Annotated in this window: 33 protein-coding genes (1 of these 33 only partly in view); 13 read left to right on the top strand and 20 right to left on the bottom strand. The window is 74.0% G+C overall.

Features of this window, described 5'->3' with window-relative positions; genetic code table 11:
* From CTZ28_RS38320 to CTZ28_RS38390, 16 genes are all read right to left on the bottom strand, one after another.
* Window positions 1–1189, bottom strand: the 5' portion of a protein-coding gene (locus CTZ28_RS38320) for a putative baseplate assembly protein (RefSeq protein ID WP_121894373.1). Its footprint begins 1958 nt before the window's first position; 1189 of the gene's 3147 nt are visible here — the first part of the coding sequence; it begins with the start codon at window positions 1187–1189; its stop codon lies off the left edge, out of view.
* On the bottom strand, window positions 1186–1569 hold the full coding sequence (locus CTZ28_RS38325; protein ID WP_121894374.1) for a GPW/gp25 family protein: 384 nt from the start codon (window positions 1567–1569) through the stop codon (window positions 1186–1188). Before CTZ28_RS38325 ends, CTZ28_RS38320 begins: the two co-directional genes overlap by 4 nt.
* A 5-nt stretch (window positions 1570–1574) precedes the next feature.
* Window positions 1575–1910, bottom strand: a complete 336-nt coding sequence (locus tag CTZ28_RS38330) for a hypothetical protein (RefSeq protein WP_121894375.1) — start codon at window positions 1908–1910, stop codon at window positions 1575–1577.
* 17 nt (window positions 1911–1927) lie between these two features.
* Entirely contained in the window at window positions 1928–2464 is a 537-nt protein-coding gene (locus CTZ28_RS38335) for a phage baseplate assembly protein V (protein ID WP_121894376.1), read from the bottom strand.
* A gap of 34 nt (window positions 2465–2498) precedes the next feature.
* Window positions 2499–3638 carry a hypothetical protein gene (locus tag CTZ28_RS38340; protein WP_121894377.1) on the bottom strand — a complete coding sequence of 380 codons (1140 nt, stop codon included), beginning with the start codon at window positions 3636–3638 and terminating at the stop codon, window positions 2499–2501.
* Window positions 3631–3993 (bottom strand): LysM peptidoglycan-binding domain-containing protein, encoded by a 363-nt coding sequence (locus tag CTZ28_RS38345; protein WP_121894378.1) that lies wholly within the window; start codon window positions 3991–3993, stop codon window positions 3631–3633. Before CTZ28_RS38345 ends, CTZ28_RS38340 begins: the two co-directional genes overlap by 8 nt.
* A gap of 10 nt (window positions 3994–4003) precedes the next feature.
* A complete protein-coding gene (locus CTZ28_RS38350; RefSeq protein WP_121894379.1) occupies window positions 4004–4690 on the bottom strand; it encodes a hypothetical protein in 687 nt (228 codons plus the stop codon).
* Window positions 4687–5298: a hypothetical protein gene (locus CTZ28_RS46700; protein ID WP_147481258.1), complete on the bottom strand. Its 612-nt coding sequence runs from the start codon at window positions 5296–5298 to the stop codon at window positions 4687–4689. The genes CTZ28_RS38350 and CTZ28_RS46700 overlap by 4 nt, the downstream gene beginning before the upstream one ends.
* A 14-nt stretch (window positions 5299–5312) precedes the next feature.
* On the bottom strand, window positions 5313–11948 hold the full coding sequence (locus tag CTZ28_RS38355) for an eCIS core domain-containing protein (RefSeq protein WP_121894380.1): 6636 nt from the start codon (window positions 11946–11948) through the stop codon (window positions 5313–5315).
* The gene (locus CTZ28_RS38360) at window positions 11945–12229 is read right to left on the bottom strand and encodes a hypothetical protein (protein ID WP_121894381.1); all 285 of its coding nucleotides are present in this window, start codon (window positions 12227–12229) and stop codon (window positions 11945–11947) included. Before CTZ28_RS38360 ends, CTZ28_RS38355 begins: the two co-directional genes overlap by 4 nt.
* Entirely contained in the window at window positions 12220–14337 is a 2118-nt protein-coding gene (locus CTZ28_RS38365; protein WP_259472004.1) for an ATP-binding protein, read from the bottom strand. The genes CTZ28_RS38360 and CTZ28_RS38365 overlap by 10 nt, the downstream gene beginning before the upstream one ends.
* A 33-nt stretch (window positions 14338–14370) precedes the next feature.
* Complete coding sequence (locus CTZ28_RS38370) at window positions 14371–15300, bottom strand: Pvc16 family protein (RefSeq protein ID WP_121894382.1); 930 nt, start codon at window positions 15298–15300, stop codon at window positions 14371–14373.
* Between the two features lie 61 nt (window positions 15301–15361).
* A complete protein-coding gene (locus tag CTZ28_RS38375; RefSeq protein WP_121894383.1) occupies window positions 15362–16108 on the bottom strand; it encodes a hypothetical protein in 747 nt (248 codons plus the stop codon).
* Window positions 16101–16829 (bottom strand): T4 family baseplate hub assembly chaperone, encoded by a 729-nt coding sequence (locus CTZ28_RS38380; RefSeq protein ID WP_121894384.1) that lies wholly within the window; start codon window positions 16827–16829, stop codon window positions 16101–16103. Before CTZ28_RS38380 ends, CTZ28_RS38375 begins: the two co-directional genes overlap by 8 nt.
* Before the next feature lie 31 nt (window positions 16830–16860).
* Entirely contained in the window at window positions 16861–17385 is a 525-nt protein-coding gene (locus CTZ28_RS38385) for a phage tail protein (RefSeq protein WP_121894385.1), read from the bottom strand.
* Between the two features lie 42 nt (window positions 17386–17427).
* Entirely contained in the window at window positions 17428–19287 is a 1860-nt protein-coding gene (locus CTZ28_RS38390) for a phage tail sheath subtilisin-like domain-containing protein (protein WP_121894386.1), read from the bottom strand.
* A 537-nt stretch (window positions 19288–19824) separates the two neighbouring features.
* Between CTZ28_RS38390 and CTZ28_RS38395 the strand changes: the two genes are divergently transcribed.
* The 6 genes from CTZ28_RS38395 (at window position 19825) to CTZ28_RS38420 (ending at window position 33402) form a co-directional block, all read left to right on the top strand.
* Window positions 19825–20679 (top strand): DUF4132 domain-containing protein, encoded by an 855-nt coding sequence (locus tag CTZ28_RS38395; protein ID WP_121894387.1) that lies wholly within the window; start codon window positions 19825–19827, stop codon window positions 20677–20679.
* The gene (locus CTZ28_RS38400) at window positions 20676–25706 is read left to right on the top strand and encodes a hypothetical protein (protein ID WP_121894388.1); all 5031 of its coding nucleotides are present in this window, start codon (window positions 20676–20678) and stop codon (window positions 25704–25706) included. The genes CTZ28_RS38395 and CTZ28_RS38400 overlap by 4 nt, the downstream gene beginning before the upstream one ends.
* Before the next feature lie 124 nt (window positions 25707–25830).
* The gene (locus CTZ28_RS38405) at window positions 25831–27000 is read left to right on the top strand and encodes an ATP-binding protein (protein ID WP_121894389.1); all 1170 of its coding nucleotides are present in this window, start codon (window positions 25831–25833) and stop codon (window positions 26998–27000) included.
* Window positions 27001–27005: 5 nt separating this feature from the next.
* The gene (locus tag CTZ28_RS38410; RefSeq protein WP_183154800.1) at window positions 27006–30635 is read left to right on the top strand and encodes a DUF5682 family protein; all 3630 of its coding nucleotides are present in this window, start codon (window positions 27006–27008) and stop codon (window positions 30633–30635) included.
* Window positions 30632–32470, top strand: a complete 1839-nt coding sequence (locus tag CTZ28_RS38415; protein ID WP_121894390.1) for a hypothetical protein — start codon at window positions 30632–30634, stop codon at window positions 32468–32470. Before CTZ28_RS38410 ends, CTZ28_RS38415 begins: the two co-directional genes overlap by 4 nt.
* A gap of 101 nt (window positions 32471–32571) precedes the next feature.
* On the top strand, window positions 32572–33402 hold the full coding sequence (locus CTZ28_RS38420; RefSeq protein WP_259472005.1) for a response regulator transcription factor: 831 nt from the start codon (window positions 32572–32574) through the stop codon (window positions 33400–33402).
* A gap of 63 nt (window positions 33403–33465) precedes the next feature.
* On the opposite strand, the gene CTZ28_RS38425 is transcribed toward CTZ28_RS38420, so the two are convergent.
* The 4 genes from CTZ28_RS38425 to CTZ28_RS38440 form a co-directional block, all read right to left on the bottom strand.
* Window positions 33466–34089, bottom strand: a complete 624-nt coding sequence (locus CTZ28_RS38425; RefSeq protein WP_121894391.1) for a hypothetical protein — start codon at window positions 34087–34089, stop codon at window positions 33466–33468.
* Window positions 34086–35807 carry a PHP domain-containing protein gene (locus tag CTZ28_RS38430; protein WP_121894392.1) on the bottom strand — a complete coding sequence of 574 codons (1722 nt, stop codon included), beginning with the start codon at window positions 35805–35807 and terminating at the stop codon, window positions 34086–34088. Before CTZ28_RS38430 ends, CTZ28_RS38425 begins: the two co-directional genes overlap by 4 nt.
* Before the next feature lie 311 nt (window positions 35808–36118).
* Complete coding sequence (gene snpA / locus CTZ28_RS38435) at window positions 36119–36874, bottom strand: snapalysin (RefSeq protein WP_121894393.1); 756 nt, start codon at window positions 36872–36874, stop codon at window positions 36119–36121.
* Window positions 36875–37636: 762 nt separating this feature from the next.
* Window positions 37637–38398 (bottom strand): FadR/GntR family transcriptional regulator, encoded by a 762-nt coding sequence (locus CTZ28_RS38440; protein WP_121894394.1) that lies wholly within the window; start codon window positions 38396–38398, stop codon window positions 37637–37639.
* A 234-nt stretch (window positions 38399–38632) separates the two neighbouring features.
* On the opposite strand from CTZ28_RS38440, the gene CTZ28_RS38445 reads away from it, so the two are divergent.
* The 7 genes from CTZ28_RS38445 to CTZ28_RS38475 form a co-directional block, all read left to right on the top strand.
* Entirely contained in the window at window positions 38633–40000 is a 1368-nt protein-coding gene (locus CTZ28_RS38445; protein ID WP_121894395.1) for an MFS transporter, read from the top strand.
* Window positions 39997–41760, top strand: coding sequence for a dihydroxyacetone kinase family protein (locus CTZ28_RS38450; RefSeq protein WP_121894396.1), 1764 nt, complete (start codon window positions 39997–39999; stop codon window positions 41758–41760). Before CTZ28_RS38445 ends, CTZ28_RS38450 begins: the two co-directional genes overlap by 4 nt.
* A gap of 11 nt (window positions 41761–41771) precedes the next feature.
* Entirely contained in the window at window positions 41772–42245 is a 474-nt protein-coding gene (locus CTZ28_RS38455; RefSeq protein ID WP_121894397.1) for a ribose-5-phosphate isomerase, read from the top strand.
* Window positions 42245–43024 carry a triose-phosphate isomerase gene (locus CTZ28_RS38460; RefSeq protein ID WP_121894398.1) on the top strand — a complete coding sequence of 260 codons (780 nt, stop codon included), beginning with the start codon at window positions 42245–42247 and terminating at the stop codon, window positions 43022–43024. The genes CTZ28_RS38455 and CTZ28_RS38460 overlap by 1 nt, the downstream gene beginning before the upstream one ends.
* Entirely contained in the window at window positions 43024–43824 is an 801-nt protein-coding gene (locus CTZ28_RS38465) for a sugar phosphate isomerase/epimerase family protein (protein WP_121894399.1), read from the top strand. Before CTZ28_RS38460 ends, CTZ28_RS38465 begins: the two co-directional genes overlap by 1 nt.
* Window positions 43824–44699 (top strand): phosphogluconate dehydrogenase C-terminal domain-containing protein, encoded by an 876-nt coding sequence (locus CTZ28_RS38470; protein WP_121894400.1) that lies wholly within the window; start codon window positions 43824–43826, stop codon window positions 44697–44699. Before CTZ28_RS38465 ends, CTZ28_RS38470 begins: the two co-directional genes overlap by 1 nt.
* 136 nt (window positions 44700–44835) lie before the next feature.
* A partial coding sequence (locus CTZ28_RS38475; RefSeq protein WP_147481259.1) for a hypothetical protein occupies window positions 44836–44983 on the top strand: 148 nt, incomplete at its 3' end.

Genomic DNA, 44983 nt, shown 5'->3' on the forward strand with positions numbered 1-44983 from the left:
CCGGCTGGTCCTCGATGCGGTCGAGGCCGGGCGTGACGGAGGTCAGCCGGACGGCCTGCCGGTGGGCGGGGTCGGCGTCGCCGGGGGTGCCGGTGCGCGCTCCCCTGACCTCCTCCAGGACCAGGACGTCGCCCGGTCCGAGGTCGAGCCGCCGCTCCCGGCAGGTCTCCGGGTCCAGCCACGCGTCGCGCAGGGTGGCCGCGGTGGCGCCCTTCGGCAGCGCGCACACCTCGCCGCCCCAGGTCCACAGCCGGATCGCGTTGTGCGCGACCCGCAGGCGCAGCGGTTCGACGGCGACGACCGGTTCGAAGACCTCCACCGAGCCGCGCTCGTCCAGGTCGCCGAGGTCGTTCTCGTCGATGACGGTGCCCGGCTCGGGCCGGTCGTGCGGGTCGAGCGCGCGCACGTCGACGGAGGCGAAGCGGTACGTGCCCGCGGCGAGGGTGTGGTCGCCCGTGGTCTCCACGGTGACGTAGGTGCGGGCGGTGCAGCCGTCGTGCATCGCGTAGTCGATGAGCCGGACGTGGCGGCGGACGGAGACCCGGCGGCGTGCGGTGTCGAGGTAGGCCTCGGTGGCGACCGCGTCCTGCTGGTAGCTGATCTGGTCGCCGGTGTACGCGAGCAGTTCCACCAGCGTCATGCCGAGGTCGGCGGGGTTGCGCTCGGCCCAGTCGGGGGTGGTGAGCGCGAGCCGGTCCAGGAGCAGCTTGCGGAGGGTGTCGTGGTCGCGGGCCGTGTAGTCGATGACGGGCGCGGCCGGGAACTCCGGCTCTTCCTCGTGCCCGTCCGCGCAGTCGAACGGGCTCGGACAGTCGGGCCGGAAGGCGAACCCGGCGCTGTGGTAGCGCTGGTCGAAGCCGCGGAAGGGTTCGGTGCCGGGCCGGCCGTACGGGTCGGTCTCCACCAGGGACAGCCGGTAGCGGGAGGTGTCGCCCGCCCGGTCGAGGGTGACGTGGAGCCGGTCGTCCAGCTCGGGGTCCTCCTCCCGCTCGACGCTGACGTCGACGGCGGTGATGCCGGTGATCCGCCGGCCGCCGTCGATGCGGACGTTCTCCGGGCCGAGCCCGTGCGGGGCCTTGCCGAGGAAGGTCACGGTGAGCAGCAGCCCGTCGTCGCTCACCTCGACGGCGTCGACCCCGCCCAGCTGGGCGGCGCGCACCTTGGTCCGCCGGGTGGTTCCCGCGCTCATGCCGCCCTCCCCTCGAAGACGTCCTCGCGCACGGTGCCGGTGGCCCGCACGACGTACGACAGATGCACGCGTACGACGTCGTCGCCGCCCTCGACGTCGAGGGACACGACCTCGACGAGGTCGCCGAGCCAGCGCTGCAGTGCGGCCTGGACGGAGAGTTCGACGGTGCTGAGCAGTTCCGGGCTGTTGGGGGCGAAGACCAGGTCGAGCAGTCCGCAGCCGAAGTCGGGGCGCATCACGCGCTCGCCGGGGCTGGTGAACAGCAGTTGCTCGATCAGATCGTGGACGTGGTCGGCGGGGCGGGCGTGCGCGGTGCGTCCCCGGCGGTCGGCGTGGAACGGGAACGCGATGTCGGTGCGCGGGCGGGTTCGCCTGCTCATCGGCCTCATCGGACGGTGACCTTTCGCTGCGCGGCCTGGACGACGGGCGGGCCCTGCGGGACGAGGGCCGCGCTGAGGCACTGGGCCGCGGAGGTGTCCAGCAGCACGGGTGCGCCGTCGGCCGTGATGCCCGTGCCGTCGGCGGTCCAGCGGACCGAGACGCATGGCGCGGGCACGCCGTCGACGGTGTGCGGGCAGCCGGTGACGACGTAGGTGTGTGCGGCCGTGGCGACGGCGGCGCCCGCGATCCGCAGGCCACCGGAGGGTGGGGTGGCCGGGGCGACCCGGCCGCCGTGCGGGCAGCCGATGACGGCGCCCGCGTCCAACAGACTTCCGGACAACTTCTTCCCCCCGTTGTCTATCGCTTGGAGAGGACGGTCAACTGGCCCTCGTTGATGGTCACTTCGCTGCCGCGCAGCACGACCTCGGCGCCCGCGCCGGTGGCGATGACCACGGCTTCGGCGGTGATCCGGATGTAGGCGCCGCCCTGGGCCTGCAGGAGGATGCCCTGTTCGGCGCCTGCGGTGTCGTTGAGCACGATCTTGTGGGCCTGCGGGGTCTGCACGACGACCGGTTTGTGCGTCGCGTTCGCCCGGAGTTCGCGGCGTGCGTCGGGCGGCAGTTCGCCGGCGTCGCCGTACCAGCACCCGGTCCACACCGGGAAGCTGGGGTCTCCCTGCTCGAACTCCACCCATACGCCCGCGCCGGGCGGCGGCACCACGAACTGGCCCGACTCCGGTCCGGTGAACGGCAGGCAGGGCAGCGCCCAGGTGGACGGCTCGTCACCGAGGACGTCCGGGACCTCGACCGTGATCCGGCCGATGCGCAGCGGATCGTCGGTGTCCACCACCCGGCCGCGGAACTTGCCGAGGTAGCGATTGCTGGGTGCCGCCATGCTGGACTGCTCCTGGTTTCCTAGGTGGTTCGGGTCAGGGCCTGACGTGGTCGCCGCGTGCCTCCAGCCCCTCCCGGGAGAGGGTGAAGTTCTGCTGGAAGGAGCCCGGGCGCAGGTTGTGGGTGACGGACTTGACGAAGTAGTCGCCGTCGTAGGCGCGTCCGGCGCCGCGGACGCCGACGAGCCGACGCGGCTGGAGGAGGTAGCCGTGCCGGTTGACGTCGAGCGACCCGGAGGCCGAGACGACGTCGGCGGAGACGGCCGCCCTGGCGAGGAGTTCCGCCTCGGCCTGCGCCCGCTGCTGCTTGGCGGTGCCGGCGAGGGTCCGGCGCTTGAGGGCCGGGGTGGGGCGGCGGCCGAGCGGCGGGCGCAGCGGGCTGATCGGCGGCTGCGGCAGCAGGGTGGTCCGGCGGGTCCCCGGGTCCTGCCAGCGCGCCTGCGGCTCCTCGCGTGCGGTGCCGTCGTACGCGAAGGTCAGCTGGTCCACCGTGGTGTGGGCGTCCATGTTGACGTTGAGGGCGTGCTGGCGGACGCCGAGCCGGACCTCCGGTCCCCAACGGGCGGACGACCGGCCGGGGTCGGGCCCCGGCTCCAGATAGAAGGTGTAGCCGTTGGCGCGGGCCAGCTCGGTGACGTACTGCAGGTCGGTGCCGGTCTGGTAGTGCACCCGGAGGTCCTGGTGCGGCGGCTGGGCCACCTTCTCCGTGTAGATGTCCGGCCGGATGCCGTACTCCGAGTAGCGGCGCAGGATGGCGAGGACGCGTGCGGACGGGGGCAGGTTGGGGTAGCGGGCGGTGCGCTCCTCCAGGTCCATCAGGAGGGTCAGATCCTCGCCCGTGACGGTGAGGGTGGAGTGTCCTGGGGTGTTGCTGGCGCCGACCTCCTGCCGGACGATCAGCCCGTCGAAGAGCACCTCGGGTGTGCCGCGGACGCTGACGGTGAGGATGACGCGCGTCTTCGGATCGAAGAACCCCTCGGGCAGCAGCCGCTTGTTGATCAGTCCGTTCCTGGTGAGGTCGAAGGCGAACTGGAAGCCGCTGCGTTCGCCCGCGGTGGCGGTGATCTGGGCGGACAGCAGCGCCTCGGCGACCTCGACCGGGACCGGGCGGGCGAGGGTCGGCCCCATGAGCAGCTGGATGTGGACGGGGCCCTGCCCCACGGGCTGTTCAGCCATGCCGCTCTCCGCGCGGGAACCCGCCGGTGAGCGGGATGCCGATGACGCGTCCCGCCTCGTCCGTCAACTCCCGCGGATCGAGTACGGGGTTGGCGTCGGCGATCCGCCACCACTGTCCGGGGTCGCCGAGGTAGCGCTGTCCGAGCAGGTCGGGGCGCTCGCCGGCGCCGACGGTGTGCGGCTCGGTCTCCTCGTCGAGCGGGGGCAGCAGGCGGCGCTTGGTGTACCGGACCTCGGTGCCGTCCGCGCGGCGGTGCACGCTGATCTCGGCGTCGTGGTAGCGGCTGGTGCGCGGGTAGGGGTGCGCGCCCGGCAGGGAGTCCAGGGCGTTCTCGTACGGCTCGATGTCGGCCATGGCGGTGGTCTCAGCCCCTTCCGGTCACGAGGTCGGTGCCCCCGAGGCCGAGGGCGCCCAGGCCGGCGCCGCGCGCGGCGGCGGCGAGGCGTTCCTTCTGCGCGAGATGGGCCAGGTACAGGTCGGCACCGCGGTGCCCGGCGGGCAGGTCACTGACGGTGAGGATCTTCATCCCGATGCCGAGCGAGGCGCGGATCGGGTTGAGGTGCACGTCGAAGGCGGACTCGTTGACGGAGAGTTCGGTGAGCCTGACGGGCATGACCCGCTTGCTGCCCCAGGTGAACAGGGTCAACGGCATCTCGATCGGGCTGATCTCGATGGCGCCCTGCTGGGCCAGCCGGCTCGCGGCGCGCAGTTGCGCGGTGGTCGGCTGCACGAGCATTTCGAGGGTGGCGAGCTGGGGGTGGATGCCGTCGGGTGCGGCGATCTCCAGCTGGTCGGTGGCGTCGATCTCGGCGGTGAACTTCCAGGTCTCCTGGGCGGGACCCTTGAGCCGGAGCGCCTCGTTCCGGTCTCCGCTCCCGGTCCCGCCGCTGCCCGCGTCGCCCCCGTCCCCGGCCGACTGCGGCGCGATACTCCGCTCCAGGGTGTCGGGATTGAACTGCAGCACGATGACGCGCTGCGGGGCGCCGGTGTCGGGATCAACAACAACAATCCCAGAACGAACGGGTTTTGGAATATCGGCGTAGCGGGTCATGCGTCGCCGACCCCCGCCTCGCCGAACGCGGTGGACATACGCTTGGCCAGACTCCTCACGCGGGCATCCGGATCCTGCTGAGCCACGGCGTCCAGGAGCTCTCGGAAGGGAGCCCATTCAGCGTGTCCGATGGCCATGATTCCACTCTTTCGCACTTCCGGTGAGGCGTCACTCACCGATTCGATGAATTCTTGGGAATATCGATTGTCAGGGTTCAGGGGCGCGCCGATGCCTGCTCGCACGAGGGACCGGCCCTTTTCTTCGGTGGTGCTTGCTTCTGCGATTGCACGGAGCAGGTCGTCGTCGCCACAGAGAGGAAGACCACACGCAGTGATCCATGATTCGTAGGGACCCAGGTCGCCTGTCGTGCGACTCGTCATCACGATATAGGCGGTACGCAACTTCCGGTCTCGCACATAGGTGAGAAAGAAACCGGCGGCCATCTCCCAGACCATCCTTCGGGGCTCCGAGCCGAAGCGTTTGGCCGGGACATCGGCGACCTTCTTCCAGCCTTCGGCAACGGCGAGGCGGGCAACCTGTTCCTCGCCATCGGGCTCCCGCAGCAGATGGCGACGGGACCGAAACGTCGCCGGGTGTTGTGATGTCACCTGATCACCTTTCGTCAAGACGACCCTCGAATATAGGGGAAGCGCTGCTCGAAGCGCGCCCTTATCTTGGCCTTCAACTGCTCCCGAAGCTCTTCCTCGGTCACCGGGTCCGAGACATCAAGATCACGGGCCTGCATCTTGACCCATTCCTCGATGAGCCTGATCTCACGCTCGGCAAGCAGATTCCCTTGGTGAAGGCTTTCGAGCTTGACGAGGTCCCTGTTCCGCTTTTCGACGCGGTTCCGGGCCTTGCGCTGCTCCTTCTTGTCGTTCTGGTCCTCGGCGGGCAGGTCGGCAATCTCTTCCTCGATCTGCCTCTCGATTTCAGCCCGAATCCGACGCGGATCGGACAGCACGCTCTGGTCGACGCCTCTGTTCGCCGCCTTCCGTGTTTGCTCCGCTATCTCCTTCTCGATCACCCCGACATCCTTGAGGTATTTCCTCCTCTTGAGGAGCGCACCCCCCTTCGGAGCACCTTGGGGCGACATGGTGTTCATGCCGAACACGTTACGGAACCACTTCTTTCGCGCGTCGTCACTCATTCCGCGAGCCCGCGCGAAGAGATCGGCTTGCATAGCGGACATGACCATATTCCCCGGGTTCCGGTCGCGCTCGACGACATAGGAGAGTGAGTTGTGCAGTGCAATGTCATCTGCTATCACGCTCGGACCCAGCGTCCGACCCGCATCGGGGGTACTGGCAAGGGCCGCACTGGCCTCGCCCTCAGCACCTGCGGCGAGAATCCTCTTCGCGATGTCGGCGTAGGTGGTAGTTCCTTCCCCCACCTCGGGAAGAGTCTGCCCGTTACGGAACTTTCGCAGGTACCAGCCACCCAATTTCGTACGGTGGATCTGTGCCGTGCCCCAGTTCCAGATCTGGGTGAGGGTCCGCTCCCGCTTGAGCAAGGCGATGACACGCCCGATATCGAGGTTCGACGGTATGTCGAGGTGCCGGCGATCGGAACCCGATGGGCCCTTGTCCGTCCTTCCGTTCAGTTCGGATCCAGTGACCTGCCCTGGCTGTTCCGCCCTGCTGAGGATCAGCCGCTCCAACTCCCGCACGTAACGGAGAATGGGTTCCGAGGCCATCTCCCGCCCGTTGATGACCAATTGACGAGGATTGAGGACTGCTTCATCCCGGAACGTCTCCGTACCCTGGACGGCCAGCGAGGTGAGCCTGTACCACATCCGCATGGACCCCAGTGCCGCCTTGTGCACCGGGCCCTTGACGCCTTTGGACAGCATTCCGTGGAGCTTGGGACGTATCCTCGCCACGATCTTGCTGAGCCGGGCGTCCTTCGATTCCTTGGAGTCCTCCTCCTTCTTGCGGTGGTTCTTCTTTTCCTGTTTCTCCTTGTGAGGGTCCTTCTTGGGTTGTGTGGTTCTGTCGTCCTTGGTGTGCTTCGGTTTCTTGGGGCGGCCCGCTCCGTCCTTGTCGTGTTTCGGCTTGCGGGGGTCCCTCTCGTCGTCCTTGGTGTGCTGCGGCTTGCGGGGAGTCTCGGTGCCGTCCTTGTCAGGCCTGGGCCTGGGTGGGGCGTCCTGTTGCCTCGGGCGGCGCGGGGACGGGGGACGGTCGTTCTCAGCCGGCCGGCCCGGAGCGCGGTCATCCCTCGGGCGGCTCGAATCGGCCTCGTCCCTCGGGCGGTTCGGGCGTGAAGGCGTGTCCCGCTCCGGGCGTGGGCGGGTGGTCGCCGGGGCGGCCGGTCGGATGGGCTCGGGCCGGGGGCGGGCCGGGCGGCCAGGGCCCGCGGGGGGCCGGCCGGAGGCCGGGCCGGGCGGGCCCGGACGATCGGTGCCGGGCCGGGGCCCGGCCGGCGTCTTCGGGGTCGCGGCCGAGGCCGCCCCGGCCCTGGGCCCGCCGCGCTCGTCCGACCGCGGCCTGCCGCCCGCCCCGTCCGCGCCTCCGGACCTGGGCCCCGGGCCGCCGCGCCCGGCCAGCCGCGCCGCCACACCCTTCAGGCGCCGGCCGACCTTGGCGACGTACTTGCCGATGCCGTTCAGCAGCGCCTGGTACAGCACCTCCAGGAGGGCCACGGCACCCGCCGCGACCGCCTTCGCGAAGAGGATGCCTGCGCCGCCCATGCGGACCGCCCTGAGCCAGCCGAGGACCGCGCCCAGGGAGGCCAGGATGGCGCTCAGCGCGCCCCAGGCGGTGCGTATCGCGTCGATGACGGCCATGACCCAGCCCGCGCCCGGGATCAGCTTGGCGACGACCTTGGTGATGACCAGCTCACCGATGATCAGCGGGAGTTGCGGGACCACCGCGTCCCACGCCTCCTTGACGATCCTCTCGAGCGTGAAACCCCCCTTGACGAGCTGGTCGATGACGGCCTTGGGGACGCCGATGATCTCCTGGATCTTCTCCTGGAACCACTGCTTGACCGCCGCGGACACCTCGCGGAACAGATGGTTCTTCGCGCCGTCGACCGCGGAGTTCTTCGCGCCGCCCAGCCAGCCGCCCGGGTCCGACAGGAAGTCGACGGCGATCAGCATCCACGCGCCCAGCGCGCCCAGCAGCTTCGACGCGAACTCCAGGACCGCCCTCACCGCGGCCACGACCGCCTTGACCGCGGCCTGGAGCATCTTCTTGAGGAGGTCGAGGATGCCGCTGAGCAGCTTGCCGATAGCGTTCAGCAGATCGGTGACCGCCTGCTTCAGCGCCTGGGCGAGCCGGTTGACGAGGGCGATCGCCGCCTCGATCAGGGACGTGATGAACTTCCGGATGCGGTCGGCGAGTTCGATCACCGCCCGGACCATCGCCCGGGCGAACTCGATCAGGTCCTTGATGAAGTTCTTGATCGCTTCGACGATGTTCTTCCGGGCGTCGTTGATCCAGCGTTCGACCGTCTCCTTGAAGGTGCGGATGAACCCGATGACGGCGTCCCGCGCCGCCCGGATCACCCGGACGATCGCGTTCTTGATCTCGATGACCTTCTGTTTGATCCAGTCGAATGCCTTCGTGACCCAGTTGCCCGAGTCCTGGACGGCTCCGTCGCGCTGCTGCTCGGCGTCCCGCTCGGCCCTGTCGCTCTCGTCCTGGATCTTCTTGTCGCTGTCCCCCTTCTCCTTCTCGACGTTGTCGTCGGTCTTCTGCTGCTCGTCCTCGACGTCCGTGCGGATCCTGTCGTGCCGCTCGGTCTTCTTGTCGCCGAGGTCGTTCAGCTCGTCGTCCTGCTCCGTGCGCCAGTCCTCGCGCTGGGCGGTGACCTCGGCCATCGCCTTGTCGCGCTCGCCGGCCTGTGTCGCGGTGTTCGCCGCGATCTCGGCGTCCACCTGCTGCTTGTGCTTGTCCTGGGCGTTCCGGAAGTCCCGGTCCTTGGTCTGCCGTCCCTCGGACATGCTCTGCCGGCCGTCCGAGAACGCCGCCTGGAACTGCGGCCCGCGTTCGTGCTCGGCCACCTCGGAAGCGGCCTCGGGGGGCACGGCGCCCGTCGCCCCGCCGCTCTCGACAACCCCTTGCTGTCCGCCCTGCTGCCCCGGCACCTGCGCGGTCAGCTGCTCCTTGGGGGCGTCCGGGTAGACCTGGTCCTCGCCCATCCCGCGGCCGGCGTCGTCCCGGGCCGTCGCGACGGTCTCCTGGCCCTTGGCGTCGACATGGCCGTCCTGCTCACCGGCCGTCCGGTCGGCGGCGCCCCGCATCTCCACGCCGGGCGCGTCGCCGGCCCGGGCCTGTTCGAGCGCCTCGTCCTTCGTCGGCAACCCGGCGAACTTCGCGGCGAGTTCCTGCGGGTCGACCTCGAAGCCGAGCCAGCTCGCCACCTTGCCGAGGCCGAAGCCGAGGGCCATCTTGAAGGTGTCCCAGCCGCCCGGCTCCTCGGCCTGCTCGGCCTCGATCTGCCCCTCGGGCTGCTGCTCGCCGGTGACCTTCGCGTCCTCGGCCTCCGGTGCCTGGGCCTCCTCGGCCGGGTCCTGCGCGTACCGGGCCGGTGCGTCGGTCCGCGGTTCGCCCCGGAGGGTCTGCGGCGCGCCCGCCGGGCGCTGCATGGCGGGCGGTGCCGCGGCGAGCGTCCTGTGTTCGTCACCGACGCTGCGGTCCACGGCGCCGCCCACGCCGCCCATGGCCTGAAGTGCCGTATGCGGCTTGAGCTTCGAGGCCGTGGCGAGGCCCGCCTCCGGCGAGACACCGGAGAGGTTCGGGGCAGGCGCGGCGCCCTTCTTGCCGCGTGCCGGGGCGGGCGCACCGCCACCTCCCCGTGGGGAGCGGGGCGTGGGTGCCGCGGGCGCGGGTTCGGGTGCGGTCTCCGGTGCGGCCTTGGCGCCGGACTCGGCCCGCGGGGTCACGGCCGGTTCCGCGGCGGCGGACGCGGGCCTCGGCGCCGGGGCCGTCGCGCAGCCGTTCGGTTCGGCGGGTGCCGACGGCTCCCGTGCCGTCTGCGGGCCCGCGGCGTCGGTGGCCCCTCCGTGGACACCGGCGGCCGGGGCCGAACCGGACCCGGACGGCGCGGTGGAGGCCACCGTTCCGCCCGACGGCACTTCCCGCGCGTCCGCTGCCGACGCGCCGTAGCCCGTAGCGCCCGCCGTCTCCTGCGCCCCGGTGTCGGACTGCGCCGCCCGGCCGCCGGTGGCCTGCTGGGACTCCTTCTCGGGGGCGGCCGACGCCTGGTCTCCGGCGGCTCGGGTGCCCTGCTCCTCCTTGGCCGCCGACGCCTTCTCGCGGCTGTCGGCCTCGGATGTGCCTCCGGTGTTCCCGGGCGCCTCCTGGACCGTGGTCTGCGCGGTCACAGGACCGGCCTTCGGATCGTCACCGTTCTTCGGGTCGCGGGTGGCGGCGGCGCGCGGAGCCGCCGCCTGCTCATGTCCCATGCCGTCCAGGGAGGTTGCGCGCGCCGGTCCGCCCTCGGTCCCGGCCGCGGGTTCGGGTGCGGTGGGCTCCGGTGCGGCGGTGTCCTCCTCGGGCTCCGTCTCGGCCGCCGCGTCCTCGGCGTCCTCCGCCTCCCGTGCGGCCGTCACCTGTTCGGCCCGGGTCGGCGGCGGGGCGGGGAAGGACGGGACCGCCCGGTCGGCGGGCGCGGAGGGATCCAGCCGGTCAGCGGTCGGTACGGCGGACACGTCGAGGTCCTGCTGCGGTACGAAGTCGTCCGGCTGGAGCCCGACGTCCCAGGCGCTCGGCTCCCCGCCCCCGGCGTCGGCCTCCGACTCGCTGTCCGGGCCGAACGGTTCCTCGTCGGTCTCCTCCTCCGGGCCGTCGAGATCCTGGGCGCGCCTGCCGTCGAGCGTGCTGAATCTGCCGGGCAGTTGGGCGTCCCTGCCGGGCGCCGAAGGCGAACCGGCCGGCTTCCGCTGCCCCCGTTCGTCCGCCTGTTTCAGCTGCCGGCCGGCCACGGCCGCGTCGGCGGCGCCCGGCCGGTTCTTCGCCGCGGACTCCTCCTTGCTCGCGCCGGCCGCGTCCTGCGACTCGGTCCGCTCCCGGCCGCCCTGTTCCTTCTCCTGGCCCTGCGAGCCCGCAGAGCCCGCAGAGCCCGCGGACCCCTGCGGCTGCGAGGACGAGCCGCCGGACTCGCGCTCGCCCTGCGGCCGGCCGCCGCCGGACTCCGCACGGGACGCGGCCCCACCGGATCCGGCCGCCGGGCCCCCGGGCGAGCCGGGGCCCCGCGCCCCCGGCGCCTGCCGCCCCGCTCCGCGCGGCGCGCCCCCGCCCTGCGGCGTGGTCCCCTGCTCCGGAGTCCCGCCGTTGCGCGGCGTGCTGCCGGTCGCGCCCTCCGCGGCGGCCTGTTCCTTCTCCGGCCCGGGCGCCGGGCCGAGCCGGTCCTCCTCGGCCCGCCGCTCCTCGGCGGTCCGCGCCCGGGTCTCCCGCTCGGTGCGTACGTCCTGCGCCGTGTCCGGCTCGATCCCGGGGGACTCGTGCGACGCGCGTTCCAGGCCGTCGGCCGCGTAGTCGTCGTACGCCTCGATCTCGTCGACGAGGTCGAGCACCCGGTCCTGCTCGGCGGCGAGCAGCCGGCGCTCCAGGCGGGCGAGTACGCCGTCGAGCAACTCCCCCGGCAGCCGGGCGAGTTGCTTGCGGGTGCGCTGGGAGAGGTCCTCCGGGTCGCCGCGCAGGGAGCGTACGACCGAGTTGGCGAGCCGGTCGACGAGGGTCGCCGGATCGATGGCCTCCGTCCGCCTGCGGTCCGCGTCCACGGTGGCGTAGCGCAGCCAGCCGGGCGTCGCCTGGCCCTCGCGCACCTCGGGGGCGGACTCGGTCCGCTCGGGTCGTACGAGTTCCCGCGCCGCCGACTCCGCCTCCCGTTCGATGGCCTGCTGCGGCAGGCTCACCGCGCCCGGTTCGCGGCCCGCGCGGAGGGCGCCGAGGCCGTGCGGGTTCTGCACGGTGTGCAGGAGTTCATGGGCGAGGAGCCGGCGGCCTTCGTCGGTGCCGGGTTTGAAGGCGCCCTCGCGGAAGAGGATGTCCTGGCCGACGGCCACGGCGTCCGCTCCGAGCAGTTCGGTCAGCTGTCCGGCGTCGCGGCCCGTGTGCAGGCGTACGCGGCTGAGGTCGTGTCCGAGCTGTTCCTCCAACTCCCGTCGCACACCGGGATCGAGGGGCTGGCCGGCGCCGCTGACGATGTTCTTCGGCTCCGGGGCGCGGGACGCGGCGGCCCGCTCCTTGCGCCTGCGGCGGCGCTGCTCGGCGGCGTCCTGCGCGCGGGCGTCCTGGGACAGGGAGGTCATCGGGTCACCTCCCCGTGGCCGCTGAGCCCTTCGTGCACGGCGCGGGCCAGTTCCTGTCCGAGCCGGCGAGCGGACAGCCCGGCGGGCAACGGCGCGAGCCCGCCGAGCGCGTCGACGGTCACGGCGCCGTCGGCCGCGAGCGGCACACCGTGCAGCCTGACCAGCCGGGCCAGTTCGCGTTCGAACGCGGCCGAGACCCGGGCGGGGTCGGCCCGGAAGCCGTCGAGCACCAGCTCGCCGATCTCGACGCGGATCGCCGCGGGCCTCCTGTTCACACCCATCCGCGCACCTCCGCGGGGGTCAGCGAGCGCTCCAGCTTGAGGTACTCGGTGCGGGCCGCCGCGAGCATGTGCCGCATCTGCAGCCGGTCGCCCTCCTCGGCGGCGAGGAACGCCCCGGACAGGGCGATGTTGCGGATGGAGCCGCCGGCCACGGTGAGCCGGGCGAGCAGGCCGGGGTCGATGTCCTTGACGGGGGCCTGCGGCGGCAGGACCCGGCGCCAGATCTCGGCGCGCTCGTGCTCGGCCGGGAAGGGGAAGTCGACGACGAAGCGGATGCGGCGCAGGAAGGCGGTGTCGAGGGCCTGCTTCATGTTGGTGGTGAGGACGGCGAGGCCCCGGTAGGCCTCCATCCGCATGAGCAGGTAGCTGACTTCGAGGTTGGCGTACCGGTCGTGGCTGTCCTTGACCTCGCTGCGCTTGCCGAAGAGGGCGTCGGCCTCGTCGAACAGCAGCAGGGCGCCGCCGCGTTCGGCGGCGTCGAAGACCCGGCGCAGGTTCTTCTCGGTCTCGCCGATGTACTTGCTGACCACCTGGGAGAGGTCGACGACGAACAGGTCGAGGCCCAGCTCGTGCGCCATGACCTCGGCCGCGAGGGTCTTCCCGGTGCCGGAGCCGCCCGCGAACAGGGCGGTGACGCCGAGGCCGCGGCGCAGGGTCGCGGCGAACCCCCACTCCTGGAGAACGGTCGCCCGCTGCCGCACGTGCGCAACGATCTCCCGCAGCACGCCCGTCTGCCGTTCGTGCAGGACGAGGTCGTCCCAGCCGGCCCGTGGCTCGACGCGTCTGCCGAGTTCGTCCATGCCGATCCGGGCCTCGTCGAGACCGGCCCGCCAGGCGAGCCGTGCCGGGTCCGGTTCGTCCTCGTGCGGCAACAGCCGGCGTACGGTGGCCGCCGCGGACCGTACGACGTGCGGGGGCAGCCGGAACTGGGCGACCAGGGACCGTAGTCCGGTGTCGCCGAGGTCGGCAACGTCCTCGAACGCGTCGGCCCACAGGGCGAGTTGTTCGTCGTCGTCGAGTGGGGGCACGGGGACGCGCGGCCCGTGCGGCCGCTCGGTGGGCAGCGGGTCCTCGCTCGACACGACGACGGGTACGGCGGCCCCGGCCAGGAACGCCTCGGTCGCCGCCCGCTGGTCGCGGTCCAGGTCCCCCGCCTCCACGAGCAGAGCGGCGGGCAGCAGGACGGCCTCGCGCTGCCACAGCCGGGCGAGCCGGTCGCGTTCCGCGGGGTCGCCGGGCAGGTCGGCGGCGGCGGTCGCGTACAGCCCGAGCCCCGAGCGGGCGGCTGCGGCGGCGGCGATGTCGGCCCGGCTGCGCAGGTCCCCGCCGGTCACCTCGGTGAGCGGCGGCGCGCCGGGGCCGCGGCCGTCGGCCGTCCAGCCCTCGGCGAGCCTGCTCGCGGCCAGGTCGTACGGCGGTGGCAGGGTGTCCGGCACCGGGACGCGGCGCAGTCGGCCGTGCAGCCGGGCGTCGAGGTAGGGCGAGCCGAGCAGGAAGTGCAGGATGCGCTCGTCCAGCCGGAGCCGGGACGTGGTGAGCCGCGTGGGATCGTCGAGTTCGACGATGCGCCAGCGCCGCAGCGGGGCCACGGGGGTGAGCGCGCTCCAGTGCGGGTCGTCCAGGGCGGCCAGGGCGAGCGAGAAGGTGGGGTGGGCGCGCTGTGGGTCGCCGGCCGCCGCGGCGCACCGGGCGGCGGTCGTGGGGTCGAGTTCGTCGGCGGCGGTGAGCAGGACGACGTCCCGTTCGAAGGGGGTGAGCCCGAAGCAGCCGACGAGGGCGTCGAGCGCGGCGCACCCCGGAGCGGCGGGCACGACGTCGGCACCGGCGCCCCCGGCGGCGTTCCCATGCGTGGCACCGGTGCCCCCGGCGGCGTCCCCGCGAGTGGCCCCGGAGTTCCCGGCACCCGCCCCACCAGTGGCACCGGCGCCGTCCGCGCGAGTCGCCCCGGAATCCCCGGTTCCGTCATCGCCCGTGTGCGCGGCCTTCCGAGCGGCGCGGCCCGCATGGGTGTCGACGCGGGTGAGGACACGGTGGATCTCCGTGGTCAGCGGCCCGCCGCCGGCGGGCGGGCCGGCGGCTGCCGGTTCGTGCGCCGCCTGCGCTCCCATGTGTTCACCTGCCCCCGTCGGTCCCACGCCGCCTCAGCTCTCCGCGCCCTCGTCGCCGTCCGACCGCGTTCCGGGGCCGCCGTCCGGGTGCTCGGCGGGGCGGGTGGTCCTCGTCGTCCGCTTCGTGGCCTTGCCCGCCCTGGCCGGCTGCGTCGTCCGGCGGGTGCGGGCGGCCGCCTTGGGCGCGGACCGGGCTACGGCCTTCCCGGGCCGTTTCGCGTCCGGTGCGGCGCCGTCGTCGGTGCGGGCCGCCCCCGCCGCGCCGCTGCCGGACCCCGCCACCGCGGCCTCGGGCGCCGCGCCCGACGGCTCGCCGGGACGGGCCGCCGGTCCCGGCGGTACGGGCGCGCCCGGTGCCCCGAACGGCAGCACCCGCACCTCGGGCCGCTCGACGGGCTGCGCCGGCCGGGGCGTCTCGCGGCCGTCGATGAAGACGAGGGTCGCCTGGTAGACCACGGACAGCGCGTACGGGGTCTGGTGGAGCATCCCCCACAGCTTCGACGTCTCGTCGATGTCCATCACCGTCGGTGTGAACCGCACCCGCTGCGCCGCCTCGGCGAGGTCGCTGGCCGCCAAGTAGGGCTTCTCCCCGGCGAGTTCGACGATGTCCTTGGGCAGGACCGGGATCTCGTGCAGGGTGCGCACGACCGAGCCGATGAGCCGCTGCCCGACCAGTTCGGTCTCGTCGCCGTACGCGCTGATCACATAGTGCAGGTCGAGCGCGGCGGCGGCACGGCGCACCAGCGTGCCGTCGGCGGCGCGGGTCGGCAGGTCGTTGTTGCGCCGCGAGGTGTTGGGGGTGACCTGGTAGAGGAAGACGGAGACGGTGGGGTCCGTCGGCGGCTCGGCCGGCGGCTTGCGCGGCTCCACCTTGACGGCCATGTCGATCTCCGGCCGCAGATGGGACTCGATCAGCAGGGCGAGGGCCTGGCTGACATGGGCGATGGCGAGTGCGTTGCTCATGGCGTCAGTTCCTCGGTTCCTCTCGTGGTGCCGGTCCTGCCGCGGTCGCCGCCGGTGCGGTTCACTCGCGCCCCCGGGCCAGGTAGTCGGCCAACGGCAGGGCGGTCGCCGGGCGTCGGCCCTGCCGGGCCGCGCGCCTGGCGCGGTCGTCGGGCGGTGCCTGGCCGGCCGTGACCTCCAGTCGTCCGATCTGCACCTGGACCACCTGCTCGGGCGTCCGTGCCGGGCGGCGGGCGGCGGCCATGCGGACGGCGTCCCGGGCCGCCGTCGTGTCCGCGGCGCTGGGGTGCGCTGCCGCGGACACGACGGCGGGGGGAGCGATGTCCGCGCCCGGAGGGTCGGGCGTGGGCGCCGCGGTCCGGTCCGCGCCGGGTTCCGGGCGTCCCCACCCGGCCGTGCGCAATCCGGTCCGGGACACCGCCGCCGTCCCCGGCGCGGGGGGCGCGACGGGACGCAGCAGCGGTGCCTCGGGCGGTGCGGGCGGTACCGGGCGCACCGCCGGCTCGGCGGGAGCCGGCCGGGCGCGTACGACGGTCCGCTCCCGTTCCGGGTGCCGCCGGACCTCGGCGGCGGCCGGGCGGGACGGTTCCGCCTCCGCCGCGGGGGCCGGCGCGGCGGCGGGCCGGGCCACCGGGTCGGCGGCGTCCGGGTCCGGGGTGCGGGCCCGTACCGCCTCGACCCGTTCGAACGGGCCGGGCAGCCGCGGGCGCACCCGGACCGCGGCCGGTCGCGGGGCGGTGTGCCGGGCGATCAGCCGGTCGAGGAAGTCGGGCACCGCCGCGGGCGCCCCGGGGGTGGATTCAGACATCCGCGCACAGCTCCAGGTAGTAGCGGCGGCGCAGCGGGCTGAGCGCCAGGATCTCCGGCTCGCTCCAGCCGTAGGCGGTGGCGAGCAGGTGGACGTCGAGGAGCAGCTCCCGTGCCCAGGAGTCCAGTTCGGTCCACAGGTAGGAGGCGATGTCGAGTTCGGCCCGGATGCCGGCGCCGCACTCGGGACAGCCGACGTCGAGGGTCAGGTCGGCGGCCGGGTCGGCGGCCTCGACGGCCTCGGCGAGCCGCCGCTGTACGGGGGCGGGCAGGGCGTCGGCACTCGCCGGCGTCCCGTCCCGCGCCGCCGAGAGCAGACACCGGGCGAGCAGTGCGGCGCGGGGGTCCGCGGCCCGGGCCGCCGCGGTCAGATCGGCCGGTCCCGGCAGCCGGAACTCGACCTCCCAGCCGCTCTCGGTGAGCCGGACGACCGGCTCCCTGGGACCGGTCGCCGAGCGTGCGAACTCGCCCGCGTCCAGGTCGAACTCCATGTCCTGGCCGCAGGACCGGCACTCCAGCCGCACCTGCATCCGCTCCCCGAACAGCGCCCGGCGCAGGGCGAGCAGATCCGCCTCACGCCGGCCGACCGGCAGCGCCGGGAGCGTCCGGGCGTCGACGTCCGGGCGTGCCGTGCGGTGCAGCAGCAGGGCCCGCCCGGCGGGCGCCTCGGCGAGTCCCGCCTCCCAGGTGTCCAGTAGTCCGGCCGTCCCGGTGATCCCCATGTCTCCCCCGCGTTCCGCTGCCGGCCCGGGTTCAGGCCGGGTTGAGGAAGGACGGCTCCTCGGGTTCGGGCACCTCGTAGTCCCGTTCCCAGCCCTCGCACTCCAGCTTCAGGCTCTGGATCGCCACCGCGTTGGCGTTGGCGTCCAGTTCGCCGAGCACCTGGTACTCGCTCGGCCAGGTCCGGTAGAGCTTGTGCGAGACGGCGACCTGGCCGGCCTCGTTGAGGACCTGGATGACGATGTCCTTGCGGAAGTCGGCGAGGGACACCTCGGCGCCGAGCCCGGCGCCGACCTGCCACACCTTGTTGGCCCAGCGGTCGAACTCGGGGTCGTGGGTGACTCCGCGCTCCAGCGTGATGCCCTCGAACTCGGAGCGTCCTGGCGACTTGCGCGGGGAGGAGGGGTCGCCGCCGTGCCGGTGCTTGACGACCTCGGTGGTCCGCTTGAGCGGGCTGATCTTGCTGATGCCGGCGACCGTACGACCGTCCCACAGGACCAGGAACTTGAAGTTCTTGTAGGGGTCGAAACGATGGGCGTTGACGGTGAACTCTGCCATCGGATTCCTTCAGCTCTCCACGTCTCTGGGGGTTCCCGGGGCCTACAGTTCGAACTGTCCGGAGGTCTGCTGGATCCTGACGATCACGAACTCCGCCGGGCGCACGGGCGCGATCCCGACCAGGACGTTGACGACGCCGTTGGCGATGTCCTCGTCGGTCGTGGTGTCGCTGTCGCACTTGACGAAGTAGGCCTCGCGCGGGGTGCCGCCCTTGAAGGCGCCCTGCCGGAACAGCGTGTGCAGGAACGAGGCGGCGCTGAGCCGGATCTGCTGCCACAGGTTCTCGTCGTTGGGTTCGAACACCACCCACTGCAGGCCGCGTTGCAGGCTCTCCTCGACGTGCAGGGCGAGCCGTCGGACGGGCACGTACTTCCACTCGCTGTCGAGCGCGTCGGAGCCCTCCAGGGTGCGGGCGCCCCACACCGTGGGTCCGGTCAGCGGGAAGCTGCGCAGGCAGTTGACGCCGAGCGGGTTGAGCAGTCCGGTCTCCCGGTCGGTGAGGTTGACGGTGAGGGAGTGCACGCCGGCCAGGCGCGCCTCGGTGCCGGCCGGGGCCTTCCACACGCCGCGCTCGGAGTCGGTGCGCGCGACGACGCCCGCGACCGCGCCGGACGGCGGGAAGGCGCGCAGCCGCCCGGTGAGCGGGTCGGTGAGCTGGAGGTGCGGGAAGTAGAGGGCGGCGTGGTTGCCGCGTACGGCGTCGAAGGCGGCGAGTCCGGCGCGTGCCGTGTCCACGCTGACCCAGGTGCCCGGCGCGTCCACGAGCAGGAAGATCCGCCGTTCCTGGCACAGCCGCTGGGCGGCGGAGACGACGGTGACGGCGTCCTCGGTCTTCTCGTACCCGGCCAGTTCGGGCAGCACGAGCAGGTTGACGTCGGGCACCCCGCGCAGCGCCTGGACGCCGGTCTTGTCGGCCTCGGAGCCGATGAGGTCGCGCGGGCCGGGTGCCTCGCCGTCCTCGCCGCCGGCCAGCGGGAACACGGGCGGGTTGACGGAGGCTTCCAGGCCGAGGTCGTTGGCGCACTCACCGAGGAACCGGACGACGTCCTCGGGGTCGGTGGAGCCCGCGACCACCTGGATCCGGCGGCCGAAGGGGGTGACCTCGGCGCCCGCGAAGGTGTGCTTGCCGGGTGCGTCGGGCAGGGCGCGCAGCTTGCGCTCCAGGAGCAGGGCCAGCCCGGTCACGGAGTCCGGGGCCTCGCCGTCGGACTCGGGGTCGTGGAGGGTGAACTCGCGCTCCACGTCGCCGATCTTGACGGTGAGGTCGACGGCCAGGCCGGGCAGTTCGTGTCCGAAGGGCTTGGAGACGGTGCCGGAGGGGTCGGGGCGGCCCTCGCCGACCGCCTCGACCCGGATCAGCCGCGAGCCGGCGTTGACGACGGTCTGCACGAAGCGGTCGCCCGCCGGGTCCATGGACAGGCCGGTGAAGCTCTCCCTGGCCGCGCCCCTGGCGTCGTACACACGCAGGTCGAAGGTGTCGTCGGGGCAGGGCGTGTCGTGGTCGACGGCGACGCGCAGACCGTTGCCCCAGCCGCCGGGCTCCTTGGCGTGCACGTCGAGGACCTTGGTCTCGCTGCGGCCCTCGGTGGACTCGAGGGTGACACAGGCGGCCTTGCCGCTGCGGGCCTTGGTGACGCGGACGATGACAGCGACGGTGCCGCCGTTGCCGAAGAACTGGTGGACCGCGTAGCCGACGGCGCTGCGTGCGCTCAGTCCGCCGAAGCGGCGCTCGAACTCCGCGAAGCTGGTGACGCGTACCGGCTCGTTCAGCGGACCGCGCCGGGTGTGGCCCACGAAGGCGGTCACCGAAGTGGTCAGGGTCGAGATGGTGCGGGTGCTGCTGGGAAGTTCTTCGACGTAGACGCCGGGATACGTCGGCTTGGCGGCGTTCACCGCGCTCATCGGCTCTCCCCCTCCTGTCCCTGTCTCGGGCACCGGGCATGGGCACCAAGAGACGGATATCGGAGGGAGGTGTTCCGGATCGGCGCGGCAGCCGGCCGCGCGACACGGACGGCGGCGGCCGAGCGCACCGCATCAGTTCCCCCGTCAACGCCCGGACCTTCGGTGGTCCGGCGCAAGCAGCACTGCTTGTGACTCCTGATGCTCTGGTGCGCAACCCACCTTGGTTTGCTGGCAGTTGGCCCATCAAGGCGCGTTCCGGCCACCCGTGGAGGAGGTTTCGTGAAGGTCACGTCCCGGCACTCGCACAGCACACCCGCGCGCCCCCGACAGGGGGTCCACAGCTCCTGCACAGCCGGAACCCGGGCGGACCGTGCGCCCGCTCCGGCACACCGGTCGTGTGCGGGTCGTACGCAATCCGCCGTGGCCGGATCCATGGGGGTGCTCGGCCCGGGCCGCATCCCACAGGCGTGGGGGGCGTTGTCAGTGGCTCGTCCTACAGTTCCCGTCACTTGATCACTGCGGTGCGGGGAGGCACACATGGGGTGGGTGACGGCGGGCGACTACGAGGTCGCCCTCGACAGCGGGAAGGTGGTGTGCCGCAACGCGGCCGGACGGCAGCTGAAGTCGGTCCCGGCCAAGCTCGCGGACGATCCCGCGGTCGTCGGACTGCGGCAGCTCGCCGAATGGCTGGAGCGGCACGAACAGCGGTGCCTGGCCGACGTGGAGCGGTGGATGGTGCGCTCGCTGCCGGTGCCGCTCGCCGTCCTCGGCCGGGTGTGGCCCGACCCGGCCTGGCAGTCCGCGCTGCGCGACGTCGTCGTCACGGGGGCCGACGGACAGGTGGCCGGCTTCCTGCGGGACGCCGGCGCCGAGCGCGGGCTCGGCCTCGTCGACCTCGACGGCGACACCGTGCGCACCGCGCCCGGACTCGTCCGCATCCCGCACCCCGTGCTCCTCGGCGACCTGGAGGAGCTGCGGGAGTTCGCCGTCGAACTCGGCGTCGAGCAGCGCATACAGCAGCTCTTCCGCGAGGTGTGGCACCGCCCGGTGGCCCTCGACGCCGAGGGCACGGAGGTCGCGGACTACGCGGGCGGCGCGTACAAGGAGCTGCGCTTCCTGCACGGCCGGGCCACCCAGCTCGGCTACCGGGTGCGCGCGGGACACGCGGTCTGCCCCGTGCTGGAGGAGGGCCGCGGCACCGAGGCCCGGGTCTGGGTCGGCGACTACGACGGCTACGAGGAGACGGAGACCGGTCCGCTCCAGTGGGCCGACCCCGCGGGGCGGGTGCTGAAGCTCGGTCAGGTGGGTCCGGTCGCCTGGTCCGAGGGCATGCGGATGGCGGCCACGCTGTACGCCGGGCGGGACATCGAGGACGAGGAGCAGGCGGCATGACGGCCACGACGTACGACGACACCACCACGGCCGCGCTGCTGGAGGCGGGCGCCGTCCTGCCGCCGGGCAGCACCGAGCGCGAGGACGCCGACGTCCTCACCGTGCGCGCCTACGGCCACCCGGCCCTGGGCGAGCGGCGCGTCGTCCGGCTGGTGCCGGGCACCCTCGGCGAGGCCGAGGATCTCGCGCTGGAGTTCCTCGGCCTGGTCCGCGAGCCCGAGACGCCCGAGGTCGGGCAGGTGCGCCGGGAGACGCTGGGCTTCCCCGCCTGGGCGCTGGTCAACGACCCGGCCAACGGACACCATGCGCTGGCCCTGGTCAAGGACGTGGAGCGGCTCGCCCGCCAGGCCAAGTCCCGGCCGGGCGCCGCCAAGGAGGGCTTCGAGGCGCTCGCCGACCGGCTCGGCCGGACCGTGCCGCACTTCCTGCCCACCTTCCACGAGCAGGCGGCCCGGGTCTTCCTGGAGCAGGAGAACACGACGTACGCCGCGGCCTTCTTCGGCAAGGCCCGCGAGGCCGAGCGGGTGCACGCGCTCGCCGTGGACGAGGAGCGGCAGCGCGCCGTGTTCCTGGAGTTCGCGTTCGCCGGCGCGCTCACCGTCAAGGCCCTCAAGGAGCATGTGAAGGACCTCGCCCGCCGGCTCGAACCCGCCACGGCGTGGGCGCAGTTCCGGCAGCTGACGGTGGAGCGGTGCGCGGCCGGCATGCCGCCGTACGCCTCGCTGCCGCAGGACGCCCGCGGGCTCATCGCGGCGGCCGGACTGCCCCGGGTCGCCGAGGAGTGCGCCCTGGTCGCCGACCTGATCGCCTCCCCCGCCGCCGTCCGGGCCCCGGCGTCCTTCTGGACCGCCTGTCGCGCCACGCTCACGGTCCTCGCCGCACAGCGGCCGGCCGTCCGGGCCCGGCTGCTGGAGATCATGCCGTCGGGGCTCGGCTGCTCCGTCGAGGACGACGAGTTCTGGCTCTCCCTGCTCGCCGAGAGCGGCGCGGACCGGCTCCTGACCGGTGAGGACGACACGACCGACACGGCCGGCACCGGCGGCACCGCCGCCGCGGACACGGCCGACGGGGTCGACGCGGCGGGCTGGCTGAGCCGTTGGGCGGCCTTCCGCAAGCACGGTGGCAGCATCACCCGCCGCTCCCCCGCCACGCTCGCGCTCGTGCGGCGGATGGCGCCGCGGCTGCGCGCGGCCGGCCGGCCGGCCGATCTGTTCACCGGCCGCTGGCACGCCGGCGTCGACCTCGACCTGCTGGATCTGTGCGTGGCCGAGGGCGTCCCGCTGGCGCTGCCCGGCCCCGAGGCGGCCGCGAACCTGGCGCTGGACCGCTGGTTCTCCGACGACGCGCCGGACCGGCGCGACCTGGTGGCCGTCGCCGCGGATCCGCGGCTGCGCCGCCTGCTGCACCAGGCCGTCGGCGCCCTGGGCAACGGCCGGACGGCGGACGAGGTGCTGCGCGAAGCCGCCGCCCACCCGGTGCTGGGCGAGGTGCTGCGCGACTGGCTCGACGAGGCCGCCGAGCGGTACACGCGCGCGGTGGGCCTGCCCGCGGCCCGCGCCGAACTCGACCGGATGCGCCCCTTCCGCACGGTGGCCGCCGAGGTGGGCTCCGCCGCCGTCGCGCGGGTCGCCGGGCACGAGGTCGCGCCGCTGCTCGGCAGGACGCTGCGCGCCGGCATCCTGGACGAGCTGGGCTGGCCCGCCCTGGAGGACGCGCTGCGGCTGCTGGACACCGGGGCCAGGAAGGACGAGGACAACACGCTGACCGTGCACGAGGCCTGGCCGGCGCTGATCCTGGCCCGCCGGCACAAGGCGGTCGTGGTCGGTCCCGAGGAGATCCTGCTGGAGCACGACCTGCGGCTGCCCGCGGAACTGGACCGCTGGCAGCGCCCCCGGTTCCGGTACGTGGACGGCGAGTTGCTCGTGATGTGGCGCAAGGGCAGCAAGCAGTCCGGCTACTGGTCCGCCCGCCCCGCCGAGGTGTTCACCCTCGGCGGTGAGCAGATCCCCGCCTGGTGGTCCGGCCACGACATCGGCAGCCCCTCGCTCCCGCTGCCCGGAGGCGGCCGCGCCACCGGCGGGCGCACCCTGCACGCCGGGGACACCGTCCTGCCGCCCGGCCGCCCCGTCCTCGGGGACGGCACCTCCTACTGGCGGCAGGGCCGGCAGGGGCGGCAGACCGTCTGGCTCGAATACGACCCGGCCACGGGCACCCACGGGCGGTCGTCCCTGCCCGCCCTGCTGCGCTCGGGCATCCGCGACGACGCGGCCCTGCGGCCCGCCTCCTGCGAGGTGCTGCCGCTGCAACCCGGCCTGGAACACAGCCCGTTCGGCACGGACGGCAGCGTGCTCGGCCGCTGGGTCCGTACCGAGGGACAGGGCGCCGAGGCCCGGACGACCGCCGGGACACCGGACGGGCGGACGGCCACCCTGCGCGCGGACCGCGCCGGCCGCACCGCGGGCATCCCGCTGGGCGCGCTGCGGCTGCCCGGCGGTGCCGAGCCGGTCGCCGCGCAGTCGCAGCTGAAGATCGGTCTGTTCGCGGCCGACGACACCTCCCCGGGCGGCGAACTCGGCCGGGTCACCCAGCACGAACAGGGTGGGGAGTTCGCCGCCGGCACCCCGTTCGTCCCGCCCGTCGCCTTCTGGCACGCGCTGCGACCCCGCGACGAGCGGGGCTCGGCGGTGCTGCGCGCCCTGACCGACGGCCTGGCCGCCGAGCTGCTCGACCGCGCGGCGAGCGCGCTGGCCGGGCGGCAGGAGGCGCTGGACCGCGCCGGGGACCGGGCCGCCAGGGCCGCCGTGCCGGCCGCGGACGAGGCCGTCCTGGGCGCCGTGGCTCCGGCCCTGCCACAGCTCACCGACGCGCGGCTGCTGACCGGCGTGGCCGCCCTGGTCCGCACGGCGCTGCGCCTCACCGAGTCCGCCGCCGTCTTCGCGACGCCCCCGCAGGAACGGCCGCGGGAGCCCCGCAACCGGACCGAGGGCATGTTCGCCGACTACCGCCCCGAACACGGCGAGGACCGCACGCTGCAGGAGGCCACCGAAGGACTCGCGCCGCTGAACGGCTGGTGGGGCCGGTCGCGGTGGAGCGTGCTGCGCCAGATCCGGGCGGTGAACCACGTGCTGTCCGGGCGGCCCGCCGACGGCAGGCCGCTGCCCGACCGGGAACGGCGCGCCGCCCTGACCGACGGCTGGCACAGCGAGGCGTACACCGTGCCCGGCATCGGCATGGTGTGGCCGTCCGTGCTGGCCGCGCTGCGCCCGCTCGCCTACCGTGCCGCCTCGCCCGCCCTGCCGGACGCGGAACGGGAGGCGCTGCTCCTGCTCCTGGAGGCGATCGCCGAGGGACCGCTCGCGGAACCTGCCGGTGTGCTCCGCGAGGTCGTGCTGAGCGAGCCGCACGACAAGCAGCAGCGCGCCGGCCAGGTGCTGCGCCGCGGCGCCCGCACCGTGGTGGTGCTGGGCTGCGAGAGCGTCGACTCCGAGCACGAGCGCGTCGACTGGCTGGCCCTGGACCACGACCCGTCCGGCGGGTTCGGCGCGGTCGCCCACTTCCTGCTGGACAAGGAGACCCGGCACGCCTCGGACCTCCCCGCCGAGCGGCTCACCGCCGTCACCGGCCTGATCCGCGACAAGGGCGCCGCACCGTGGCAGCCCGACGCACCGGCCGTGCTCGCCGCGGCGACGCGCGAGGGTCTCGGCCCGCTCCAGGCCGCTGTGCTGCTCGCCGGCCGGCCGCGGCGGCCCGGCGCCGAGGCGCTGGCCGCCCTCGGGCTCAAGGCGCGGCAGAAGGACCTGGCCGACGGCATGCTGGACGCCCTCGGGCAGCCGGAGGCGGCGGCGCTGATGGCGGCCCTGCTGCCCGCGGACCCCGCCGACCTGTGGACCGTCGGACCCGACACACAGGCCGCGGCCCGGGTGTGGGCCGAGCGTCTCGGCTCGCTCGTCCGCCTGCCCGAGGAGGTGGCCGCCGGCCTCTCCGGCGTGCCCGTCGGCGCCGCCGAGGCCGTGCTGAACCCCGGCCGGACGCCGTGGCTGAGCCGCACCACGGTCCAGCGGCCCGACAAGGACGGCGACCTGACCGCGGACGACCCCGCGGCCGTCCCCGGCCGCTACGACCTCACCCGGGCGGTCGACGCGCTCGCCGCGCTCGCCTACGGCCTGCCGTACGGGCATCCGTTGCGCGCCGCCCTGCCGGACGGACTGGCCGCCCTGCGCCGGCGCGTCGCCGACCCGGGACTCCTCCTCGACCTCGACGTGCAGTGGACCGAGAAGGGCGGGCCGACCTCGGCCGAACTGCGCAAGGCGTACGGCCTTCCCGAACGGGGAGGCGCCGACCCGCAGGGCTTCACCCGGATCGGCGACGCGCTCGTGCTGCGCCCCTGGTACCACAGCACCGAGACCGTACTGGTCCGCCCGGCCGGGCTCACCGGTCCGGACGACGCCGTCTTCGGTCTCGTCACGGGGCTGGTGGGCCGGGGCCGCGGCGCCGGACTGCGGGCGCTGCGGGCCGTCCTGGGCGACGAGCTGGGCCGGGCGCTCGCCGCCGGCGCCACGGGCCCCGCGGGATACGCCCAGGACCCGGCCGTGGGCGCGCCCGCGCTGGTCGCCGAGGTCGCCGCCGCGCACGGCCTGAGCGAGGACGCGGCGGCGCTCTACCTCCAGTTGCTGGCCCTGCCCGATCCGACGGACCGCAACTGCGCCCGCTGGACCGGCTGGAAGCCCGCCCGGACGAAGAAGGCCCGCGCCGAACTGGCCGCGACCGACCTGGTCGTGACGGCCAGGCGGCCGCGCGCCGGGCGCACCCTGTTCCTGCCCTGCGGCTGGCACGACCTCAGCTCCCCGGCGCTGCCGGTGGAGACCTGGAAGGAAGGGCTCTACCCGATACCCGGCCACGCCCGCGCCGTTCCGCTGCTGCCGGTGCCCGAGCTGTTCGCCCGAGCCTGGCAGCGGGTGCGCGCGGGCGACGCGCCCGCGTACGAGGAGCTCACCACGCGGGCCACCCGCAGGGGGCGCCGCCGATGACCCCGCCCTCGTCGGCCGGCCCCGCCGACGAACGCCCCGAGGGACCGGGCGCCGCCGCCATGCGGCGCCCGGTGCCCCGGGCCGAGAACGACCGACGTCCGCACCACCCCGAAGGACCCCGCCGATGACCGCCGCCCTCGCCCCCGACCCGACCCGGCAGATCGTCCCGCCCGAGGACCGTCACGCCGCCGAACTGGCGTTCCTGGCCGCGTACGACAGCGGGCCGCGACCGCCCGCGTGGCGGCTCACCCCGCGCGCCGTCGTCACCTTCGTCATGGGCAGCGACGGCCGGGCGCTGCGGCTGCCCGACGACGCCGACGTGCCGGACGGGACGCCGCGCCGGCTCGTGGTGGAGGGCAAGTTCGTCGGCGACCGGGCCCTGGTGGAGCGGTGCGTCGTCACCCTCGCCGGGGAGCGCGGCCTGCTGCTCGTCGGCGAGCCCGGCACCGCCAAGTCGCTGCTCTCCGAACTGCTGTCGGCCGCCGTGTGCGGGACCAGCGGGCTGGTGGTGCAGGGCACCGCGGGCACCACCGAGGACCAGCTCAAGTACGGCTGGAACTATGCCCTGTTGCTGGCGCAGGGGCCCAGCCGGGCGGCGCTGGTGCCCTCCCCCGTGCTGACCGCGATGGCCCTCGGCGGCATCGCCCGCGTCGAGGAGGTCACCCGCTGCCTGCCCGAGGTGCAGGACTCCCTGGTGTCGCTGCTGTCCGAGCGGCGCATCGCGGTGCCCGAACTGGCGGGCACCGCCGACGCGCTGGCGCACGCCGCGCCCGGGTTCAATCTGATCGCCACCGCCAACCTGCGCGACAAGGGCGTCTCCGAGATGTCCGCCGCGCTCAAGCGCCGCTTCAACTTCGAGACGGTGGGCCCCATCGGGGACCTCGACACGGAGACCGCGCTGGTGCGCGGCCAGGCCCGGGCCTCGGTGGAACGGGCGGGTGCGCCCTTCCAGGTCGACGACGCCGTGCTGGAGGCCCTGGTCACCGCGTTCCGGGACCTGCGGGACGGCCGGTCGGCGGAGGGCTGGGAGGTCGAGCGGCCGTCCACCGTGATGAGCACCGCCGAGGCGGTGGCCGTGGCCGGTGCGCTGGGGCTCGCCGCCGCGTACTTCCCCGGGGACCGCGATGTGCTCGGGCTGCTGCCGGGGCACCTCCTGGGGGTCGTGCGCAAGGACGACCCGGCGGACGCGGCCCGGCTGCGCGGGTACTGGGACGGTCCGGTCCGGCGCCGGGCCGAGCAGGGATCGGCGACCTGGCGCACCCTGTGGGACCTGCGCACCGTGCTGGAGGGCTGACGGCCGTGCCCCTCGCCACCGCCTCCCCCGAAGAAGCCGTCGCCACCCTCACCGGTCCGGCGGCGCCCTACCTCATCGGCGTACGGCATCATGCGCCGTCGCTGGCCGCGGCCGTGCCCGCGCTGCTGGCAGCGGCGCGGCCGGACGTGCTGCTCGTCGAGCTGCCCGCGGAACTGCAGGACTGGCTGCCCTGGCTCGCCCACGAGGAGACGCGGGCCCCGGTCGCCCTGGCCGCCGCACCGGCCGCCGGGGGTGGTGGTCCGGCGTTCTATCCGTTCGCCGACTTCTCGCCCGAGCTCGCCGCGGTGCGCTGGGCGGCGCGGCACGCCGTGCCGGTCGTGGCCTGCGATCTGCCGCTCGCCGACCGGGCGTGGAGCGTGGACCGGACGCCGCGGCACCCCGAGGCAGGCGCCGCCACCGGTCAGGACGCCGACGGGGGCCCGGAGGCCGACAGGGCCGACAGGATGGGCGGTTGCGGGCCCGCGCCGGAGCCGGGGGCGCCCTCTCTCGCCGGAGCGCTGCGCTCGCGGCTCACCGGCCGCCCCGGTGAGGATCTCTGGGACCGGCTCGTGGAGGCCGCCGCACCGGGTTCGCCGCCGGAGGCGCTGCGGCGGGCGGCGCTGCTCGCGGGGTGGGCGCTGCGCGCGGACGCGACCGCGTCGGGCGGTGTCCCGGAGCTGGATCTGCGGCGCGAGCGGTGGATGCGCGCGTGCCTGGCCGCCGCCACCGCCGGGGGTGAGCGGGCCGCCGTGGTGGTGGGCGCCTTCCACGCCCCGGCACTGGCCGCCCCGGTCACCGCGCCGGAACAGCCGCCGGCGCCCGGGGTCCGCCCGGCGGACGGCCGCGGACCGGGGTCCGCGGACCCGGCGCGCCCCGTCTGGACGACCTCGCTCATCCCCTACACCTACGCGCTCCTCGACGAGCGTTCCGGCTATCCCGCGGGGATCCGTGACCCGGAGTGGCAGCACCTGGTCCTCGGCGCGGCGGGCGACCCGGCCGCGCTGACCGAGGCACTGACCCGGGCGGCCGTACGGATCTGCGCGGAGCTGCGGGCCCTCGGACATCCGTCGGGTCCCGCCGACGCTCGTGAGATCAGCCGGCTCGCCGGTGACCTCGCGCGGCTGCGCGGGCTGCCCGCGGCCGGCCGGGGCGAGCTGGTCGAGGCGGTGCAGACGGTGCTCGCGCAGGGCGAGCCGTACGGGCGGGGACGGGCCGTGGCCCGGGCGATGGAGAAGGTGCTCGTCGGCGCCCGCACCGGCCGGCCCGCGCCCGGCGCACCGCGCAGCGGCCTCGGCCCGGCGGTGGAGGCGGAGTTGGCGGCCCTGGGGCTGCCCGGACCCGATGCCGGCGGGCCGGGCGGCGCCCGGGACCTCCGGCTCGATCCGCTCCGTTCCGAGCTCGACCTCGGGCGTGAACTCCTGCTGCGCCGGCTGACGGTGTGCGGCGTGCCGTACGCCGAGGCCAAGGAGGCCGTCGGCGCGGGCGGGGCCGAGGCGCTGACCTCCCGCTGGGAGGTGCGCTGGACCCCCGCCACCGCGGCGATGCTGACGGCGGCCGGGGTCCGCGGGGTCACGCCCGCCCAGGCCGCCGAGGGCGTGCTGCGCGAGCGGTGGCGGGCGGAGCGGGACGAGGGCGGGCCCACGGCCGCGCAGACCCTCACCGGGCTGACGCAGGCGGCGGAGTGCGGTCTGTCCGGGCTCGCCGACGAGCGGCTCGCCGACACCGCCGATGTGCTGCCGCGGTCCGGGACGCTGCCCGAACTCCTCGCCGGCCTTGCCCTGTCGGACCGGCTGCGGGCCGGCCATGTGCCCGGTCTCGACGCCACTGCGGAACGGACCGAGCGGGCGCGGGCCGCGGCCGAGCTGCTCACCGCCGCCGCGGTGCGTCAGGTGGACGGTCTCACCGGCTCCGAGGATCCCGCCGACGCCCGCGCCCTGCTCGAACTCGCCCATCGTGCCGACGTGCTGGGCGGCATACGGCTGACCGACGCCCTGGCCCGGCTGGCGGCCGGCGGCTCCCCGCTGATGCGCGGCGCCGCCGGGGCCGTACGGGTGCTGCTCGGGCACGAGGACCCCCGTGCCCTCGGCGCCCGCGTCGCCTCCTGGGTCGACGGGGCCTGCGATCCCGAGTCCCGGTCGGCCCTCACCACCCGGCTCACCGGGCTGCTCACCGCGGCGGGCCCGCTCCTGGAGTCCGCGGCCCCCGCCCTGGAGCCCCTGCTCGACCGGGTGTCGGAGCTGTCCGACCGGGACTTCACCGACCGGCTCCCGGCGCTTCGCGGCGGCTTCGACACGCTCAGCCCGGCGGCCCGCGACCGGCTCCTCGGCGCCGTCGAGGAGCGCCTCGGCACCAGCCACCTGGCGGACACCGCCGGCGTCGACCCGGTCGCGCTGGCCACCTGGACGACGGCGGACCTCGCGGCCCGTGCGGCGCTGGGCGCGCTGGGGCTGCTGCCGCCGCCCGCGGACTCCCCTGACGAGGAGTCCGCGCCCGTACCGGCCGGCGGCGGCGCCCCCGAGGACGGCAGACGCCTCGCCCCCGAGGACCGCTGGCGGCTGGTGCTGGGCCGCCGCAGCGACCGGCTGCCCGCGTCCGCGGCGCCGCTGGCGACCGCGCTGGACGAGCTGTACGGCGCTGGACGCGGCGAGGGCAGCCGGGGCGAGCCGGCCGGCACGGGCCGGGGCGGCGGCCGGGAGGCGCCGTATCCCGGGGTGCGGGAGTGGTCCGAGGAGCTGGCGGCCCTGTTCGGCCCCGGCATCCGTGAGGAGGTGCTGGCGGCCGCCGCCTCGGCGGGCCGGCAGGATGTGGTCGGCGAGCTGGACCCGGACAGCGTGCGGCCCTCCGTGGACCTGCTGCGCTCCGTGCTCCGGCACGCGGGCGGGCTGCCCGAGTCCCGGCTGGCCGCACTGCGTCCGCTCGTACGGCGCCTGGTCGAGGCGCTGACCCGGGAGCTGGCCACGCGGCTGCGTCCCGCGCTGCACGGCACGGCGCTGCCGCGTCCCGGGCGGCGGCCCGGCGGCGGGCTCGACCTGCCCCGCACGCTGCGGGCCAATCTGGCGACCGCGCGGCGCGGTCCGGACGGCACGGTGCGGATCGTGCCGGAGCACCCCGTCTTCCGCAGCCGGGCCCGGCGCGCCGCCGACTGGCGTCTGATCCTCGTCACCGACGTGTCGGGGTCCATGGAGGCGTCCACGGTGTGGGCCGCCCTGACCGCTTCGGTGCTGGCCGGGGTCCCGACGCTGTCCACGCACTTCCTGGCGTTCTCCACGGAGGTCATCGACCTCACCGACCACGTGGCCGACCCGCTGTCCCTGCTGCTGGAGGTCAGCGTGGGCGGCGGCACCCATATCGCCGCCGGGCTGCGGCACGCGCGCGAGCTGGTCACCGTGCCGTCCCGCACCCTCGTCGTGGTGGTCAGCGACTTCGAGGAGGGCTACCCGCTCGGCGGGCTGCTCGCCGAGGTCCGCGCCCTGGTCGGCGCCGGGTGCCAGGTCCTGGGCTGCGCGAGCCTCGACGACTCGGGCCGCCCGCGCTACTCGACCGGCGTGGCGGGACAGCTGGTCGCCGCGGGACAGCCGGTCGCCGCCCTCAGTCCGCTCGAACTCGCCCGCTGGGTAGGGGAGAAGATCGCATGAGCCAGGGACTTCCCCCGGTCGCGCCGTCCGTGACCGCCGAACTCGTCGGGGCGCTGACCCCGCGGCTGCGCAAGCGGCTGGACGCGGGCGTCAGCAAGCTGGCCGGCCGGCCCGTCGTCCGCGACGGGGACACGGTGCGCATCGCCGTCGACGACACGACCGACCTCGAACTCCACGCCCCGGGCGGCACGGTGACGAGTGCGGACGCCGTCCGCTGCGGCTGTCTGCTGGCCCCCGACTGCCTGCATCGCGCCGCCGCGGCCTCCGCGGCCCCGGTCGCCGCACCCGAGGCCACCGGGGAGGAGGGGACGGCCGAGGAACCGGGGACGCCCGGGGCATCCGCCGCTGCGGAATCGACCCCCGCCGGGGACGCTGCCGTCGGCTCCGGTCCGGCGCGGTCCTCCGGAGACGGCGCGGCGGCCGGACCGGCCGGGCCCGAGACGGCCACGCCCGGACAGCTGGCCGCCGCCCAGGATCTGCGGCACGCCACCGCCGCCGTGCTGGAGGCGGGCGCGGACGGCGCCGGTGCCGTGCTCCAGGCGGAGCTGCTGCGCGCGGCGCACACCGCACGGCTCGCGGGACTGCCCAGGGCCGCCGCCGCGGCGGTCTCCGTGGTCACCGCGGTGCGCGCGGCCCGCTCCGCCGACCCGGCGTACCGCCTCGCCGACCTGGTCGCCGCGCTGCACGAGGTGCTGACCGTCGCCCATCTCGTCCCGCACGCCACGGGCGCGGAGCTGGCCGCCCTGCGCGGCACCGTACGGCAGCCGTACACGCCGGACGGCTCGCTGCGCCTGTACGGCGTCTTCTCGGAACCGGTGCTCACGGCGACCGGGTACGCGGGCGCCGTCACCTGGACCGCCGACGCGCAGGGGCGCCTGTACTCGGTGTCCGACGTGGCGCCCGGCGGCGCCGGCCGGGCTCTGGGCGCCGCCGACCGGACCGTACGCATCGGCGACACCGCTCTGACGCACCGCGCGCTGGCCCGGGCCGGGCTCGCGGTGTCCGGCGCGACCGTCTCCCCGACCGGCCGGCTCGGCGCGGGCGCGGCGGTGCGGGCGGTGCGTGCCTCCGGTGCCGCCTGGAGCGAGCCGCGGCTCGCCGGGCTGTGGGCCGTGCCCGTCGCGGACCAGGTGGGCCGGGCCCTGGACGGCGGCCATGACCTGCTGTTCCTGGACGTCACGCTCGTCGGCACGGTGCGCGAGGCGGCGGGCGAGGCCCTGTTGGCGGAGTGCGGCGGGCTGACGCTGCGGCTGGCCGCCGCCCACGACCACCCGGCGCTCCCCGACCGCGACAACCTCCGTCTGCTGGCCGCCGCGCGCGGCAGCAGGCTGCGGATCGTCGCCCGGCTCACCCCGGCATCGCACCCCCGTGCCCTGCTGCTCGCGGCGGGCCACCCGACGGACCCGGACACCCGGGTGGACCTGGGCCTCGACCGTCTGCTGCACGCGGACCTGCCCACCGGCCCGCCGCCCGCGTCCTGCGCACCAGGGCCCGCGCCCGAGGAGGCCCCGCTGCACCTGCTGCGCCGCCGGATCCAGCAGGCGGCGTCCGGCGGGCGGCGCGTGCTGGCCTTCTCCGGCGGTGACACGGCGGACCGCCGCCGGCTGCGCCGGCACGGCCTCGCGACCGCCGCCGACCTCGTCGACGCCCTGCACTCGGCCGCGGCGGACCGCGCCCGCGATCCCTTCGGCCGCCTGCTGCCCGCCGACCGGGAACGGTTCGCCCGCCGTTGGCTGGCCGCCGTCCGGTACGCCGAGGAGGTGGACCGCGCGCTGTGCGCCGCGGCCTGGGGTGCGGGCCGCCGCTCCCCCGTCTCGGCGGCCCGCACACACTGAGCACATCCGGACACGTGATGGTGCTCGGTTGAAGTCTCGGTGACGCGCGCGGCGCACGGATATGGGTACAACTGCGTATACGGACCGAGTGAGAGGAACACGTGGCACGATCACCGGAGGGGGCGTACGAGCGCATCGCGTCCCTGGCCGTGGCGGCGCTCCACGAACGGGACCCCGGGCGGCTGTGGCCGCTGCTCACCGACGCCCTGCCGGGCCTGTGCGGCGGCGACGCGGTGATCTTCAAGCTGGACGACTGGAGCGCGAGCAGCGGAACCGTCGGCCTGTCCGGCGACAGCGCGGCGGAGCTCGCCAGACTCGGGGACGAGGATCTGGGGCTGCTGCGCACGGGACAGCCGTTCGCCTCCCACTACCTGGCCGGAACCAGCCGGGAGCCGGTCACCGCGCGGCAGTTGGCGGGCCCGGCGTGGCCGGCCAGCGCGACGGCCCGGCTGCTCGGCCGGACCCTGGACGCGGACCATGCGCTGGCGGTGCCGCTGCCGCAGCCGACCACCCCGATCACCGGGTGCATCGTCTACCGCTCCGGTACGGACTTCACCGACGACGGGATCCTGCTCGCCCGGCGCGCTCAGCCGCTGCTGGTCGCCGTGGACCGGCAGCGGCAGCTCCTGGAGCAGTGGCGGCGGCTGCTGCCCGGAGCCGGATCCCCCGACGAGCGGGCGGCGGACTGTGCGCTGACACCGCGCGAGACGACGGTGCTGCTGCTCCTCGCCGACGCCCTGACGGCCGCGGCGATCGGCCGCCGCCTCGGCATCTCCGACCGTACGGTGCACAAGCACGTCGAGAAGATCTACCGGAAGCTCGGCACCCGCGACCGGGTCGGCACCGTGCTCCGCGCCCAGCAGCTGGGCCTGGTCCCGCGCGAGGGGACCGCCGGGAGCCCGGCGCCCACGGGGCGGCGCCGCCGCGCGTGACGGCGGCGCCGGTGCCGGGCAGCGGCCCGGCGGCCGATCCGGTCCCCGGGCCCCGCGGCACCGTCAGCCGTGGTCGGCGCAGCAGGGTGTGGGGTTGGGCACCTCGAAGGGTGCGAGTGTCCCGCCGGCCGCCGGGACCAGGGCGAGGGTCAGCCGGCCCTCGCGCCACTCGGGTCGTACATGGTCCCGGGTGAGCACAGGGGTCTCGGGGTCCGGCCCGTCGGCGAAGGGCGCGCCGACCACGACGACCCGCTCGATGGCGGTCGTCGCCAGCAGTTCGGCCAGGGCGACGGTACCGGTGAGACGGTCCGCGCCGGGGTAGAGCACGGCGCGCCCGCCGCTGAGCCGGGCGTGTTCGGCGGCGCCCGGGGCCGCCGTGCTCGCCGACGTGGCCGAGCCGTGCGTCAGCTCACCGAGCACGGCGCCCAGGTCCGGGTCCGGGTCGGCGAGTTCGGTCAGGCGCTGCCATGCCGCCCGGGCCGCCGCCGCGTCGGGCAGCGCGAACGAGACGGTCGTCCCGCGGCGCTCGGCGGTACGGATCAGATGGGTGCAGGCGACCGTGCCTTCCGGGAGCCCGAGGCCGTCCGTGAGGCGGTGCACGAGGTGATCGGCCTCGCGCAGGCTCGCCGTGCCGGCGTCCACCCCGATGACGGAGTGGACGCCGGGCACGTGGTGGGGTGCCGTCATGCGGGCAGGACCCACATCGGGTTGGTGTAGAACCACAGGTCCTTCCACGGGTCGGCGTCGCCGACGACGTCCATGGCCGGGCCCACCGGGTCCACGGCGGCGCCGTTCAGGCCGACCGCGGAGCGGTTGCCGTCGGTGCCGCGCAGCCGCACGTACAGCGGCTGGTCCACCCGGCCGAGGGAGTAGGTCAGCCGGACGGAACCGGTCGACTTGTTCACCTCGAAGGACTTCACGACCTTGGTGTCCGGGGTGGCGAAGGCGTCCTTGTCCGCGACCCGGCCGGTGACGGCGCCCCGGATGACGTCCACCCGGGCCAGCTGCGGCACGAACTGGGACCAGTTGGGGCCGTTGGCCAGGCTGATCTCGATGACCAGGTCGACCTGGCTGCCGCGGCGCACGACCAGCGAGCCGCCGAGCGTGACCGCCTTGGACCCGGAGCGCACCTGGGCGTTCAGGCCGCTGATCAGCCCGCCGTGGTCGAGCCAGACACGGCCGTCCCGGATGCCGTCCATGACGGCCTGGTACGAGAAGGAGGAGGCGCCGACGTGGGTGCGGGAGTACTGGCCCGGCCAGTAGTCGCCGTCGGTCAGGTTCAGTCCGCCGCCGTAGACGGGGTCGTCGTAGCGGCCGTTGGCGCTGAAGTTGCTGTTCGGGCCGCGCATGGAGGTGTCGGCGTAGACGCTGTGGGAGTCGGAGTTGGCGGTGATCCACCAGGGCTTGCCCTCGGCGAGCAGGCTGTCCCACAGGCCGCCGACGGTGGCGGTCATCCAGTCGAAGCCACCCCAGGTGCGGTAGCTCTCCAGCGGGTAGCCGGGGAACGAGTCGGCGCTGGGGCTGCCGTCGTAGTAGCCGCGGCCGCTGCCCGGACCCTGCGGGGCGGCCAGACCGGCGGCCTGGTGGCCGGGGGCGCCCTCCATGCCGACCGCGATCGTGGGCTGGGCGTCGCGCCAGCCGCGGATCTCGTGCGGGGAGTCGATGCCCTTGCGGGCCGGGTGGTTGGCCAGGAAGAGGGCGTCCCTGACCTTGCGGCGGCGCACCTGGTCGGCGAGGAAGTTGATGCCGGCGATGGCCAGCGCCTCGTTGGCCGGGGTGTTGCTGCTGGCCTTCTTGACCGAGCCGTCGAAGGAGTTCTCGAACTCCTTCAGCACGGCGACCTCGTTCTTGCCCGGGTGGACGAAGACGGTGCCGTGCTCGGCGGCGGGGATGTTCCACTCCAGGCCCTGGAAGACCAGGGTGTCGCCGATCTTGTCACGGGCGTCGACGATGTCCGGGTTGACCTTCTCGACACCGATCTTGGCGTGCGCCTCGCTGCCGTGGTCGGTGATCACCATCCAGTCCAGGCCGTGCGCGTTGGCCTGGCGGACGTGGTCGATGACGCGGTACTTGGCGTCGGAGCTGTACTGGGTGTGGATGTGGTGGTCGCCGGCCAGCCACAGGTAGCCGTTCGAACGCGAGCCGTGCGACGAGCCGTGCGAGGAGGCCGTCGCGGCCGGCGCCGCGGCCGCCTGGCCGGCGCCGCCGAGCACGCTGCCGGCGGCCAGGCCCGCGCCCAACAGGCCGGTGCGGCGGAGCATGGAACGCCGCGACAACTGGCTGGGCGTCAATTCGGAGTCGGGAACCGACATGTCGAGGGCGGGCGGCAGGGACGTCGGCTCGTCACTGCCGTGGTGGTGATGGTGGTGGTGGTGACCCAGGTCATGCCCGTGGTCGTGGCCCATTTTCAACTCCCGCTGGCAACACAGATGTACACGCTTGGGACGTGCGGAGTCTGCAAAGCTCTGATGAACGGCGGGGGGCAGGGTGATGGTGGGACCAAGAAAGCCGGATGTGCAGCGGGCGTCGAAACCCGTCAGGAGCTGCAAGGACGCCTCTCACCTGCCCGAACCACCACTACGGCGGACGGCACCCCCGCCCACCACCAGCTCAATTTCGGCCACCGAGCGCCGCGCCTACCTCCACGCGAAAACGCACACCGTGCAGGCCGACGAAGAGACGCCCGTCACACTCGCACTGCCGGCGTGAGGCGTGATCAACGCCAGGGCGTGCTGTGGAGCGGATGCCATGGACCGTGGCTCGGCGCCACGGTCCGTACCGGCGGTACAGCGCTCAGGGGGTCGGCGGGCCGGTCCACCGTGCCCGGGACCTGCGCGGGTCCGGTGGCCCACAGCTGGTCGACACGCGAGCGCTCGGTGTTGCTCGGGTAGGGGTTGGTGCATGACGGGCCGGCACCGGCGCCCGACATCAGCTCACTGCACGGCCCGCTGTAGTCGTCCGGCAGGCCCAGCACGTGCCCGGTCTCGTGGGTGGCGACGCGGACCGAGTCGTACTGCTGGTTCTGGGCGTAGTCGAGGAAGACGTAGCCCCCTCCGTGGCCGTTGGTGGAGGCGTAGGACCCGCGCGGGTCGTTGCCCTCGTAGTAGGAGAAGTCAGCTCCGCTCGACGCCTCCTGGAGCTTGACGTTGGACTCGGAGCTGTTCCAGATCGAGGCCGCGCTCGCTATCTGCGAACGGAAGCTCGGCGCCTGGGAGGCGTTGTAGTAGACGGTCACCGCCGGCCCGTTCGGCTGGGCGGCGCGCTTCTCGGCGACGGACCTGACCACGGCCTCGAAGAACGCCTTGTTGTTCGCGGCCTCCTCGACCGACCCGGCGTACCGCGCCACGGAGGTACCGGCGGCAGCGGACGGGGTGGCGGCCGCCTGGGCGCTCGCCGGCACCGCCGCGCCCAGCGCGCCGGAGGCCAGGCCCAGACCGAGAGCGAGTCTCGCGGACGTTCGGGACGACTTCATGTGGGGGCTCCTACTCACTCGGTGATGCCGAGCGCCCGGTGCGCGGTCGACTCTGCGTGAACACCGGTTCCGAACTACGGCGACGTCCTGTGGGGCGTCATTCTTAGAACGGCTCGACAGGGAGCGCAAAGAGTCCCGCCACTACGTCGCCTCGTAGGTCCCGTGGCCTCGCCAGGGCAGTGCACGGGGCTCCGGTCCGCACATGGCGGCAGGAGGGGAAGCTGTCGCGGCGTCAGAAGCCTTACGTCACGGGGCAGCGGGCGTGCGGACGGGCGGGGCGGAATTCCGGGACGCGCGGCGGGATCCACATCCGGGCGAAGACGGATAAATCCCCAGATGCCTGCCACGCCGCGTCTACTAAGAGTGCCGGTTGATCGACAGAGCGATGTGACCGACGTCATAGAACATGGGCTTCCGCTTCTTTCGCACTCCACCGGCCCTGAGCCGCCCCCAGGGAGTCACCCTCGACGCCGGCCGGAATCAACCTCGCGCCACCCGGCACCCACCCCATCCGCCCACGGCACAACGCCCCGCACCACGGCACCCCCCGCACACGACCGCCCCGGACCACAGACAGCCCACACCGCAGACCCGACAGCAGACCTCACGCCGCCCGGCACCCGGAAGCCGCCCCGGCCGCCCCGCCGCCCGCGGCAAAGCACCCCGCGCCGCCACCCGCGCATGACCGGCCCCGCCCACAGGCGACCCACGCCCCGGCGCGGCAGCGCACCCGGCGCCGGCCTCGCCGCCCGGTGCGGAGCTCTACGGCTCGTTCGCCATGGACGCGCGGAGCCGGGCGCTGGCCATGCGCATGTGTTCGGCCATCGCACGGTCCGCGCCCTCCGGGTCGCGGTCCCGGATGGCCTGCAGTACCGCGTCGTGTTCGCACAGCGTGCCGCTGACCGTGCCCTCGATGTCGCTCACCCGCTCCATCCACACCTGGAGCAGCGCACGGATGCTGTGCAGGATGTCACTCAGCACGGAGTTGCGGGCGATGCGCGCGCACTCCAGGTGGAAGGCGATGTCCGCCTCGATGAACGCCCCCACATCGCCCCCGGCCTCCCGCATGCGCCGCAGATGGTCCTCCAGGAGCGCGACGTCCTTGTCGGTGGCGCGCTCCGCGGCCAGCCGGGCGGAGACACCCTCCATATAGGTGCGCACCTCGACGAGGTCCTGGGTGCGGCGCTGGCCGAGCATCAGCCCCCAGTTGATCGCACGCGGCAGGAACTCGGAGGTGCCCTCGCGGACGTAGGAGCCCGAACCGGGGCGGATCTCGATGATGCCGAGCACGTCCAGCGCGGACAGCGCCCCCCGCACACTGGAGCGAGCCACGCCGAGCGCCTCGGCCAACTGGCGTTCGGCGGGCAGCCGGGTGCCGGGCCGGATGTCGCCCGCGGACAGATGGTCGAGCAGCCGCTTGGCGACCTCGCTGACGGAGGACTCCCGCACCACGGGCCGCAGGAGCTGGGCCAGATCGGGCGCGGTGGCCGGGGACTGCTGATCAGGCTGACTGGTCACGGTCACCAGTCAACCAGATGCCACCGTCACGTGGCTGACCAGCCAGTTCATCGGCTCGAAACCCGGTTCTGTCAAGAGGCGGGAAAGCGCCATATGTGTAACCCTCACCACACTGGTAAATTGGTGACCAATTTGAATCGGAGGCTTAGCGTGAAGGTGAACCGGCCGGGCGCGGCTCCCGCGCACCGTCCGGTGTGACCCACCCCGGACGGAGTTGTCCGGGCGAGCCGAGGAGTCGTCATGGGTGCCGACGCGCCATCCACGGCAGTCGAGAGAACTGCCATCAAGAAGATCTCAGTCCGCCTCGTGCCCTTCGTGGCACTGATGTTCTTCGTGAACTACCTGGACCGCACGGCCGTCTCGTTCGCAGAGCCGAACGGGATGGGGGAAGATCTCGCCCTGACAGCCGCGCAGTTCGGTCTGGCGTCCGGGATCTTCTTCATCGGCTACATCGTGCTCGAAGTCCCCAGCAACATGGCCCTGCACCGCTTCGGCGCCCGCCGCTGGCTGGCCCGGATCATGGTGACCTGGGGCATCGTGTCCCTGCTGTTCACCTGGGTGAACAGCACCGGCCAGCTCTACACGCTGCGGTTCCTGCTCGGTGTCGCCGAGGCCGGCTTCTTCCCCGGCGCCATCCTCTTCCTCAGCCAGTGGGTGCCCTCGCGTCACCGCACCAAGATCCTCGGCCTGTTCTATCTGGCCCAGCCGCTGACCACGGTCTTCGGCGCCCCGCTCGCCGGCTGGCTGATCGGCCGCCACGGGCTGTTCGGCCTCGAGGGCTGGCGCGTGATGTTCCTGTTCGTCTCGCTGCCCGCGATCCTGCTGGGCGTCATCGCCTGGTTCTACCTGATCGACCGGCCCGCCGACGCCAAGTGGCTCACGTCGGCCGAACGCGACTGGCTGACGAAGGAACTCGCCGCGGAGAACGCCCACAAGGCCGGTCACGACGACAAGCATGCCAAGGGTGACCTCAAGGCCGCGTTCAGCAACGGCCGCGTCTGGGTCCTCGCCCTGGTCTACTTCGGCTTCGTCTACGGCCTGTACGCGCTCGCGTTCTTCCTGCCGACGATCATCAACGGCTTCCAGGAGCAGTACGACACCACGTTCAGCGTGATGGACAAGGCCTGGATCACCGCCATCCCCTATCTGCCCGCGGCCATCGTGCTGTTCTTCTGGACCCGGCACGCCACCCGCCACGGCACCCGCACCTGGCACGTGGCCGGCCCGGCCGTCGTCGGCGGTGTCTCCATCCCGCTCGCCCTCTACATGGGCTCCCCGACCGCCACGGTCGCCGTGATCACCGTGACCGCCTGTTCCATCTTCGCCGCCCTGCCCGTCTTCTGGTCCGTGCCCTCGCGCTTCCTGACCGGAGCGGCGGCAGCGGCCGGCATCGCCCTCATCAACACCGCCGGAAACGTCGCCGGATTCGCGGCCAGCTACGTCACCGGGTGGCTCAAGGACTGGAGCGGCGACTACTACGTACCGCTCTATCTCGTCGGCTTCTTCATGCTTCTGTCCGCCGTCCTGATGACCTGGCTCGCCGCCCGCAATCGAACCGCCGAACCGGCACCCGGCCCCGAGCAGCAGCCCTTGGAGGCCCTTCGATGACCCGCCTGTTCAATGACCCCGCGGCCTTCGCCGACGAGGCGCTCGAAGGCTTCGCCGCCGCGCACCGGCGCTGGGTGCGCCCCGTCACCGGCGGTGTCGTACGGGCGGGCGGGACGCCGGCCGGACAGGTCGCGGTGGTCATCGGCGGCGGCTCCGGCCACTACCCGGCCTTCTCCGGCCTCGTCGGCCGGGGGCTGGCGCACGGCGCGGCGGTCGGCAACGTCTTCGCGTCGCCCTCCGCGCAGCAGATCCGCTCCGTGGCACGGGCCGCGCACGCCGGCGGCGGGGTGCTGCTGATGTACGGCAACTACGCGGGCGACGTCCTGCACTTCGGGCAGGCCGCCGAGCGGCTTGCCGCCGACGGCGTCGAGGCGCGCACGTTCGCCGTCACCGACGACATCTCCAGCGCGGCCCCCGAGGAGTCCGCCAAGCGCCGCGGCATCGCCGGCGACCTGCCCGTCTTCAAGGCGGCCGCGGCCGCCGCCGAGCAGGGTCTGCCGCTGGCGGAGGTGCTGGCGGTCGCCGAGCGCGCCAATGCCCGCACCCGCTCCTTCGGCATCGCCTTCTCCGGCTGCACCCTGCCCGGTGCCGACCACCCGCTGTTCACCGTGCCCGAGGCCCGGATGGCCGTGGGCCTCGGCATCCACGGGGAGCCCGGCATCGGCGAGGAGGCCCTGCCGACGGCCGACGAGGCGGCCCGGCTGCTGGTCACCCACCTGCTGGCCGAACTGCCCGACGGCGTCACGGCCCCGGCCGGCGAGCGCGCCGCGGTGATCCTCAACGGGCTGGGTTCGGTCAAGTACGAGGAGCTGTTCGTCGTCTACCGCAAGGTCGCCGAACTGCTCGGCGACGCGGGTGTGGAGATCGTCGACCCCGAGGTCGGGGAACTCGTCACCAGCTTCGACATGGCGGGGGTGTCGCTCACCCTGACCTGGCTCGACGACCGGCTCGAAGAACTGTGGCGGGCCCCGGCCGACACCCCGGCGTACCGCAAGGGCGCGTTCGGCGCCCCGGAGGCCGAAGCGGTCGCCCGGCCGGCGGACGGGACCGGGACGGTCGCCGACGAGCCGGCCGACGAGGCCCTGCCCGACGCCTCCGAGGACTCCCGCCGGGCCGCGGGCACCGTCCTGGCCGCGCTGACCGCGATCGCCGGCACCGTCGACACACACGTCGAGGAGCTCGGCCGGATCGACGCGGTGGCCGGTGACGGCGACCACGGCATCGGCATGCAGCGCGGCGCCACCGCCGCCCGGCAGGCCGCCACCACCGCGTACGGGCTCGGCGCGGGCGCCGGCACCGTCCTCACCCGTGCCGCGGACGCCTGGGCCGACAAGGCGGGCGGCACCTCGGGCGCCCTGTGGGGCAGCATCCTGCGCGCCCTCGGCACCACGCTCGGCGACCAGGAGGCACCGAGCGCGGACCGGGTGGCCGCGGGTGCCGCCGAGGCGTCCGCCGCCGTCCGCCGGCTGGGCGGCGCCGAGGTCGGGGACAGGACGATGGTCGACGTCCTGGTCCCGTTCGCCGACACGCTGTCCGCCGCCACCGCCTCCGGCCTCGCCCTGGCCGAGGCCTGGGACCGGGCCGCCGGCGCCGCCGAGTCGGCCGCCGCCGCCACCGCCGAGCTGCTGCCCCGCAAGGGCCGGGCCCGGCCGCACGCCGAGAAGTCCCTCGGCACCCCGGACGCGGGCGCCCACTCCCTCGCCCTCATCACCCGCGCCGTGCACGGCGTGCTGCTCCCCCACTCCCCCAACCAGCACTGAGGAAAGCCGAGATGACCGAGAAGCTCCGCATCGTCGTCGGATCCGACGACGCCGGCTACCAGTACAAGGAAGCCCTCAAGCGGGACCTGCAGGGCAGCCCCCTGGTCGCCGAGGTCACCGACGTCGGCGTCGACTCCGACGGCCACACCGCCTACCCCAAGGTCGCCATCGCCGCCGCCGAGATGGTGGCGCGCGGCGAGGCCGACCGGGCGCTGCTGGTGTGCGGGACCGGCCTCGGGGTCGCCATCGCCGCCAACAAGGTCAAGGGCATCCGCGCGGTCACGGCGCACGACTCGTTCTCCGTCGAGCGCGCGATCCTGTCCAACAACGCGCAGATCCTCACCTTCGGCCAGCGGGTCATCGGCCTCGAACTCGCCCGCCGGCTGGCCGCCGAGTGGCTCACCTACCGGTTCGACGAGACCTCGCCGTCCGCCGCCAAGGTCCAGCTGATGAGCGACTACGAGAACGACGAGGCAGCAGCCTGATGTCTGCCGCCGCACCACCGCCCGTCCTGCTGGGGGTGAGTCTGAAGATGTACTTCGGCCACCAGCAGACCCTCAACTGGGCGCGCAGGATCTCGGCCCTGGCCGAGCGGCATCCGGCCCTCACCTCCGGCACCGCCCGGCTGTTCGTCCTGCCGTCCTTCCCGGCGATCGTCCCGGCGGCCGGCATCCTCGCCCCGTACGGCATCACCTACGGCGCGCAGGACATCGCCACCGAGGACAGCGGACCGTACACCGGCGAGGTCGGCGGCCCCGCCCTGAAGGAGATCGGCTGCCGCTACGCCGAGGTGGGCCACGCCGAGCGCCGCCGCCTGTACGGCGAGGGCGACACGGTCGTCGCCGCGAAGACGGCCGCCGCCCTGCGCAACGGCCTCACCCCGGTCCTGTGCCTGGGCGAACACGACCAGGCCGACCCGCGCGACGCGGCGGAGCGCACCGTGGCCGAGGCCGAGCGTCTGCTCCAGGGCCTGTCCGGCACCGTGGTCCTCGCCTACGAACCCCAGTGGGCCATCGGCGCGCCCGAACCGGCCTCCGCCGAGCACATCTCCACGGTGTGCGCGGCCCTGCGCGACTGGCTCGACTCCCGTCCGCAGCACGCCGGTTCGACCGTCATCTACGGCGGCAGCGCGGGCCCGGGCCTGCTCACACGGCTCACGGCCGGCGTCGGCGGGCTGTTCCTCGGCCGCTTCGCCCACGACCCGGCGAACGTCGAGGCCATCCTCGACGAGATCTGTTCCCCGGCCGCCACGGCGGTGGCCTGATGGCCTACGGCATCAGCACCTACGCGTACTTCTGGCGTATCTCCGACCGTGCCCCCGAGCCCCTGTCCCTCACCGACATGCTGCGCGACACCGCCGAACTGGGCGGCCAGGTCTTCCAGATCTGCGACTACGCGCCGATCGAGTCCTACGACGCCGCGCGGCTCGCCGATGTCCGCGCCACCGCCCGGGACCTCGGCCTGCGCCTGGAACTCGGCACCCGCGGCATCCGCGCGGAACGCCTGGACACCTACCTCCGGCTGGCCCGGGAACTGGACGTCACCCTGGTCCGCTCGATGCTCAACACGGCCGACCACCGGCCCGGCACCGCCGAAGCGGTCGCCCTGCTGAAGCAGGCCGTCCCCCGGTACGCCGACGCGGGCGTGACCCTCGGCCTGGAGACCTATGAGCAGGTGGCCACCGACGACCTGCTGACTGTCGTTCGCAGGGTCGACAGCCCGCACCTCGGAGTGGTGCTCGACCCGGGCAACAGCGTCGCCCGGCTGGAGCGCCCCGTCGACGTCGTGGCCGCCACCGCGCCCTACGTGGTGAACATCCACGTCAAGGACTTCGCCTTCACGCGCCGCGACGGCTGGGTCGGATTCACCTACGCCGGCTGCCCGTTGGGCGAGGGGCTCCTCGACCACGCCGGCATGATCGCCGCCGTACGGCCGAAGGAGCGCGGCATCAACCAGATCGTGGAGCACTGGCTCCCGTGGCAGGACGAGGGCTTCGACACCACCGCCCGGCTCGAACACCAGTGGACGCAGCACAGCATCAACACCCTTCTGAGGAGCGAGTAATGGCCACCGAGATCCAGACCCAGGCCGACGCCGCGACCGTCGCCGTCATCGGGGCCGCCGGCAAGATGGGCCAGCGCGTCTCCAACAACCTGGTCAAGAGTGACTTCCGGGTGCTCTTCAGCGAGGCCTCGCCCAAGGGCCAGGAGCTGATCCGCGGCCTGGGCCGGGAGCTGACCGAGTCCGCCGACGCCGCCGCGGCGGCCGACGTGATCATCCTCGCCGTCCCCGACGTCGTCCTCGGCAAGGTCTCCGAGGAGCTGGTGCCGCTGATGAAGCCGGGCGCCGTCGTCCTCACCCTCGACCCGGCCGCCGCCTACGCGGGTCTGCTGTTCGCCCGCGACGACATCCACTACGCGTGCGCCCACCCCTGCCACCCGTCGGTGTTCCTGGAGCGCACCACCAAGGAGGAGTGGCAGGACACCTTCGGCGGCATCGCCGCGCCGCAGGAGGTCGTCGCCGCGTACGAGGGCGGGGACGAGGCCAAGCAGAAGCTGGCCGAGTCCGTCATCCGCGTGATGTACGCGCCGGTGGTCGACGTGCACTGGGTCACCGTCAAGCAGCTCGCCGTGCTGGAGCCCACCCTCGTCGAGACCATCGCCTGCATGGTCGGCGCCCTGCTGACCGAGGCGCTGCACGAGACGGTGCACACGGTCGGCGTGCCGGAGAAGGCCGCCCGCGCCATGCTCCTGGGCCACACCCAGGTCGCCCTGGCCAACACCCTCAAGGGCTCCAACCCGTTCTCGGACGCCTGCCTGATCGCCATGGACTACGGCCGTGAGTCCATCGTGCGCGACGACTGGAAGAAGGTCTTCGAGGACGAGGAGCTGGACAAGGTCATCACGCGCATGCTGAAGATCAAGGAGATCAAGCGCTGATGCGCGCGACCCGCTGAGGCCCGTGCCGGCCCCCTTTACGAGGGGCGGCACGGGCCTCGGTCTGCCCCGTCCCCGTCACACCCGTCCCGTCGTCCGTGCCACCGGCCGTCCCCGTGCGGCCGTCCCTAGGAGAGCCATGTCTTCCTCCCCCTCCCCGCTCGAGTGGACCGAGTTGGATCAGCGGGCGGTGGACACCGCGCGCGTCCTGGCCGCCGATGCCGTACAGAAGGTCGGCAACGGCCATCCCGGTACGGCGATGAGCCTGGCACCGGCCGCCTACACCC

It is taken from the genome of Streptomyces shenzhenensis, from assembly GCF_003688995.1.
In the GTDB taxonomy this organism is placed as follows: domain Bacteria; phylum Actinomycetota; class Actinomycetes; order Streptomycetales; family Streptomycetaceae; genus Streptomyces; species Streptomyces shenzhenensis_A.

Coding starts and splice junctions, on each gene's coding strand:
- snpA (WP_121894393.1), bottom strand. CDS start 36,874: ATGAAGTCGTCCCGAACGTCCGCGAGACTCGCTCTCGGTCTGGGCCTG.
- CTZ28_RS38460 (WP_121894398.1), top strand. CDS start 42,245: ATGTCTGCCGCCGCACCACCGCCCGTCCTGCTGGGGGTGAGTCTGAAG.
- CTZ28_RS38335 (WP_121894376.1), bottom strand. CDS start 2,464: ATGGCGGCACCCAGCAATCGCTACCTCGGCAAGTTCCGCGGCCGGGTG.
- CTZ28_RS38455 (WP_121894397.1), top strand. CDS start 41,772: ATGACCGAGAAGCTCCGCATCGTCGTCGGATCCGACGACGCCGGCTAC.
- CTZ28_RS38365 (WP_259472004.1), bottom strand. CDS start 14,337: ATGGGAGCGCAGGCGGCGCACGAACCGGCAGCCGCCGGCCCGCCCGCC.
- CTZ28_RS38385 (WP_121894385.1), bottom strand. CDS start 17,385: ATGGCAGAGTTCACCGTCAACGCCCATCGTTTCGACCCCTACAAGAAC.
- CTZ28_RS38325 (WP_121894374.1), bottom strand. CDS start 1,569: ATGAGCAGGCGAACCCGCCCGCGCACCGACATCGCGTTCCCGTTCCAC.
- CTZ28_RS38345 (WP_121894378.1), bottom strand. CDS start 3,993: ATGGCCGACATCGAGCCGTACGAGAACGCCCTGGACTCCCTGCCGGGC.
- CTZ28_RS38425 (WP_121894391.1), bottom strand. CDS start 34,089: ATGACGGCACCCCACCACGTGCCCGGCGTCCACTCCGTCATCGGGGTG.
- CTZ28_RS38360 (WP_121894381.1), bottom strand. CDS start 12,229: ATGGGTGTGAACAGGAGGCCCGCGGCGATCCGCGTCGAGATCGGCGAG.
- CTZ28_RS38375 (WP_121894383.1), bottom strand. CDS start 16,108: ATGTCTGAATCCACCCCCGGGGCGCCCGCGGCGGTGCCCGACTTCCTC.
- CTZ28_RS38350 (WP_121894379.1), bottom strand. CDS start 4,690: ATGACCCGCTACGCCGATATTCCAAAACCCGTTCGTTCTGGGATTGTT.
- CTZ28_RS38430 (WP_121894392.1), bottom strand. CDS start 35,807: ATGGGCCACGACCACGGGCATGACCTGGGTCACCACCACCACCATCAC.
- CTZ28_RS38395 (WP_121894387.1), top strand. CDS start 19,825: ATGGGGTGGGTGACGGCGGGCGACTACGAGGTCGCCCTCGACAGCGGG.
- CTZ28_RS38370 (WP_121894382.1), bottom strand. CDS start 15,300: ATGAGCAACGCACTCGCCATCGCCCATGTCAGCCAGGCCCTCGCCCTG.
- CTZ28_RS38380 (WP_121894384.1), bottom strand. CDS start 16,829: ATGGGGATCACCGGGACGGCCGGACTACTGGACACCTGGGAGGCGGGA.
- CTZ28_RS38390 (WP_121894386.1), bottom strand. CDS start 19,287: ATGAGCGCGGTGAACGCCGCCAAGCCGACGTATCCCGGCGTCTACGTC.
- CTZ28_RS38470 (WP_121894400.1), top strand. CDS start 43,824: ATGGCCACCGAGATCCAGACCCAGGCCGACGCCGCGACCGTCGCCGTC.
- CTZ28_RS38465 (WP_121894399.1), top strand. CDS start 43,024: ATGGCCTACGGCATCAGCACCTACGCGTACTTCTGGCGTATCTCCGAC.
- CTZ28_RS38355 (WP_121894380.1), bottom strand. CDS start 11,948: ATGACCTCCCTGTCCCAGGACGCCCGCGCGCAGGACGCCGCCGAGCAG.
- CTZ28_RS38340 (WP_121894377.1), bottom strand. CDS start 3,638: ATGGCTGAACAGCCCGTGGGGCAGGGCCCCGTCCACATCCAGCTGCTC.
- CTZ28_RS38405 (WP_121894389.1), top strand. CDS start 25,831: ATGACCGCCGCCCTCGCCCCCGACCCGACCCGGCAGATCGTCCCGCCC.
- CTZ28_RS38450 (WP_121894396.1), top strand. CDS start 39,997: ATGACCCGCCTGTTCAATGACCCCGCGGCCTTCGCCGACGAGGCGCTC.
- CTZ28_RS38415 (WP_121894390.1), top strand. CDS start 30,632: ATGAGCCAGGGACTTCCCCCGGTCGCGCCGTCCGTGACCGCCGAACTC.
- CTZ28_RS38445 (WP_121894395.1), top strand. CDS start 38,633: ATGGGTGCCGACGCGCCATCCACGGCAGTCGAGAGAACTGCCATCAAG.
- CTZ28_RS38400 (WP_121894388.1), top strand. CDS start 20,676: ATGACGGCCACGACGTACGACGACACCACCACGGCCGCGCTGCTGGAG.